This is a genomic window from Serratia sp. J2, from assembly GCF_046269175.1.
Taxonomy (GTDB): Bacteria; Pseudomonadota; Gammaproteobacteria; order Enterobacterales; family Enterobacteriaceae; genus Chania; species Chania fonticola_C.
The window spans coordinates 115344-165108 of record NZ_JBKABN010000011.1 but is presented as its reverse complement, the minus strand read 5'-3'; the positions used below and the strand labels follow the sequence as shown (position 1 = coordinate 165108).

At 53.5% G+C, this 49765-nt stretch carries 52 protein-coding genes and 3 pseudogenes; 23 read left to right on the top strand and 32 right to left on the bottom strand.

The features are described 5' to 3' along the window. A pseudogene (locus tag ACKWMY_RS13800) lies at positions 1-200 on the top strand (hypothetical protein); the annotation flags it as partial. 127 nt (positions 201-327) lie between these two features. On the opposite strand, the gene ACKWMY_RS13795 reads toward ACKWMY_RS13800, so the two are convergent. Then, complete coding sequence (locus tag ACKWMY_RS13795) at positions 328-561, bottom strand: hypothetical protein (protein ID WP_409486452.1); 234 nt, start codon at positions 559-561, stop codon at positions 328-330. Positions 562-771: 210 nt separating this feature from the next. On the opposite strand from ACKWMY_RS13795, the gene ACKWMY_RS13790 reads away from it, so the two are divergent. Beyond that, positions 772-1524 carry a hypothetical protein gene (locus ACKWMY_RS13790; protein ID WP_409486451.1) on the top strand — a complete coding sequence of 251 codons (753 nt, stop codon included), beginning with the start codon at positions 772-774 and terminating at the stop codon, positions 1522-1524. A 62-nt stretch (positions 1525-1586) separates the two neighbouring features. Further along, positions 1587-1769 (top strand): annotated as a pseudogene (locus tag ACKWMY_RS13785) (DUF4942 domain-containing protein); the annotation flags it as partial. A gap of 559 nt (positions 1770-2328) precedes the next feature. Here the strand turns inward: ACKWMY_RS13785 and ACKWMY_RS13780 are convergent. Together ACKWMY_RS13780 and ACKWMY_RS13775 are read right to left on the bottom strand one after the other, a co-directional pair. Further along, positions 2329-2454 carry a hypothetical protein gene (locus ACKWMY_RS13780; protein WP_409486450.1) on the bottom strand — a complete coding sequence of 42 codons (126 nt, stop codon included), beginning with the start codon at positions 2452-2454 and terminating at the stop codon, positions 2329-2331. A gap of 160 nt (positions 2455-2614) precedes the next feature. After that, positions 2615-2788: a hypothetical protein gene (locus tag ACKWMY_RS13775; RefSeq protein ID WP_409486449.1), complete on the bottom strand. Its 174-nt coding sequence runs from the start codon at positions 2786-2788 to the stop codon at positions 2615-2617. Positions 2789-2889: 101 nt separating this feature from the next. Between ACKWMY_RS13775 and ACKWMY_RS13770 the strand changes: the two genes are divergently transcribed. The 3 genes from ACKWMY_RS13770 (at position 2890) to ACKWMY_RS13760 (ending at position 5388) form a co-directional block, all read left to right on the top strand. After that, on the top strand, positions 2890-3798 hold the full coding sequence (locus ACKWMY_RS13770; RefSeq protein WP_262186603.1) for a WYL domain-containing protein: 909 nt from the start codon (positions 2890-2892) through the stop codon (positions 3796-3798). A 185-nt stretch (positions 3799-3983) separates the two neighbouring features. Further along, complete coding sequence (locus ACKWMY_RS13765) at positions 3984-4682, top strand: toll/interleukin-1 receptor domain-containing protein (protein ID WP_409486448.1); 699 nt, start codon at positions 3984-3986, stop codon at positions 4680-4682. 385 nt (positions 4683-5067) lie between these two features. Continuing rightward, positions 5068-5388, top strand: coding sequence for a hypothetical protein (locus ACKWMY_RS13760; protein ID WP_409486447.1), 321 nt, complete (start codon positions 5068-5070; stop codon positions 5386-5388). 263 nt (positions 5389-5651) lie between these two features. On the opposite strand, the gene ACKWMY_RS13755 is transcribed toward ACKWMY_RS13760, so the two are convergent. The 7 genes from ACKWMY_RS13755 to ACKWMY_RS13725 form a co-directional block, all read right to left on the bottom strand. Next, positions 5652-6278 (bottom strand): DNA-binding protein, encoded by a 627-nt coding sequence (locus ACKWMY_RS13755; RefSeq protein ID WP_409486446.1) that lies wholly within the window; start codon positions 6276-6278, stop codon positions 5652-5654. 750 nt (positions 6279-7028) lie between these two features. After that, positions 7029-7412, bottom strand: coding sequence for a hypothetical protein (locus tag ACKWMY_RS13750; protein WP_202673302.1), 384 nt, complete (start codon positions 7410-7412; stop codon positions 7029-7031). Then, positions 7409-8197, bottom strand: a complete 789-nt coding sequence (locus tag ACKWMY_RS13745) for an RHS repeat-associated core domain-containing protein (RefSeq protein ID WP_409486445.1) — start codon at positions 8195-8197, stop codon at positions 7409-7411. Before ACKWMY_RS13745 ends, ACKWMY_RS13750 begins: the two co-directional genes overlap by 4 nt. After that, positions 8155-9063: a hypothetical protein gene (locus ACKWMY_RS13740; protein ID WP_409486444.1), complete on the bottom strand. Its 909-nt coding sequence runs from the start codon at positions 9061-9063 to the stop codon at positions 8155-8157. The genes ACKWMY_RS13745 and ACKWMY_RS13740 overlap by 43 nt, the downstream gene beginning before the upstream one ends. Continuing rightward, positions 9060-9923, bottom strand: a complete 864-nt coding sequence (locus ACKWMY_RS13735) for a type VI secretion system baseplate subunit TssF (protein ID WP_409486443.1) — start codon at positions 9921-9923, stop codon at positions 9060-9062. The genes ACKWMY_RS13740 and ACKWMY_RS13735 overlap by 4 nt, the downstream gene beginning before the upstream one ends. Positions 9924-9947: 24 nt before the next feature. Then, entirely contained in the window at positions 9948-11408 is a 1461-nt protein-coding gene (tssC, locus tag ACKWMY_RS13730) for a type VI secretion system contractile sheath large subunit (RefSeq protein WP_409486442.1), read from the bottom strand. A gap of 90 nt (positions 11409-11498) precedes the next feature. After that, on the bottom strand, positions 11499-11762 hold the full coding sequence (locus ACKWMY_RS13725) for a PAAR domain-containing protein (RefSeq protein WP_071682755.1): 264 nt from the start codon (positions 11760-11762) through the stop codon (positions 11499-11501). Positions 11763-12060: 298 nt separating this feature from the next. Here ACKWMY_RS13725 and rhuM point away from each other — a divergent pair. Then, positions 12061-12729, top strand: a pseudogene (gene rhuM, locus ACKWMY_RS13720) (RhuM family protein); the annotation flags it as partial. Between the two features lie 84 nt (positions 12730-12813). Here the strand turns inward: rhuM and ACKWMY_RS13715 are convergent. The 7 genes from ACKWMY_RS13715 to ACKWMY_RS13685 form a co-directional block, all read right to left on the bottom strand. Continuing rightward, the gene (locus tag ACKWMY_RS13715) at positions 12814-13245 is read right to left on the bottom strand and encodes a hypothetical protein (RefSeq protein WP_409486441.1); all 432 of its coding nucleotides are present in this window, start codon (positions 13243-13245) and stop codon (positions 12814-12816) included. Between the two features lie 671 nt (positions 13246-13916). Beyond that, positions 13917-16502 (bottom strand): fimbria/pilus outer membrane usher protein, encoded by a 2586-nt coding sequence (locus ACKWMY_RS13710; protein WP_409486440.1) that lies wholly within the window; start codon positions 16500-16502, stop codon positions 13917-13919. 61 nt (positions 16503-16563) lie between these two features. After that, positions 16564-17292 carry a molecular chaperone gene (locus ACKWMY_RS13705; protein WP_409486439.1) on the bottom strand — a complete coding sequence of 243 codons (729 nt, stop codon included), beginning with the start codon at positions 17290-17292 and terminating at the stop codon, positions 16564-16566. Continuing rightward, positions 17289-18008, bottom strand: a complete 720-nt coding sequence (locus ACKWMY_RS13700; protein WP_409486438.1) for a molecular chaperone — start codon at positions 18006-18008, stop codon at positions 17289-17291. The genes ACKWMY_RS13705 and ACKWMY_RS13700 overlap by 4 nt, the downstream gene beginning before the upstream one ends. Before the next feature lie 7 nt (positions 18009-18015). Continuing rightward, positions 18016-18576 carry a fimbrial protein gene (locus ACKWMY_RS13695; protein ID WP_409486437.1) on the bottom strand — a complete coding sequence of 187 codons (561 nt, stop codon included), beginning with the start codon at positions 18574-18576 and terminating at the stop codon, positions 18016-18018. Continuing rightward, a complete protein-coding gene (locus tag ACKWMY_RS13690) occupies positions 18551-19276 on the bottom strand; it encodes a molecular chaperone (RefSeq protein WP_409486436.1) in 726 nt (241 codons plus the stop codon). The genes ACKWMY_RS13695 and ACKWMY_RS13690 overlap by 26 nt, the downstream gene beginning before the upstream one ends. Before the next feature lie 44 nt (positions 19277-19320). Next, positions 19321-19869 (bottom strand): fimbrial protein, encoded by a 549-nt coding sequence (locus tag ACKWMY_RS13685; RefSeq protein ID WP_074029986.1) that lies wholly within the window; start codon positions 19867-19869, stop codon positions 19321-19323. Between the two features lie 523 nt (positions 19870-20392). Between ACKWMY_RS13685 and ACKWMY_RS13680 the strand changes: the two genes are divergently transcribed. From ACKWMY_RS13680 to ACKWMY_RS13670, 3 genes are all read left to right on the top strand, one after another. Beyond that, positions 20393-20575 carry a hypothetical protein gene (locus ACKWMY_RS13680; RefSeq protein WP_409486435.1) on the top strand — a complete coding sequence of 61 codons (183 nt, stop codon included), beginning with the start codon at positions 20393-20395 and terminating at the stop codon, positions 20573-20575. 69 nt (positions 20576-20644) lie between these two features. Next, on the top strand, positions 20645-20923 hold the full coding sequence (locus ACKWMY_RS13675; RefSeq protein ID WP_024527692.1) for a FaeA/PapI family transcriptional regulator: 279 nt from the start codon (positions 20645-20647) through the stop codon (positions 20921-20923). Between the two features lie 56 nt (positions 20924-20979). Further along, positions 20980-21576: a response regulator transcription factor gene (locus tag ACKWMY_RS13670; protein WP_309047663.1), complete on the top strand. Its 597-nt coding sequence runs from the start codon at positions 20980-20982 to the stop codon at positions 21574-21576. A 100-nt stretch (positions 21577-21676) separates the two neighbouring features. On the opposite strand, the gene ACKWMY_RS13665 is transcribed toward ACKWMY_RS13670, so the two are convergent. The 12 genes from ACKWMY_RS13665 to ACKWMY_RS13610 form a co-directional block, all read right to left on the bottom strand. Next, positions 21677-23176, bottom strand: a complete 1500-nt coding sequence (locus tag ACKWMY_RS13665) for a helix-hairpin-helix domain-containing protein (RefSeq protein ID WP_409486434.1) — start codon at positions 23174-23176, stop codon at positions 21677-21679. Positions 23177-23206: 30 nt separating this feature from the next. Further along, positions 23207-24808 (bottom strand): PP2C family serine/threonine-protein phosphatase, encoded by a 1602-nt coding sequence (locus ACKWMY_RS13660; RefSeq protein ID WP_409486433.1) that lies wholly within the window; start codon positions 24806-24808, stop codon positions 23207-23209. Further along, on the bottom strand, positions 24808-25848 hold the full coding sequence (locus ACKWMY_RS13655; RefSeq protein WP_065683507.1) for a TerY-C metal binding domain-containing protein: 1041 nt from the start codon (positions 25846-25848) through the stop codon (positions 24808-24810). Before ACKWMY_RS13655 ends, ACKWMY_RS13660 begins: the two co-directional genes overlap by 1 nt. A gap of 95 nt (positions 25849-25943) precedes the next feature. Then, on the bottom strand, positions 25944-26582 hold the full coding sequence (locus ACKWMY_RS13650; RefSeq protein WP_409486432.1) for a vWA domain-containing protein: 639 nt from the start codon (positions 26580-26582) through the stop codon (positions 25944-25946). Next, entirely contained in the window at positions 26579-27223 is a 645-nt protein-coding gene (locus ACKWMY_RS13645) for a TerD family protein (RefSeq protein ID WP_024527698.1), read from the bottom strand. Before ACKWMY_RS13645 ends, ACKWMY_RS13650 begins: the two co-directional genes overlap by 4 nt. A gap of 20 nt (positions 27224-27243) precedes the next feature. After that, on the bottom strand, positions 27244-27882 hold the full coding sequence (locus tag ACKWMY_RS13640; protein ID WP_021807361.1) for a vWA domain-containing protein: 639 nt from the start codon (positions 27880-27882) through the stop codon (positions 27244-27246). Positions 27883-28266: 384 nt separating this feature from the next. Next, positions 28267-28740: a tellurium resistance protein TerW gene (locus tag ACKWMY_RS13635; protein ID WP_409486431.1), complete on the bottom strand. Its 474-nt coding sequence runs from the start codon at positions 28738-28740 to the stop codon at positions 28267-28269. A gap of 2 nt (positions 28741-28742) precedes the next feature. Continuing rightward, positions 28743-29699, bottom strand: a complete 957-nt coding sequence (locus ACKWMY_RS13630; RefSeq protein WP_211136707.1) for an HpcH/HpaI aldolase/citrate lyase family protein — start codon at positions 29697-29699, stop codon at positions 28743-28745. Next, complete coding sequence (locus ACKWMY_RS13625) at positions 29699-30778, bottom strand: cysteine protease StiP family protein (RefSeq protein WP_309047668.1); 1080 nt, start codon at positions 30776-30778, stop codon at positions 29699-29701. The genes ACKWMY_RS13630 and ACKWMY_RS13625 overlap by 1 nt, the downstream gene beginning before the upstream one ends. 1 nt (position 30779) lies before the next feature. Next, complete coding sequence (locus ACKWMY_RS13620) at positions 30780-31553, bottom strand: hypothetical protein (RefSeq protein WP_211136706.1); 774 nt, start codon at positions 31551-31553, stop codon at positions 30780-30782. Then, positions 31546-32676 carry a phosphoribosyltransferase domain-containing protein gene (locus ACKWMY_RS13615; protein WP_024527703.1) on the bottom strand — a complete coding sequence of 377 codons (1131 nt, stop codon included), beginning with the start codon at positions 32674-32676 and terminating at the stop codon, positions 31546-31548. Before ACKWMY_RS13615 ends, ACKWMY_RS13620 begins: the two co-directional genes overlap by 8 nt. Before the next feature lie 3 nt (positions 32677-32679). Beyond that, complete coding sequence (locus ACKWMY_RS13610; protein WP_024527704.1) at positions 32680-33744, bottom strand: ATP-grasp domain-containing protein; 1065 nt, start codon at positions 33742-33744, stop codon at positions 32680-32682. Positions 33745-34067: 323 nt separating this feature from the next. Here ACKWMY_RS13610 and ACKWMY_RS13605 point away from each other — a divergent pair, with 323 nt between their 5' ends. From ACKWMY_RS13605 to ACKWMY_RS13575, 7 genes are all read left to right on the top strand, one after another. Beyond that, the gene (locus tag ACKWMY_RS13605; RefSeq protein WP_024527705.1) at positions 34068-34655 is read left to right on the top strand and encodes a TerD family protein; all 588 of its coding nucleotides are present in this window, start codon (positions 34068-34070) and stop codon (positions 34653-34655) included. Then, positions 34655-35815 (top strand): TerD family protein, encoded by a 1161-nt coding sequence (locus ACKWMY_RS13600; protein ID WP_409486430.1) that lies wholly within the window; start codon positions 34655-34657, stop codon positions 35813-35815. Before ACKWMY_RS13605 ends, ACKWMY_RS13600 begins: the two co-directional genes overlap by 1 nt. A gap of 23 nt (positions 35816-35838) precedes the next feature. After that, positions 35839-36294: a tellurite resistance TerB family protein gene (locus ACKWMY_RS13595; RefSeq protein ID WP_024527707.1), complete on the top strand. Its 456-nt coding sequence runs from the start codon at positions 35839-35841 to the stop codon at positions 36292-36294. A gap of 23 nt (positions 36295-36317) precedes the next feature. Beyond that, positions 36318-37361, top strand: a complete 1044-nt coding sequence (locus ACKWMY_RS13590; protein WP_024527708.1) for a TerC/Alx family metal homeostasis membrane protein — start codon at positions 36318-36320, stop codon at positions 37359-37361. A 56-nt stretch (positions 37362-37417) separates the two neighbouring features. Beyond that, positions 37418-37996 (top strand): tellurium resistance membrane protein TerD, encoded by a 579-nt coding sequence (gene terD, locus ACKWMY_RS13585; RefSeq protein WP_024527709.1) that lies wholly within the window; start codon positions 37418-37420, stop codon positions 37994-37996. A 72-nt stretch (positions 37997-38068) separates the two neighbouring features. After that, positions 38069-38644 (top strand): TerD family protein, encoded by a 576-nt coding sequence (locus tag ACKWMY_RS13580; RefSeq protein WP_024527710.1) that lies wholly within the window; start codon positions 38069-38071, stop codon positions 38642-38644. 283 nt (positions 38645-38927) lie between these two features. Continuing rightward, positions 38928-40172: a vWA domain-containing protein gene (locus tag ACKWMY_RS13575; protein WP_074030010.1), complete on the top strand. Its 1245-nt coding sequence runs from the start codon at positions 38928-38930 to the stop codon at positions 40170-40172. A gap of 454 nt (positions 40173-40626) precedes the next feature. On the opposite strand, the gene ACKWMY_RS13570 is transcribed toward ACKWMY_RS13575, so the two are convergent. Then, entirely contained in the window at positions 40627-41319 is a 693-nt protein-coding gene (locus ACKWMY_RS13570) for an HAD family hydrolase (protein WP_074030011.1), read from the bottom strand. Between the two features lie 249 nt (positions 41320-41568). Here ACKWMY_RS13570 and ACKWMY_RS13565 point away from each other — a divergent pair, with 249 nt between their 5' ends. The 3 genes from ACKWMY_RS13565 (at position 41569) to ACKWMY_RS13555 (ending at position 43265) form a co-directional block, all read left to right on the top strand. Next, positions 41569-42603, top strand: coding sequence for a YeeE/YedE family protein (locus tag ACKWMY_RS13565; RefSeq protein ID WP_308872663.1), 1035 nt, complete (start codon positions 41569-41571; stop codon positions 42601-42603). Positions 42604-42608: 5 nt separating this feature from the next. Next, entirely contained in the window at positions 42609-42836 is a 228-nt protein-coding gene (locus tag ACKWMY_RS13560; protein WP_024485057.1) for a sulfurtransferase TusA family protein, read from the top strand. A 192-nt stretch (positions 42837-43028) separates the two neighbouring features. After that, a complete protein-coding gene (locus ACKWMY_RS13555) occupies positions 43029-43265 on the top strand; it encodes a DUF4282 domain-containing protein (protein WP_024485043.1) in 237 nt (78 codons plus the stop codon). A 53-nt stretch (positions 43266-43318) separates the two neighbouring features. On the opposite strand, the gene ACKWMY_RS13550 is transcribed toward ACKWMY_RS13555, so the two are convergent. Beyond that, positions 43319-44068: an NAD-dependent epimerase/dehydratase family protein gene (locus ACKWMY_RS13550; RefSeq protein WP_024527766.1), complete on the bottom strand. Its 750-nt coding sequence runs from the start codon at positions 44066-44068 to the stop codon at positions 43319-43321. Positions 44069-44699: 631 nt separating this feature from the next. On the opposite strand from ACKWMY_RS13550, the gene bglF reads away from it, so the two are divergent. Beyond that, positions 44700-46577: a PTS beta-glucoside transporter subunit IIABC gene (gene bglF / locus ACKWMY_RS13545; protein ID WP_409486429.1), complete on the top strand. Its 1878-nt coding sequence runs from the start codon at positions 44700-44702 to the stop codon at positions 46575-46577. 22 nt (positions 46578-46599) lie between these two features. Further along, positions 46600-48000 carry a glycoside hydrolase family 1 protein gene (locus ACKWMY_RS13540; protein WP_199061576.1) on the top strand — a complete coding sequence of 467 codons (1401 nt, stop codon included), beginning with the start codon at positions 46600-46602 and terminating at the stop codon, positions 47998-48000. 509 nt (positions 48001-48509) lie between these two features. On the opposite strand, the gene ACKWMY_RS13535 is transcribed toward ACKWMY_RS13540, so the two are convergent. Then, a complete protein-coding gene (locus tag ACKWMY_RS13535; protein ID WP_409486428.1) occupies positions 48510-49109 on the bottom strand; it encodes an HD domain-containing protein in 600 nt (199 codons plus the stop codon). 131 nt (positions 49110-49240) lie between these two features. Between ACKWMY_RS13535 and ACKWMY_RS13530 the strand changes: the two genes are divergently transcribed. Next, on the top strand, positions 49241-49666 hold the full coding sequence (locus ACKWMY_RS13530) for an organic hydroperoxide resistance protein (protein ID WP_024486966.1): 426 nt from the start codon (positions 49241-49243) through the stop codon (positions 49664-49666). The last annotated feature ends 99 nt before the right edge of the window (positions 49667-49765 follow it).

The following is a 49765-nucleotide window of genomic DNA, read 5'->3' as shown; positions in this document are numbered from 1 at the left end:
AGGCCCATCCCGATAAGCAGAGTCAAGATACGAACCGTTTATCAGATGAAGAAATTGCCAAGTGGTTGGGTTGTATCGTCGATGCACTGACGGTTGACGACAAGATTCGTATTGTTGCAGCGTTTAAGCAGGGCGGCCTTAGCGCCTTGTTTAAGCCAGAACTCATCGCAAGTAAACCTGACAATTCAAAAGGTTGGTAAATGTTTCTGTATGTCAGTTGAAAGAAGTGCTGTAGTGCCTAGCTATTACCAAGATATCTGTCATTGAAGCTAGAAAAAATGCAGTATATTCAGTGCAGGATAATCGATAAGGCGGCAGTCAATGGGCTCAGGACACAAAAGTGAACACACCAGAATGGTCAACAAGGTTCTCCGTGAGCTTACTAGGCAGCATGATGAACCAGTCGATACCATTCTTGGCCAACTTTTTCATAACACCGGGAATGTGAATGTAGGCATCCTGAATGAAGCTTTTCGTCAAATCTTTCAACATCTTTATCCCGGCGAGTCGTTTAACCACGTTATCTGGTGTCCCTTCTGCCAGTGCTTCGACCTTACCCACCGTGCAGATTCAGCGATGCAGGGTCAAGCTTCCTGGACATTCAGCTCTACTCAGTTTTGATAACTGATCTTCGGTGTTAAATTCCCATTTTAATAAGATAATTAATTAAAACAATAAATTAGAAGAATTTTTGTTATCGATAAAATACGCTATAAGCTTGGGCTTGACCGTATACATCTTAAGTTTTTTCATTTCGAGGTGGAGTAAAACATGGAAACGCTAATCAATACGTATAGACAAATACTACTGGAGCTTAACGCCCACTCATTCAACCTGGAAGAAGATAAATACTCTGGCGTATTTTTACCCATCCCCTTTGATGAATACTGGCACTCCCCTGTAAAAATCATGCTGGTTGGACGTGAAACAGCGGGTTGGAATACCCTGAATGGGAAGAATACGATGTCACGGGTTCTAGGCCTTATACCCGGCATCACCACTGAGCAGGTGGTTGAAGAGGCTATAGCTCGTTACAGACAGCATCTACCGGTTAAAAAAGATGGGACACTAAACCTCAAATCACGTAGTCGCTTTATACAATATCATTTCCGGTTGGCTCGTGAGCTGGAAATGCCTCCTCAAGCTATCGTGTATGCCAATCTACTGGCATGGGATTACGATCGCCATACACCGCTCACCCGCCCTGAGAATGAAGTTCAGGAAGTGATAACTGTCTCACTGAAGTTACTGGCTGCACAAATCAAGCATCTGGAACCGGATTTTATCATATTTGCATCCGGAGCCCGTAGAACTGACTACATCATCAAACAGTTACTTACTGGACATTTGGACGGTTACGAGACTTCATCCGTAATTCCGGGGAAACTATGGGAATTTAAAACAGGAAGTGTGATCTGCTTCAGAATAGCCCATCCGAGAGCGATGCGCGGGCATCAGAAGTGCAGAGATGAGGTGATTGAGCGCATTAAGCAACTTTGTAATCCGAGCCCTTATGTACATTAAAATTTTTGTAGAACGGATTCTGCGTCACACTTCCACGGAGAGTACCGGAAATCCGTCCAGGTAACCCTCGTCAGCAGAGTTACGAGGACGAGCACTTTAGTATCCGCTATTTTCAGAAAGGCACAGCACATGTGGTATTCAAGCGTCTGGACTTGGTGGAGAAGATGAACGATATCGTGGCGAAGCATTATCCAGGGATGTTAGCTCGGGAAGAATGTCCCCTTTATGTCATTTTGGCACGATAATGAAGCCTGTTTGCAGTGTCGGAAATGGAGTAAAATACAGAGGATAAAATTTGCTTGTTTTCATACGAAAAGCAGCAAGTAAGAGCATTTTTGGACTTATTGGAATAACTAAGTTATCCATATTAAATATTCATTCAGTATATGGCTGTAAGGCTCTGGTATAATCTCTGGGGCCGCTAGTTAGTGTTTCGTGAAGCCAGTTAAAATCAAAAAAATCGTATCTAGAAGTATTATCGTAAATATTTACTGCAGTTAGTAGATTCTGATGCCAGAATACGGGTTAGTTAAATAGAGCGCTTTGGTAACACAGGGAGGCATCATTCTAATTTGAAAAAAAAAGCCCATGTTCTACATGGACTTTTAGTGATGTCTATTGACTATTAACGAGAATCTCGTAATTGTTCAATACGACAAGCTCTACAGTGAGACTGTGGTTTCTGTTTGCCTCTTAAGTTTCTGAAACCAAAGGAGTACTCAATACCACGCTTTCCTTCGGCTTGCTTTTGGCAACGAGGACACCTAGTCATTTGATGCTTAAACATATAATTTCCCCACATGGCTATTCTGATTTCTTGTCTTTAACTGGAATCTTAAACATCCCACCGTTTGGGCGCGTAATACGCTTTCCCTTTACGGTAATGTATGGACGGAAGATGTATTCCTGTTCATCAGCGGTTGCTAACATGATTTTTTCCGTTTTTAGCCACGGGGTAGTTGCTTTTTTACTGTGAAATTGTACAGTAGAAGCGACAAATCCTGTGGCAGGCTGTAATCAGCACTTAACTCTCACCTTAAGTGCCACTCTTTCCTCGATTTGTTTGGGTGGTTTTGCAAGAACCACCCAACTACTTTTCTTTTTTCACCCCCTTGAATGGTGTGCCATCCTGCTTGACGTCCATGAAACGACCTGTGTTTAGGTCGCGTTTAATCCATTGTTCTGTTACGGGATTAAAGGTCTGTGAGCGTTCTTTTACCATACCGATACGACGGTTATCCCCATATGGTGCATTTTTAGCCATGTCATCTTCTCCAGTGTCATCATGACAAAATCAATACTAGCAACTTGCAAAAACAAGATCAAGACAATACACTAATCATATTCAGTTAAAGGGGTTAAGATATGCAATCTTCAGTGACTTTTGAAGAACTGGTTGAGCAGACCTCGCTTCAACAAGCCGAGAGATTGGCCTATATAGATTTTAAAATTAGATACTTAGGGTCTGTTTCGAGAGGCGAGATCATAGAAGAGTTTAAAATCGGCCAAGCTGCGGCTTCCGGTGATTTGAAGTTATATAAAGAATTTAGAGAAGGTAATGCTTACAGGGATAATGCAACGAAGAAGACAGTCATAAAGACGGATTCGTACTCCCCTCTAGTTAAGCTGGACGTGCATACTGCTTTAAATTTTATTCATCATGGGTTCTGTAGGAATGAACTGATGGAAATGAAGCCAATGCTACCTTTAGCGGTTATAGACCCTCGAATGTCACCAGATACCCTGAATGAGGACGATGTTGCTGCCGTTACAAGGGCGATAACTAGTAAGTCGGGACTTAGTTGCGGCTATTATTCCGCTTCTAGTGGGGACCAACATGACCGTTTACTGTTTCCAACAGCACTTTTTGTTGACCGGAAATACTGGTACTTTCGGGCATATGACAGAAGCTCAGATGCAGAAAAGGCCGGATTTAAGAATTTTAAATTGGCCCGTTTAAAAGATGCTCGATGGTGCCCAGAAGAAAAGCCTGTCCTCGATGAAGATTTTTATCATGACAGCGCATGGCATACGCTATTGCCTTTACAGCTGGTCGTGCATGAGGACCGCAAGGAAGCAGGTAAGTCATTAGAACGAGAGTTTGGGTTAACCGATGGCAAAGTAACGTTAACGTGCCAAGCTGCATTAGCTTACTTTATTAGGCGAAACTGGCGTATTGATGTGGGTAATGATGAGAAGGGCTATTTCAACTTTAAGTTAGAAAATAGTGATGGGCTGAGGCAGGTCAGTTCTGCAGCAGACCTTTTCAAGTGAGTTTTTCATCGAATGTCTTTTATATCTGTATGTAGAGCCAATAAGGTTGTGTGTTAAGTGAAAGATGCGGAGATTTTCTTGCTGTAGATTTTCTGCGAATTCAAGAAACTAAACTGGCTAATTGATAGGCAGTTACAAAGCGGTTTATTTGATGAAATATAAAATTACAAATAGAGGATTACGATATGGCTAGATGCACAGCACCAAGACAGGGTCATCGAACAGCAAGCGGGGAAGCGGCCTGCCCAGCGTGTAGTAGTCGCTATAGCGGCTACCGCTCAAGCTCATATTCGCCCTTTTCCTATACCTCTCCAGGGAGCGGCGGAGGTAGCTCAAGTACAAGCAGCGGAGCATCCGGCAGCAGCACAAGACCGCGCTGGTCGAGTACAGGCTCGTCTGTATCGTACACGCCAGCCCAAGTGCGATCACTCACGCCAATTCGCCAAACTGTTGAGACACGGGCAGCGGAGCAGCCTGATCTTCGTGATGTCTTCCTGTGCCATGCGTGGGATGACCGGCAAGGTGTAGCCAAGGATCTACACGATTTACTCGTGGCAGCTGGTGTTAAGGTCTGGTTCAGCGAGAAGGACCTTAGCCTTGGAGTTCCTATGATGCGTGCCATCGACAAGGGGTTAGCAAATTCGCGAATCGGACTTGTTCTGGTGACTCCTGCGCTGATTAACCGGCTCCCCAAAGAGGGGGTCGCTGACAAAGAGCTTTCGGCACTTTTGGCGGGTAATCAGCTCGTTCCAATCGTGCATAACACGACGTATGAAGCTCTCCGCAATGTCAGCCCTTTACTCGCTTCACGAAGCGGCTTGGACACTGGAGAGGATCCAATGACAGTTGTCGCGACAAAAATCGCCGAACTGGTTTCCCTTTAATTCAGTGGCTTGTACAAATTCTCGATTCAGATGTGGTTGTTTGTAAAATGTTATCTAACTTTGGTAACTAGGCAGCCGAAGGCAGCCTAGTTTAATATCCACCTATTGCCTGAGCTCCTTTTTGCGTGTGGTTAGGGCCAGAACGTAAATAGAGCTTCTTCGCAATAATGCAGCGAGGTCGTCGTTGTATCATCTCAATCATTCATTTGCATACATTAGCCATGTAGCTGCGTAGAGCTGGTCAGATACATTTTTTCGAGCACCAGGCCTGGAAAAGCCTTTAGTTACGCTCAGGATATGTGGGTAGTGGTGGCTATGGTAAATCTAAGATACATAGCGTATTTTAAAGTGGTCGTACCTCTGTAAAAACATCAAGGAAATGAATATGCACAATCAGCATGATGTATTTATTGACGCTATACACACCAAAAAGAAACTGAGAATCCGGTTCTATTCAGAAGAGGATGGGGGTTACATCGAAAGAGTTTGCGCACCGATGGACTACGCTGCCGGAGCTCGAATCAAAGATGGTATCCCACGGTACTGGGTTTGGGATTTTGAGAGCGATAAAGCTAATCATACACTGCCATTAAGAGTAGAACGTATCGAATATATGATTGATACGGGTGAGCGTTTTGAGCCTTTATCCTTTGTTTCATGGCGTCCAGCATGGGTAATCGGTAGGGATTGGGGCCAATACAGCTAAGTTTTGACGTCGTCTTGAGGCCGCTTTTTAGCGGCCTCATTATTTGATTCGTGAGATGGAGGTTATAGTTAAAATTGAGCTATGATACTTATTGTCTTTTGCGCCGCTTGTTTTTTGCACAGTAAATTTTAAGCAAAAGCATTTGGGGGTGCTTGTGGGGGGCACTCAATTATCCATATTAAATAATTCCTTTTATATCATGCTGGTAAATCGCTAATGCGACTCCTGTGATCGAAAAGATAACAACAGTGACAATGAGCATATCAGACACATCGGTATAGCGGTACGGGGCGGAGGATAGCGGTGAGGCTGTCCCATGCCTGAACCTCTGAGGTTGCAATACGCACCCCCTTTTTTCTGAGTACTGCCACGTCGGCTGCCATTCGCTGCATACCGAACCAAAACAGACCATCCAGCGCCGTTACCGCGAGTCCGTTCTCAAGCGCCTTTTTAAGTCGCTCGCGCGGCATTTTTATTTCCCTGGCAATTTCCCGGTAAGGCTCTGCGGTTTCGCCTGACGATACTTCCCGGCGAATGCGGGTTGACAGACGGTATTGAAATTCATCCGGTACCTTACTCAAATCAGCCTTCACGCTGTAAACACAGCCAAAACGCTTGCCGTTGAACACTGCGCTTTTCTGACTGAGTTGCAGTTCATCACGCAGCTCGGCAATCAGTTGTGGGGCACGCACCAACAGCAAACGAAAAGGCAGTTCAAAGCTGGTGACATAATCCACATTCAGCAATGCGATGCGCAGACGCTCGATACTTCCAGCATGTACCTGACGGTATTCTTTGAGGACTTCAGCCCATTGTTGCGCAATGCGCGGCGTTTCATTAACTTCCGCGAAGCTATATTTTTCAATCTGATAATCAATACGTTCGACCATGCTGGTTTCCCTTCGCCTACCCGTCGGTCACTTTATCAACGGTCTACGATAATCGGAAGCCAATTTGTTGTTGGTATTGAGGTGGCGCACAGCGCCTGACACATTTCCGGGTTCCAGCCGAAACTAGCAGGAAGCAAAATCGGCATGTTCGGATACAGTATCAGGCCCTGCCGCAAACCGTTGCGGTGGATCGCCCCGTCCAGGTCGACCTTTTTCATCCGGCGGCGGAATCGGATGTTATGTTGGTAGGTCTCCCGTGAACCGTCCTGATGGATCACGGTGACAGCCCGGGTCGCTTATCCCACAGAAAATGCTGGGCAGGTTGGTTCCTCCAGTGGCACACCGTGCGGGCCTGCTTGCCTTCCCTCTGTCATTCACCGTAAAACTTAGCCCCAAGCCCCCCATGTTAGAATTAATAAGAACAGGGGGAGGTAATTTAAAAATCAATGAACGGGAAAGTACCCCTGAAATGCTGCTCAATCTCAGGGTGTTTTTATAATGCTTGCAATGCAGCTTTAGGGGGACATTCCTCTCCCAGATCTTTACCACGTTTTAGTGCTATACCGTACAAAGCTTTTTTTGAGAAGCTGAATTTTTCCAATAACAAACCTAATGAAACCATGGTCGTCTTTGGTTAGTCCATGTAACATAGTTAACTACCTCCCCTTACTCATTTTATCATCACCAATATTTCCAGTCGCCAACAAATCATCCATTGATGATGATGGTATTTTAGGTATAGCACAAAATCTACTTTCTTCTTAAATTATGCATTTCCCGTTCAATCTCTTCTGGAGTTCTTTTGCGTTTTTCAAATCCAACCACACCAATAACATTATGATTTAGATCCATAAAAATTTTCAATACATGACTTTCATTGTGGCAATTTATAATTAATATTTTCTCATCTGAAATTTTCATAAGCATATCTATTAGCTCATTAATTCCAAAGTATTTAACACCAGCCTTGTCAAGATATTTTCGATGTATTTTAAACTCATTGATAGCTATGCTTTTATCATATTCGACCTCGATCAATTTTATCGAGGTCGAAAGTAAATCAATTGTCTCTTTAGACAATATTTTATTATCAAAACAACTGAGCCTGCTTATCAAATAATCAATAGTTATCATGGTTTAAATACCTCGATGCCGCTATCACGAATCCCTTGCATAAGAACTTCTTGTTCAAAATACTTATCATCAGAAAACTCCCATGACCATTTTTCATTACCCTTTGGTGCTTCAGATTTAACTCTCAAAATTATACCATCAGTCTGAGCATAGAAACGAGCTATAGCAGCGTCTCGCGTCCAAGAAGTATATGGGCTAATACCAGAAACATTTCCTTCGTTATGAAGTTCCGGAGTAATGCCGGAATTTATATCACCAGGCTCAATCCGCCCATTAATGTTATTATCAGCATCAGGGTGTCCTCGATGTACACCACGATAGTTATAAGTACCAACCTCCGCTTCTGGTAGCACAGGGATATCATCATATTTATCCCAACTAAACTGTCCATTTGCTGAACCAACAGGTTCTGGCTTTGTTGATGTTTTGGTGTTAATAACATCAAGCCCTAATGGGTCAATGTACGATATCGGGTTACTATCAACATAGTGATAATTATTTAGCCCAGCTCTAAGTCTTATCGGATCCGCCGTCAAATACCGGCCCAGTTCTGGGTCATAATACCGGTTCAGGTTGTAATACAGCCCGCTTTCCGCATCTTCGTACTGCCCCTGAAAACGCAGTGGGTTGTTCACCTTCGGTTGTGGATGTTCATCCCGTTCATCTGGCGGTGTCCATTCCTCCGTCAGTTGCCCATAGGCGCTGTACTGCCCTCGCCATACGGTATTGCCCTGGCTGTCTGTCAGGCTGTGCGGTGTGCCAAGGTGGTCATTCTGGTATCCCAACGATACGTTTGTGTCACCCCGTCAGGATGGGTAACGGCACGCATCTGCCCGTTCGGGAAATAGTCGTACTCGGTCACCTGCTCCCCAGGTGAGCGCGCCGCGTAGATATCCCCATGCTCATTAATGCTATTGAGCCACACTTGCTCCAGGCGACCACTGCCCTTGGCCACCCGCTTGAGCTGACCGTCCAGATAGGTGTAGCGTGTCATGCTCCCATCCGGGCTCAGTTCGAGCACCAGGTTACCCGCGTCGTCATAAAAATAACGGGTCTGCTGGCCCAACGCATCGGTGGTACTGACGCGTAACCCCTCTTCGTTGTGCGTATGGCGGGTTTCTGCCCCGTTCGCTGCCCGCCGGAAAATCAGCCGGGCCTGGCCGTCGTATTGATAGATCTCCTGGCTGCCGTCGCAGCGCCGTAGCGTCACCTGCCGCTGGTTATCGTCCCACAGGTAACGGGTATCTAACTGGGCGAAATTGCCATACTGACGGATACAGCGTGATGCTGGCCCCACGCCTTCCCAGGCCCAGTTAAAACAGGCGCCGCCCGCTAACTGGCGCTGTGTGATGACATGGGCCTCGTTGTACTGGTAGTGCTCTTGCTCCCCACAGGCGTTCAAGGCGCTGGCCAGTTGCCCGGCCGCGTTGTAGGTGTAATGTGCCAGCACCTGCTGCGTCACCCAGACCGCATCACGATAGGCCTCTTCACGGATCAGTGCCTGCAAATGGACCTGCGCGATGTGCGCCGAGTCATCATCCGTGTACTGGAACAACAGCCGGCCCTGCGCATGCTGTAGGTGGATCAGGCGCTGCTGGCGATCGTATTCCAGTTGCAGACGGTTGTGATATTTGTCGCTGAGGGCGGTCAACCGCCCCCATTCTCCCTCACGCACAAAGGTATAAAGCCGTGAGAGGCAGGCAGTGAAGGCAGGCTGGGGAACCCCGTCACGTCCATAAATAAAAAGGCGTTGGGGAAACAGGCGTGTTCCTGCAACAGGCGATAGCCGGGATCGGCATTCTGTGGCCAGGGCAGCAGGGCCTCTTCGTCGTTGAAACCGACCGGCGTGAGCGCCAGCTCAGGCAGCGGCCACGTCTTTCCCCCCACTTCCAGCGTGGCGTGGCTCAGGTATTCACTCAGCCACAAATGCAGCTGTTGCCCGGTGTGCAGGTCTTCCCCCAGATACAGCCGCAGGCCGTTCAGGCTAGTGAGGTCTAGCGGCCGATCCGCCGTGGTGACCAGTTGCAGGCACAGGCTGTCATGGCCGTGCCGCTGCTCGCGGCTTACCGCCTGCACCTGTAACGGCCACAGCCGGGTATCACGGCAGGTGCGGAAATGGCACCGCAGCGTTTCCTTACCGGTCGTTACCGGCAGCGGGATACTGACCACCGTGGCCCCCTTGGCAATCTGGGGGCAAGCCAGCGCGGGATCCGACAGGTAATCCTGCTGCCATTCCAGCACGGTCATGCTCGGGGTGGGCCGCAGAAAATAGGGCCACAACAGGGCCAGCATATGGTGGGTGAGGTTCGGTAGCTGGTCTGCCAACTGCCCCTCTAACTGCCCGGTCATCCAGGCCATGCCCTCCAATTGCCGCTCCACATCGGGGTCGTGGTTGGGTGCGGTCAGGAAGGAAACCAGCGGGGCATGTGTTTGTTGCAGCACCTCGGCAGCCTGGTGTAGCGCTTTGCGCCGACGGGCTGGAGGGAATGGCCGATGTTTATCCCGGTTCATGCTGAAGACATCCTGTCTTGGAGGTTATTTATCCAGACGCCCGGTCAAGGCGAGGACGAAGTTGGAGCCCATGTGTTTGAAATGCGGCTGCACATGCAGCTGTGTCAGATACCAGCCGGGATCATTCGCGACTTCCTGCACCTCAATGCGTGCAGCACGTAACGGGCGGCGGCTGCGTACGCTGGCGGGGGGGTTCTCCTGATCGGAGACAAAACGTTTTAACCAGTTGTTGAGCTGATGCTGCAGGTCGCCCCGATTGCGCCAACTCCCCAGCCGCTCACGCTGCAATACCTTGATGGTGTGCGCCAGCCGGGTGATGATAAACAGGTAAGGCAGTTGCGCCCCCAACTGGTCATTGACCCGGGCATTCATCCCTTCAGGCGTGAGGTCGGTATATTGTGGCGACTGGATTGAGTTGGCCGAATAAAACACCACGTCCTGCCCTTGCTTGCGCACCCCAAGCGGAATAAACCCGGCCATCGACAAGCGGTACTGCCACTGGTCCGACAGCAGCGTCTCGGTTGGGATCTTTTCTTGCCAACGCCCCAGCGCCGCAGTGTAGCGAGCGGGCAGGTTACGGAACGCTCCGCCGCTCTCTGCCCCAATAATATTTGGGCACCAGCGATAACGGGCAAAGCTGCCCGCCAGGCAGATCGCCAGTAAAAAGGCGCTGTTGCCCCACAGCAGGTGCTGATGGGTTCCGATCTGTTCCTGATAGACAAATTGCCGGACCTGCTGTGACGCCGGGGTATAAGGCTCGCGCTGCAAGAATCGGCACACGGTCAGCCCCAGATAGCGGGCATCTGGGGTAGCCCGGAGAGCCTGCCAGCGGATATGTGTCGGTGCAGCCATGACCGCGTCCAAATCAAGAATGGCGGGCAGATCGGCGAGTGAATCAACGCCGAAGAAGGTGGCGTTTGCCGCCGAAAGAAACGGCGCATGCGCCATGGCGCTGACCACGCTGAGATAGTGCAGCAGTTTGATATCTGCGGCACCAGGGGTGAAGTCATAGCAGCCAATCACCGCCGCCACGGGTACCCCACCAAACTGGCCGTAGCCTGCCGAATAGACATGCTGGTAATAGCCCGAGGAGGTAATGTCTGGGGAGAATTCGAAATCCGCCAGCAGCTCTTCCTGGGTGGCATGGAGCAGCGTCAGCTGAATATTCTCGTGAAACGGAATGTTATCGACCAGCAGGGCCAGCCCGCGCCAGGTCGATTCCAGGCGCTGAAACGCCGGAGCATGCAGGATCGCATCCATCTGGGCACTCAGGCGCCGATCCAGTTCCCGCAGCAGGCGGTCAATCAGCAGAATGTTGAGGGTGACGCCACGGCCTTGTTCCGGCAGGGCGCGCAGCAACAGCGCTATGTCCGCGTGGCTCACCGCATATTCACTGCCGTTCAGCGTGGCAAGCAGCCCGGCGGCCAGTGAGGTGCGCGGTGGGAAAATGTCTGAATCGGTCTGTAGCGTATCTAACGTAGCCACGGCATCCTTGCTCCCTGGTGAAGAGTCTTGTCCATTATTTTGCGACTCTGCCGCTTCTGGCGGAGTGATTAGCGCTGAACGACGTTGCCGTCAGGCATTACATTCATGTTGTGAAGCAATCAGAGCGGCCCCGCAGGCGGTTTTCATGCCTTCCAGCGCCACTGGCACCCCACCGACCAGTGCAGTTTCTGCACCACTGACAATGGGAAAAACACCTTTGCATTGCGGGCAGGAAACCAAATGTCCCACCAGCGCTACGTTTGTTCCGCAGAACTGCATCACTGACGATCCCTGTAACACGACTCCACCATGAGAGGTTTTGTCGCCTTGTAAAATCACGGCCTTCCCTGCCATACGCCCACCATAGTTAGTATTTTCTTAATAGATTACAGGATGTATACATTTGAAAGAAGTCGAAAGATAACAGCGAGTAATGAATCTGTGAGCGGCATAGGGATAAAGGGGATCTTTTAGCATCAATCTGGGGGCATTGATAAAGTGTTCATTGCATTGCCTTAACCAGGACGAGGTCGGCGGTTGTTTCTGCGTAACTGCACGCAAAATAAACGCCATTCGTGTAATGAGCTCCAACAGGTATCTCTGGCATACTAAGCAGATACAGCATGGTAAGTCGGATTAAAGCGGAGGCGGCATGGCAGATAAACACTTAACTCAATCCCCGGCGGGCGAATTTGTGATGTTTGCCAGTGATGACGGCGAGGTGCGCGTTGAATGCCGCTTTGAGCACGAAACACTGTGGTTGCCTCAAGCGACCATTGCGAACCTTTACCTGGTCACTCCGCAAGCCATTACGCAACACATCAAAGCGATCTACGAAGAAGGTGAACTTGTACAAAACGCAACCTGTAAGTCTTACTTACAAGTTCAACAGGAAGGGAGCCGTAGGGTAAGCCGCAATATGCTTCACTATAGCCTGCCCGTGATCCTTGCGGTCGGTTATCGTGTTCGTTCTTCTCGAGGCACCCAATTCCGTCAGTGGGCGACCCAAACCCTCCAGGAATACCTGATCAAAGGCTTCGTGATGGATGACGAACGGCTGAAAAATCCGCCCGTTGGAACATCGTCTGTACCTGACTATTTCGACGAGATGCTGGAACGCATCCGCGATATCCGCGCCAGCGAGCGCCGGGTTTATTTGCGGGTACGAGAGATCTTTGCGTTAGCCGCCGACTATCAGCCCTCACTCAAAGAGACCACGCTGTTTTTTCAAACCATCCAGAACAAACTGCATTTTGCCTGTACCGGCCATACCGCTGCCGAACTCATCCATCAGCGTGCCAATGCTAGCCAGCCTCATATGCTGAATTTGAAAGGTAGACCCTGTTAAATCCGAACCGCTGGACGGCTGGAAATCAGCCCAACCGTCTGCAGCGCCAAATGCGGCTCAGTTAAACGTTACCAGCATTTCCGTAGAGGCCGTGACCGCACCGATTGGCACGCTGCTGCCTCCCGAACACAGTCGCCAGGTGAGCTGATTGGTCAAGGTTTTGCTGCTTTCCGCACTGGTGATACTGCCCAGTTTTATGCGGGTGCCATCAAAGGGCAAGCCGGTTGTTGCCTTACAGTCGCCACTGCCGGTCACCCCGTTATCAATTTCTCCGGTGATATAGCCTCCCCCCTGATTTAATGCCAGCCGTGAAGCGGTAGTGTTGTACAGACCGCTGATGGCGCGGAACTGCAGATTGATATTGGCATTTATCTGGTCAGTAGGCTGCCCGCAGGTGGCAACCAGTTGCACGGGCTTTACCGCCAGTTCTGCATTAACCTGGGTATTGCGAATGACCGATCCAAAGTTAATGGCTGTCGGGGTATTCACGCTACATTCCAGCGTGGAGATGCGCAGGGAAATATTGGTGGGCAGTATAGAGGTAGTTCTATCCCCCGAGCCAGTGGCGGAAAAACTGCCAAAATACATGGGTGGAACCGACCCCTCTCCAGCTTTTTGGCTGCCGTCTGCCACCAGAACCCAAGTGCCTGAGAGCGTTGCCGTACGAGGACCCGAACCCGAGTAAAATGTACCATTCGAGGACATGGCAGGGGGCAGGCACCATGTATAGTTTGGTGGCGAGATAATATTATCTTGTGATGTCGAGGAGCCTCTGGTTTCCGGCTGGCCAATGGTGCCAGTCAACCTCCCCTGTGAATTGTTATTTAGGGTATAAGTGGCGCTACCCGAGGCCCGAGGCATCAATCCGACTCCAGATACCCCGGTCAGTGGGAAGGCCAAATAGCCACCAATGTTTTTCAATTCATTTGAGGCCATACACCGGGTCGATGATCTAGAGACTGACAAGAGTCCGTATATGGGATTCAGTTGTGGATGATCGAGAGGGCCAGTTAATGTCGCGTTAAACGGCATGCCCTCCCATAAGATCCCCGTACCCTTGCCGATGGTGATGGTTTCCGCCAGAACGGGGGCAGCAAGGGGCATCATTAAGGCGATGCTGGCGATACCGCATGATGCTGTCTTTATTAAACGCTGTTTCATCACTGTCCTTCCTCACATTGCGCATTCAGCATGCGCACCGGATTGTTTGCTGATACTGCCGCCTTGCTCAGGTTGAAGTGGGCCAGGCACTGCTGTGCAGCCCCACGGCCCCACACCGCGCGCAATTTCCCCTGTTCCGGCAACCCGCTCAGGTACACCTGGCCTGCATCACCCACGATGCCGCTGTTGATCTCCGCCCCTTCCCCGGCCAGTGTCACGAGCGTGCCGAAGGGTACCGGCACGCCAGCCTGGGTCAGGGTTATCAGCGCCTGATAGCCGGTGCGTGGAGTAAACGTAGCCGCTACCACCGCCCCTTTGGTGGGATAGACATTGGCGCTGCTCTGCGGCAGGTCGACATCTTCCGGCAGCGTCGACGGGTTCAGGCTCACCGTGTTGTTCTGGTAAGGCGAGAGGTACGGCACCACCGCATACCCGCGGCTGTCGGTGCGGATCCCGCCGTTCATCACGCTCACCCCGGCAGCGCCCGGTGCGCGAACCACTGCCACCGAGGTGCCCAGTTGCTGGCTCAGCGTCACCCCGTTGGGGTGAACCACCAGACCCCCGTTACCACTCACATTCAGTGAGTTATAGCGGCTGCTGTGGCTGTACCCGGCGCTGACCATGCCCTGGCTCCCCTGCCAACCCAGATTCAGGTTGCTGGTGCTACCACCGTCACCACTCTGGTTGTTGTTACTCCACCCCTGCATCAGGCTGTAAGAAAGGCGGTCTTCTGCCGCCGAACCGCTCACCCCCACCTGTTGCCGCACACGGCCTTCACTGTCGTGCGTCATCTGGTAGCTGGCGTAGCTGCGGTTGAGGGCGGGCTGTGCGCTGAACAGACTGAACGGTACCTGCATATTGAACGCCAACTGGCGATTCTGCGGCCAATCCCCGTCGGATTTTATCCGGTCAACGCTGTAGGCCAGGCCATAGCTCACGCCGTGCCAGCTGCCGGTGTAACCCGCCGACAGGGTGTTGTTCACCTGCTCATCGCCCCAGTAATCACTGCGCGCACCCGACAGGTACAGCGATCCAAAATCCCCCAGTTGCTGGGTTACCCGCACCTGGAAATCCGAACGCTGTCGGGCCAGTGCCCAGGGCACCTGGCCTTCACTGAGCTGATAACCGCTGTTGTTGAAGTCGGCAAAGTTGTAATAGTGCCGGGTGGAGTAACGATAAGCCGTCAGATCCACCGAGGTGCCCGTGCTGAGCAGGCTTTTGGCATAACGTACCCGGTATGACTGGCCGCTCTGTCTTTCGTCATACATGCGGGCCGATGAGAGGGTCACGTCCGCCGACATGGCGCCGAAATCCCCCAGCGAAATCCCGCTGCCCGCCACCGCCGAGGCGTATTTCTCCGCTATCAGCCCGCCGCCGTACAGCGTGATGTCATGAGGCAGCCCGTAAATCAGGGTGCCCAACGCAAAATGGGCCTCTCTGGAGCCGGTGGTGATGCCGCCGTTGTAGCGCCCGGCGGTCAGTTCGTACTTCAGCCCACCCGGACGTTGCATCACCGGCAGCGCCGAGAAGGCCTGGGTCCAGGTACGTACGCTGCCATCCGCTTCGGTCACCGTGACCGTCAGATCTCCCCCTTGGCCAGTCTGGTACAGGTCATTGATCCGAAACGGCCCCGGGGCGACATACGCCTGGTACACCACGTTCCCGTTCTGGCTGACGGTAACCCGTGCGTTGCTCTGCGCAATGCCGCTGATCACCGGGGCAAATCCCCGCAGGCTGAACGGCAGCATGTCTTCGCTGGAGCTCAATTTCACCCCGCGAAATGGAATGCTGTCGAAAACGTCATTGCCGGTATTGTTCTCCCCAACCAGCACATCTGAACGCCAGGCCTGGATATCGCGTTGCAGATAGGTATTTGAGAAACGGGTTTGCTGGTTGCGTTGTGTGTCTCCATAGCCGCTGCGGCTGTTATTGTGGGTGTAGGTCATGTCACTGCGCAGGCGCCAGGCCTGCCAGTTCAATCCGCTGTGCAGCCCAAGGAACAGGTTGGTCTGTTCGCTGGTGGATTGGCCCGATTGTCCGTCCTGGCGGCTGCGCCCGCCGTTGAGGGTATAGTTGAGTAAAAACGCGGTCATGCCCTGGTCCCATAGCGCAGGGTTAACCACGCTGCTGGCGTCCGGCTTCATCGCCACCTGGGGAATGCTGAGTTCCAGGCGCTGCTGCTGAAAATCAAAGTGCACTCGGGCATCAGGGATCAGGGTGGCCAGATCACTGACGGGCTTGTCGACCGGCAACCCGCCAAAAGCCGGCAATGCGGGGATATTGATCCCCATCTCCGCCAGGAAGGCTGGGGTCAATTCCGGGCTGACCTGGCCCTTATCACCCGGGGTGAATACGACGCGGTATTGGCCACGTTCGCTGCGGTTGACCAGCACCGTCACCAGATACGTCCCTGGTGGGGTCTGTCCGGCGCTTTCAAACGCACTCAGGTCGGTGACGGCTTCCAGGCCACCACCCAGCGACAACAGCGCCGGGTCAAAGTAGTCGCGGCTCCAGGCTGGAGACGTGCCTGCAATCAATGCGCTGCCCACCAGGAATGGGGAAAGAGCAAGAGGGTGAATTTTCATGGTTATCCTATCCGTCTGAAAGAACGTGGCTCTCGGTAACGAGCCAGGAAGGGCGAAATCGTCAATCCTGTTGGGCAACCGGGGTATCCCAGCCATCTTCATCAATCAGTTGCCAGCTGACTTTCCCGCTCGCGGTGGCGGGCAGGGTGTAAGACTGCTTGCCGAAAGGCGGTACCATCAGGCGCAGAGCCGGTTTGTCCAACGCCACATTCCCCACCGCCAGGCGGGAGAAGGTGAGCCAATAGGGGGTCGGGTTGGTTGCTGTCAGTTGGTCGCCTGCCCGGCTGAAGGTCAGCTTCGGGGCCATGTCTGCCACGGCGCGTTTCACCAATCCCGCTGGGCGATAAAACAGTTTGATATTGCTCACGACCGTCATCACCATCTGCTCACCGTCTGGCTGCTGGGTGGGCAGCGCCTTCATGGAGATAAAAAACACCGATTCGCGATCGTTAGGCAGCGGTATATCGTTGCGGCGGATACGCAGCGCCAGTTCACCGTTCGCTTCCAGGCGAGCCAGCGGCGGTGTGACAATAAACGGCATCACCGGGGTGCCATGCCAGCTCAGATCCACATCCCCGGTGGCCGGATCGACCGGGCGGATCCATGACTGCATCAGGTACGGGGCGGGGCTTTTGTTGTAGGCGGTCAGCGTTACGCCCTGCTTTTCGCCCTCCGGGTAAATCACCCGCAGCACGTAAAAGGATATCCCCGGCGAGACGTTGTCCTGTGCCAGGCCCATTTTGTTGACCAACAGGCATAGACCCATCAGAAGATAAATCGGGTATTTCATGGTGTGGTCTCCGTGGAGGCTGAGCCTGTCTGCTGGCAGGTCTGGGAGAGCCCGCCATAGTCGGTGAGCGTCTGCCAGGCCACCTTATTCACCGGCCCGTCAACGGCCAGGGTGATACTGCGGTGCGGAGGCACCATCGCCGGTTGTTGGTCTAGCGCCACGGTATGCCCGTCAACAGCCAACATCCCCAGGGTCTGAAAATAGCCGGTGGGATTGATGGCCCGCACGCCGTGTGCTTCACGCTTGAACGTCAGCAGGCAAGGGATGTTGTCTGCTGGCAACGCCAACCCTTGCGGGCGATAAAACAGCTTGATCACAAAACGTACCCCTACCGACAGCCGATTGGCCGCCGTTACGGGTTCAGCCTGTGCAGGAATGGCCGAGATAGAGAGATAAAACAGCGACTCCTGGTCGGTGGGCAGCGTGGCACCCTGTGGCAATAGTCGTAGCAGTTGGCGGCTATCGCCTTGCAGCGAGAACAGCGGTGGCGTAACGATAAACGGCGCAGGGGTCGTATCGTCCAGGCCGTTTTGTACTCGGGCCTGGACCAGATAAGCCTGTTGCCCGCTATTGCTGACGGTGAGGGTTTGCGCTTTATCTGCTGAAGAAAAAATAACGCGTGTCTGCCCCAGGCTGATGCCGCCGCTCCCGGCCTGTGCGGACAGGCTAAAAGTGAACAGCAGGCTTGATAGCACCTGATGAAATCGCTGTGTCATCGGGCCCTCACTGATAGACAAACTCAAACATCAGAGTGGCCGTCACGTCACCGGTCGCGACTGCGGCACACCCGGTGCCGCCGCCACAACTGGCACCGGCATAAAAGGTGAACGTCTGGTTGACCGGTATCTGTCCGGGGTTCGCCAGTGAGATCACGCTGTTGTTTTTGACTTCGGGCTGGCTGTAATCCGGCACGGAGGCACTCTGGATCACCAATATCCCGGTATTCGCCGCCGATCCGGCATTGCGAAACAGCCATTTACTGTCTTGGGTGGTACCGGTGCCCGTGATAGTCACGACAGGCTTGAGGCTGCCGCCCGCAGAACCGGTGCAGTCCTGCACGGACAGGGTAAAGGGCTGTGGAGCAACCAGCTGGTTTGGGCGCAGCTGAGATTTAGCGATGACACCCAAAGGCAGAGTGCTTTTATCCAGGCTGAGCGTGCAGGTGCCATTGGTCAGCACGGCGGAGAAATCCAGCGTCACGGCCTGCACCGGGGCGGATACTGCTCCAGCGCCTGCCAGGACGACAGCCAGCGTGGCCTTAAGGTAACGTTGCGCTGAACGCATCGGTGCCTCCGGTATCATTAATGGTCTGCCACTGCACCCGCTTGCCGGTTGCCAACGGCGTTTTAACCGGCCAGATATGGTTGCCGAAAGGGGGGAGCATGAGTGCAGCCGGCGTGTCCAAGGCCAGCTGTTGACCACCCACCTTCAAGTCGGCCAGGCTGACAAAATAGGGAGAGGAATTGGTCACCTTCAGCCCCCCAGCCACGCGGGAGAACTGCAACTCTTTTTGGGCGGCGGCAGAGGATCCGCGCAGGCTCGCAGGCCGGTAGAACAGCTTGATAATGTTGCCTACGCCGAAACGCAGTTGGGCCTGCACGTCATTGCGCTGCTGAGCCGGATCCGTTTGCGTACTGGCCGGGATCGCGGTGGCATGCAAATAAAACACCGACTCCCGATCGCCGGGTAGCGGCTGGCCGGTAAAGGCGATACGTAACTGATTGGTGCTTTGAGGTTCCAGACGGAACAGCGGCGGCGTCACGGTGAACGGGGCGGCGGTCTGTGCATCCTGTTTACTGCTGATCGCGGCTTGCACCAGATAAGGCTTATCGCTGAGGGTATTACGGACGGTTACGTTGATACTGCTGGCCCCTTCCGGGTAAATCAGGCGGGTGGCATTAATGCCAAACCCGGCGGACCAGCCAGCCAACGGCGCACCCAGCAGGGCCACTAGCAGCGAAAACAGGGAGATAAAGCGTGTCATATTGTGGCTCACGAAAAGGCGGGCCATTGGCCCGCTGGAACACATCAGTTGTAGGCAAAGCTGAACAGGATTGGGGCGCTAACCATACCGATATCCGGCGTGAGAGACGTAGAGGCCAAACCAGCCTGCAGGCTCAAGGATTTCGCGTTGAAATCGCCTGCTTCCGGGGTCTCACCTGCTTTGGCTACCGATAATTTTTGGCCAGCGGTAATGTAGGCTGCTGGTGTGGTTACTTCACTTAACATGACGCCGGTATTGGTGCCGGTGCTGTTAAAGATGTTCGGGTTACCCCCCAGCGTCTGGCCGCTTACAATCAGGCTTGCCTGATCGCCTGCTGCTGCCGGGGTTTCACAGTTGTTCAGACCCACGGTGAAGGTTTTCACACTGTTGGCAACCGGGGTTGCCACAGCGGTGAAGGCAGATTTGGAATGGTTACCGAGGTCCAGGCTAGCGTTGGAGAGGGAAACGTCACAGGTCGCTGCCACAACGTTGGCGGTAATGGTCATCTGGGCGTTAGACGCGGCCTGAGCCACGCCAGATCCTGCCAACAGAGCTGCAACAACCGGAGCCAGAGTAAAAATAGACTTACGCATAATGAATTCCTTATTTACGTATTAAAAAAGTGAATGCAATCATTTCGTAGCTGATTATTAGCCACGAGCCATCATTTATCTGAACAATCCGAACAGACAAAGTATCTTCAATAAAATCATCACTACTGATGCCGTCAGTTTTTTTAAGAAGTGAGCAAAGCATCCTGATGCTATTCCTATGCGCTTTTAAGCCAAGACTTTGTGCCTAATGGATTGAGAGAGGTTGGCTATCCATCAAGCGTGAAAGACTTGTTAAATTTCAGTGTGCTGCTGCCTTTCCATCACGGGATACACAGTTTGGCTGAGCTGGACGTGGACGGTTTTCCGGACCCAATAATTATCTAAATCGAAAGCCTGATCTTTCATTTTTATTAGGATTAATCTCTACGCTTATTTCATATATTCTTAAGATGTTTCTTGTTCATCAATTTAGGCCGGGATTATCACGGCCAACCTTATTTTTGAAAAGTGTTTTTTGATAAGCAAAGCAATTTCGCAATAAATGCCTTGGCAGGTGGTTTTTATGGCTAAATTGCGAGTTATTATCGTGTTCATCATTATTGATCTGGATTTTTATATCGCAAATTTAATTTTGTCAGATTTAAAACTCGTTATTGTAACGTTTATAAATACTTTACTCCAATGTGGTATTAAATACGCTCAGAAAGCCAAGCAGACGGGACCTGCATGCCGTTTGCCGCTTTGACCGGTGGGCTTTGGCCTGTAACGCGGGCTGACTCATCACGAAAGCTCGTAAGAGAAAAGGTTTAACCTAATGAAATATAAAAAACATAATGCAGCCTTCGACAAGGTTCTGACGGCGTTGCAGGTGTTGAGCCGTGTTGATTGCCCGCTCGGCACATTGCCTCCGCAAGATAAATGGCCCAAGACCCGGGATATTGCCGATTACTGTGATACCAACATTTATGTTTCTCGCTACTACCTGATGAAACTGGTAAAGAAAAAGAAGGCGTATGTCTCATCGGTGCCAGACCAAAAGAGCTTACGCTGGTGTATTGCAACACCTACCTGGGCTAGGGATTTATCCCAATGATGTATCGCATAATCAACGGCACTATTTAAAAAGAATTAGGCTGCGAAGGGGTCAATATGAACTCACACATGGTTATTGCTCTGTGGGGCAACAATTTTTATTTCTTACAAGGCATTCGCCACCTTTTTGAAAGGTATTTTTATCTCCGGGGAGTATCCCCTCTATTTATCCATGCAGACGGTAAGAGTATTATTGATCTGAACGTTGCGGATCTGATTGTCAAGAACAACGCCGACTGGAGGGGGGATGGGTATCAACACTACCAAATCCTCATACGGAAAAAAAATACAGAAGGGGTCACCTATCAACAGGGAGACATCGGCCTGAATGATAAACCCGAGGCGGTGATGCAACTGCTGGATAGTCTGTTAGACGTGCAGCTCAATAATAATGCCCCCTACGTACCTGACTACGAAAAGATCACTCGGCGAGAGCGAGAAGTCTTGCAGGCGATAGCAGCAGGCTTATCGCCTACACAGATAGCCAGAAAGTTGCAGATCAGCACCAAAACCGTCAGCGCCCATAAACAGGCATCCATGCGAAAATTGGGATTCCAGCGCAGTCACGATCTGTACCACTGGTTGTGGCAATGCAGCCCAGATAGATTGAGGAGCACTGTGGGAGAGGATGCTACGCCAAGGGTGAAAGGTTAATGAAAGCACTAATGGTTGTTTTTTTAAGGGGTACAGATGTGGGCCTTCCTTTCCCCCATAACCTAGTGCGAGGTGGGCCACACCCCGCACTCACCAAAGCTTAGTTCTCCACCAACTGCACCACCACCAGCCTGCCGCCTTCTTCGGTGGAAAGCACGAACTGGACACCGTCGTTCAACGCCAGCTTGTCACCGATCGCCACCGGGTTTTTATCCGGCAAGGAGATCAACCCGCTGATGCCTTCATTCACCAGCCACCACTGATCGTTATGGAATACGAAATAGCCCACGCGTTTTTTCTGCGCGTCCGGCGTGCGTTCGTTGGGGGCGATCAGGCGGTTAACGTGCCAGGCGTAAATCGACTGGCCGCTCCATACCATCAGGCGATGATCGTCGGGGCGGAAGCTTCCGGCTTTACGCGAGGAGTAAAGGTTCAGGATCGGCAGCTTACCCTTGAACGGCGTACCACAATATGGGCAGGCTGGGCGGTTTTTACCGGAGAACACGTACCATTTCTGTTCGCAGGCAGCGTTTTGGCACGGCTGGATCAGATCCACCGTTTTCACCAGCGCCGTTTCCCACTCATCCGCCGTTGGCCGCCTGGTGGGTTCATGCAGACCCTCGATAAACGCCCTTTCAAACAGCGGCGTCAGGTAGGGGCCCATAATGGTGTAGGGCACTTTCTGCGGATCGGCCCAAGGTAGCGAAGAAGGGCTGACCTGGTTGAGTTTGACCGCATTGCTGTGGTCCGTCGGGTGTTCAATAAACAGCGCCTTTTCACCCATGGCCAGCGATTCATCGCGCATCTCATCGTCCATGTCATGGATCTTGCCGCCGCGCAGCGGGTGACGGAAGAACAGGTACATGTAGATAAGGACGGATAATGCATGCCTGTCGGTGGCAATGCTTGGCAGAATGCGCTGCGGATCTTCCTTCGGCAGGTGGCTGGTTTTCACCACTTCCGGGGCAATAAAGTCCGGTGTGCCCACCACGTCTGGGGGATATTTACCTGGCACCACTAACCCATCGACGTCAATGATGCAGGCGTGGCCCTGTTCGGGGTCGATCAGCACGTTTTTATAGCTCAGATCGCTATGGCACAGGCCAGCGGCGTGCATACGCCGGACGGCTCGGGTCAGCAGCAGGCATACCTTCAGGTAATTCAGGGTGTTGCCACGTTCGCGCGGATCCAGGAACTTGTTCTGGTTATTGGCGCTGGCGAACCATTTACCTTCCTTCTCGCGGCCTTTAATCCCCAGGAAGTCGTTATTCTTGGAGCCGTACTTAAAGAAGAAGTGGCTCTGGTAGGTGGGCACCACGATGCCAATTTTGCCGTCGTGTTCCACTATACTGGTGGGCCAACAAAACAGCCCTTGCCAGTAATCCCCACCGGCTTGCTCAAAGATGTTCTGCCGGTAGCGGCCAGTGATCATCTCAATGCGTTCTTTAGCCTGCTCGTTCTGCGGCTTTTTATAGAACGCGACTACGTATGACTTATCCGGCGAAAAGTAGACGTCCTTCATCGAGCCGGAGCCGATGATCTCATCGACATACTGGATGGTTTCACCATCCCTGGTGGTACAGGTAACAATATTTGCCATTTCACTCACCCGCTATGTAGTCCAATCCATTCACCACGCCACGATTAGGGTTCGATCGTCGTGATTGCCCGGGGAGAAGAAGTTCAGCCATTCGGCCAGCCGCTCTGCGGGCTGCGCAGGGTCGCTCAGGCAGGGCGTCAGCTCCGCGATCAGATCATCCCACTTCTGGCTATTTTGCAGGCCATTATCCGTTTCAAACCGGGGATCGGAGACTCCGTCCGTCATCAGTACCAGATGAGAGACCTCGGTCCATTTACCGATGCTGATGCGCTTACTGAAGTTCGTATCGTTCACGGCATCAGCATCCAGGAAGCGCGTTTGGCCCGCATACTCACCGCTGTCTGGCGTGCCCAGTACGCGCACTTTGCCCACCGGCCCGTAGGCCGCAATGGCACCGTCACCCAACCAGAAAGAGGCGGCGAACAGCTCGGCCCCGGTACGCAAGGAAACGGTGACCAGCAGCGTGGTGGAATAGGATTTGGCGCTCTCTTCGGCCCGGATGGATTCATTGCTGATATTGTTGACGGCCATGATCGCGGCCTGGCGGAACAGGCGATTAAACGCCTCCCAGACTATACGCTGATCGTCAGTTCCCCAGTTTTCAACGCAGGCTTTGAGTTCCTGGCCTTTGTCGCTATTCAACAGGTTAGTCAGGTAGTCGCCCACGGTTTGAGTCGCGATACGCGAGCCCTCGCGCGAGTTTTTAGCGCTACCGGCTCCGTCGGCCGCCAACATGACGTTCCAGCCGTTATCGCTATTGCTGGCGATGTAGAAGTCATCGTCCCGGAAGGTGCCCGCATGTTCATGTGAACGCCCTCTGCGGCTGGCCGCCACGATGTTCACACCAGGCTCCAGGATCTGCTGATGGGCGACGTGCGGTTTGAAATAGCGCGAATCGGCAGGCGGCTCGAGGATTTTCCACAGGCTGCGCGGGTCGGGGTTAACGATAAAGGGAACTTGGGTGGTGCATTGCGGCGCAGCAGGGCAAGACCAGGTAACCGTGATGTCAAAGTCGCCGCTTTCGGTGGCGGTGCCTGCCAGTGAAGAGGTCGCCGGATCAAAGGTGATGCCGATATCTTTAGAGAACGCGACGGCCAGCACTTCGGCGGTCGTTCCATCATCCAGCACGATATCGATTTCAGAGTGGAAGGGGACGCCGGTACGGGCATTAGCCACGTTGATTTTTGCCTGCGGCTGATTGTTCTGCGGTGTGCTAATCGGGGTAGCGGTGCCGGACGGGATCTGGCCTGGCTTCAGGTTTTCTTTGGCGCTTTCTTCAGGCAATGTGGCATCTCCTTGCACTTCCAGTGGCTCAAACGGTGCTTTCTGCCAGTCGTCTGGTGTTGGCAGACCTGCGATATCTGGGGCGACAACAGGGATGTCATCGCCCTTGGTGAGGACCACTTTAGGTTCGTCGGCCAAGGTATCGTCATTGGCAACCAACGGCGAAGCTTCTGTTGTCTCAACCGCTACGGGGGTCTTGGCTGTCACTTTCGTGATGAGGTTGGTCAGCAAGGTGCCGATCTCATCATCGGCTTGCAGGCTGGCAAGCTGGGCGTCATCCGTTGTTGCGCCCGTTTCTGCCAGGATCAGCATGAGTACGTTCTGGCGCAGTTTCTCCACGTCTTGCATCAGCCTTTCCCTCGCGTCACGTCGAAATCAGAGTCGCCGCCGTTTTCCCTGAACGTCAGCCCCTTATCGCACCATGGGCAGATAACGTCATCGGGTCCGTTGACACACAGTAGTTTGCCGCAGGTACACATTGCAAAGGCGCTGGCATTGCCGCAGTACGGGCAACCCGGCACGCCGTGCAGTTCGCTGGTATTGACCTGAATGGCGGATGCCGATTCGTCGCTCCAGGCAAAATAATCCTCATCGATCGGGAAGCAGCCGTTGAGGTTGAAGCCGTTGATATTGAGCTTGAAATCCAGCGAGGAGAGGTTGATGGCCGGGCGTTCGTATTTCATCAGATAAGGGCGACGTGACTTGCTGCAACGGCCCGTCAGGGTGACGCAGTTTTCGTCGTAGGCTCTGGCAATATCGTCTTTGGCCAGCCGCACTATATGATCGGTGTGGGTGAGCAACGGAGGCGCATCTTCCCCCACACTGCGGCTGTGGGCTGAGACAGAAGCGGTGATCCACTTGATGAACTGGGCGAAATCCCCTTCCTGGCTGTCGGTGAACAGCAAGACGTTGTCGGTCAGCTGCCGCAGGATGTTCATATCCGCCGAAGGGCCAAGGCCAATGGCGATCAGGTTGACCTTATTGGCGTAGTTTTCTTTCCAGCGCTTGATTTCGGGGGCGGTATCATCCGTTGGGCGGCCATCGGTGAGCAGGTACACCACTGGTTTCCAGTCGCCTTTGCGTTCCTGGGTGGTTTTTCTGACCTGTTGATCCAACTGACGGGTCAGTTCACGCAATGCCGCGCCCAGGTTGGTGCCACCGCCGATCGGCAGGCGAGGGGGATAAAACGACACCACCTCCACCAGCGGTACGATGGTTTTTGCCACCCCAGCGAAGGCAATCACCGATATCCAGGCGGTCTCAAGCGCGTGGGGGTCCTTCTTCAGGTCGCTGACGATCCTTTGCAGGCCATCATTCATTTTCTTCAGGCTTTCCCCGATCATGGACTCTGAGCAGTCCAAGACCAGGAAGATGGGCAGTCTTCTCATGGTTAAAAACCTCGTCAGGCGGATGCTTCTTGCAATGCGCGTCATGGGGCAATGAAAAAACAGGCAAAGCTCCGGGTAGAGGCTTTGCCTGTTGGCTACAGAACCAGCTGTATTTCCGGTGGTGGTGGCGGGAGGTTATCCTGCCCGGCGTTAACACCCGCACTGGAACTGCCTGACGCGACACTGGCCGACACCCATTTGAAGAAGCCGGAAAAGGCCGTTGAATCCAGCGTTTCGAGGGCCACAACCTGAGAGGTCAGTTGCTTGAGGTGTTCATGCTTGGCCTTCGGCCCGACCGCACAGGCGATAATGGAACCGAAGGAACGTTTTTTGACTTCTTTGATCGCCTCGCCATAGGCATAGCTGTCTGACGGGGTGCCATCGGTCATCAGGAATACCAGTGGCCGCCAGTCGCCTTTCTGATCGCCATCGGAGCGGTGGATATCCCGATCTACGCACTGGATCAGGCACTCAAGCGCGGCCCCGGTGAAGGTGCCACCTGCGCTGGGGACGACAATGTCGCTGAACTGGAACTCTTCCAATGAGGTTAGCGGGATAAACTCCCGGGCTTCGTTATCAAAGGTGATGATGGAGATATGCACGCTTTCCAGCGCATACGGATCCTGGAGCAGCGCGCTCATCATTGATTGAATGCCCACGTTAACGGCATGGATAGATTCCCCGCGCATCGACCCGGAGGTATCAATCAGCAGGTAAACGGGTAATCTTCTCATTGCAGGTAGTTCTTCAAGTGGGACACGAAGGAGTCGGACTCGGAAGGTTCGCCAATGGCGTTCAGCTTCCAGCCTGTGCTTTCACGCACCAGCTCGGCAAACAGCATGGAACGCTGGCCATCAAAGGCGGCCCCGCCTGAAAGATCGAAACGCGCCATTTCCACGTTTTTGGCATCCACCGCACGGATAAAGGCGTTTTGTACCTTGCCGAAGTGTTGTTTCAGCTCCAAGCCGTTATAAATCTGCACGATGAAAACGATTTTTTCGTACTTGGGATCGAGGGAGTTCAACTGGGCGATAATCTGCTCGTCATCACCGTCGCCAGCGCCGGTGCGGTTATCGCCGGTCAGCCAGATGTGGCCAGACTTATGGCGCAGGCTGTTGAAGAAAATGATATCCCCGTTAACCAGTGAAGGCCGACCGTTTTCCACATCGCCCAGATCGGCGACTTTGCCTTGGGCATTGCACAGGAAGGCGATGACGTCGAGATCATACTCCGGCTCTTTCTTGCCAAACAGACCACCCAGCAGGCCTTTCTTCTCTTCATTGATATCCCAGCCGAGCCCAATGGTGACTGAGGAAAGGTCGTGTTCGTTTTTACGCAGGCTGACGCTTTGTCCTTTACGCAAACTGACTGACATAAAATCTCCTTGAATATGTTTTATAGAACAACGTTAACTTCGGGTGGTGGTGGCGGTAAATCGTCCAGGCCAATGACTTCCTTTTTACCTGACTCGACTTTCTGGCTGCCGACGGAAATGCTGGCCGACACCCATTTAAAGAAGGCTTTGATCGAGGTGGAGTCCGCCGTATCCAGCTGGAGCACGATCTCGGTGATTTCCTGGAGTACTTTGGTTTCGGCGCTGTGGCCAGCGGCACAGGCAACGACCACGCCGGTTCTGGCGGCTTTAAAGTCGCTGACGCCCTTGCGCCAGTCATCCGTTGGTGAGCCATCGGTCATGATGAACACCAGCGGGCGCCAATCGCCTTTGGTTTCGGCGGTGGTTTTCTGTACTTCGTTGCTGATGCTGGTGGCGACCAGGGAGAGGGCCTCACCCAGTGCGGTGGTGCCGCTGGCCACCAGTTCTGGCAGCTTGAAGCTCAGCAGGTCGGTGAGGGGCACCGCCTGGCGTGCGGAAGAATCAAAGGTAATGACGGAAACATAGGCGGTTTCAAGGGCGTAGGGATCTTGTCGTAGGGTGGAGAGCAGCGTTTGCACCCCATTTTTGACCGCTTCAATGGGTTCGCCCGTCATGGAGCCCGAAGTATCAAGTAACAGATAGACCGGAAGTCTTCTCATCGTATTCCCTTATTGAGTGCCGAGTTTTTACATAATAAGTGTTCTGGTCGTTATCTCAACAGAAATACCCACGTTTGCAGGAGTAGATTTGTTTATTTTGCGATCGCTTTCTCCCCTCACCCCGACCCTCTCCCAAAGGGAGAGGGAGCCCGCGTGGAGTTGTGGTCGGGTACTGGAGTTGATCTGTAACAGAGCTGATGTAGAGGATGTCGTTGAGTTGTAGCACAGACTGCCCCCTTCATTTCGTATAGGAAGAGGGAGCTGCTAGCCCCGGCTCTTTTGGAAGTAAAGAGGAAACTCGATCGTCCCCTTATCCAAGGTGCGTTTCCGAGTTTTCAGACTTGCTCGATCGGTTTCCTCTCCCTGTGGGAGAGGGTGAGGGTATTACGGCTTCTGCTTGCTGGCCTGAATGCTGCGCACCAGGTCGTCAATACAGCGTTCGACAACCATATCCACCGCTTCGCTGCGGGTCGTTTCCGTCACTCTGGATAAGCGATCGATTTTGCGTAGCACCGACATTTTCAATGACAGCGACACGGCTTTTTTCTTCTCTTTATCCAGATACACCCGGCTGACGGTTTCGCTGCTTTTCAGCTCTGAGTTAGCCGCCAGCGCATCGTGCATACGGCGAAACGTCTTCTTGTCTAAATGCCCAGGTGCAGTCAACTGATAGGAGTGAGTGGCCTTGCGGTATTTGATCTCCGCCTCATAGGATTCCCTCAGTTCCTTAAGCACGCGTGTCAGGGTTGGCCCCGAGCAGTCTAACTCTGTGATGATCTTGTCTGCGGATACGGGTTTACCCGCACTGAGCAAAATAGCCAGCTTATAGATCCGTGCCTGTCGCGTATTGAGTTGCATGATTAATGACTGCCTGCGTTAATGCTAAACCGGTGGCTTTCCTGAGATGACTCGCTGGCAATTCCGTATACCTGAGCACGCGCCAGGATCTCTGACGCCCAACGGCGATGGGTTGCCGGTTCGCACATGGTTCCCTGTGATTTAAACACCGCCTGCGAGGAGTTAAGGATCCGCAACGCATCGGTATGATCGTTTGCCTGCACCATCAACGCCTTTTCGATCTTGCCGATCTGATTCGGATGGATCGCCGTCTTGCCGACCAGGCCATGGGCGATATCGAGCGCCAATTCCCTATCCATAATCTGATGATCGTCAATATGCTCACAAACCGGTGCCGTCAGGGCGAAATCACGTGGGGAAAACACGGCGACCAGCATTTTTATCACATAGCCCATCGGGCCGTCATACAGCGTCAGGTTACGTGGCCTTCTGAGTGCCACCACGTTCATCAGATCGTTGCCACCGATACGCAGGGCGATGATGCGCCGATAGCACGGATGGTGATGCAGGGTATTGGCTAGCTCACGCATTTGCAGCACGTCAAACACTTCTTCTGTCTCGAGCGTGGGCATCATGCACAGGTGCGAGTCCTGCATCATGTTCCACCAGTAAGGCAGAGAAGCCAGCGTGAATTTGGGCAACACCAAGCCGTCCACTGCGCTGAAATCCATGCTCGCCAGCAGCTGTTTCCCCATTTCTTTATGACGAGGCCGTACGAACACCAGCGGCCAGTGATCATTGCCCTCTGCGGCCTTGGCTTTGGCCAAGGTTTGGGTCAGTTCGCGCAGGTTTTCCAGCGCCTGGGGAATATCTTCATCGCTGACCGCATCTTCCAGGCAGACGATCAGCGAGCGTAAACCGGCGATCTTGCTATTGAGGATCGTATCGGCGATATCCGTTCTGGTGGCGGGCATATAGAGTGAAGCACCCAGCCGCCAAGGGGAAAGTCGTTGGTTCATTAGAGCACCTTCTTGATAATGGTTACCGCACGGTACTGCCCGATCTCATCACCGACTTCGGTAATGGTCAGCCCCTTTTCGCGTGCCAGATAAACCAGCAGCGCGACGTCGGGATCGTCTACCGCACGGACCAAGACGTGATCCGGTACTCTGCGTAGCACAGCGCGCGTAGCCTCTGCGATCCCTGGTTTAATTCGGTTAATACTGGAAACCTGATATTTTTTGGCGAGGTGGTTAACCACCTTCTCACTTTGTTGCTTCAGGTAAGCTTTTCTCTCCGCATCCTGCGTGCAGGGCTCAAGCGCCGCTGTGTCTAGCGTTGCGCGATACTGTGCCACGGTATCCACCAGCAGACGGCTGCATTCAAACTGGGCGAGATGATCGCATTGTACGCAGCCGTGCAGGCCTTCGTTTGACCAGATGGAGCGTGAGATCATGCCGGAAACCGGCGCGCCCATAATGCCAAACGGGATCAGCCAGTCGTCGTCGCTGGCGGCCAGCCACGAACACCCACACGGGTCAGCAAGCACCACCAGGCGGGGCTGAGCAGGATAACCAGGCCGGTTGTTGAGGGAGCGGATCAGTTCGCCGGTTATGGCTCCCTTGCCCGTCCAGCCATCAACAAACACTATCCCTTCGGTGCCGTGGCGCGCTTCAATCCAGTCGAGTGCCACCGAATCAATGCCTCGGTCGCGGATGATGCTGATGCCGTAGTGATACGATTCTTTGCCCATGGCCCGCAGCGTTTGCTGGAGCATCACCCCCAGCGGAACACCGGCACGCACCAGGCTGGCCAGAACTATCGGCGTATCGCCGAACCGTTCAATCAGCGCAAGGGCCAGCATCGAGACTTCTTTTGCCAGGCGTCCTGCTCCCTGGTCGAGTGCGCGGGCAAACAGGTCGAGGTGTGAAGGGGTCGGCTCCGGTTCCTGGCTCAACATCTCCGAGTAGTGACGGGCACCGGACTGGATCAGCTGTTCTTTCTGATCGACCGGCGTCATTTCCATTTCTACCGGTTGCAGCAGAAAGTGAACGTCCTCGGGCAGGTATGAGCCGGAAAAGGGCACAAAATCAGACATATTACTGCTCTCCGAAAATATGGCGGGAGATCGCTTCGGCAAACTGGCTCTGGCGCGGCAGGCCAAACCAGGTGCAAAGCTTCATAAAACGATGATCGCTGAGGCTGTCGCCCAACCCGATAACCGGGAACACGCCGCGTTCAAGCCGCAGTTTTTCCAGCAGGAAAGTCACTGCCAGCCCTTTCTCTACCACGGTCGGCAGCCAGGCAACGTTGTTGCTGTTACGGTGGACGTAATAGCCGCTGGTAGGGAACAACTGCTCAATCTCATCGGCGATGGCGTAAAGCTCGTCCAGGCGGGTGCTATCGCGGTGCTTCATCACCAGATAGACCGGCGTGTCACCGTATTCATAGTTGATACGCGCCCAACCATTGATGTTGCGTTCGGCCATCAGCTCGGTGATCTTGCGTTGCATCCCCAGCAGGTTGGCAGCATAAGGTTGCAGTTTTTCCAGCATCAGCGCCTGCCATGCCTGATCTGGCTGCCCCTGTGGGGTGAGGATCACTGCACCGTGCGTGGTAACCGCCCATGACTTGAACGGGATACTCACCCGGGCAATCTCTTCGGTGCCACGTGCGGTCACAGGGATAAGCTCCGCATGCTCCAGCATCCAGTCCACCAGCATCGACTGTTCTTCGGTCATAAAGCTGCGTGGCTCCAGGCTACGATCCAGGGCGCCGGTGCGATACGGGGCCAGGTCGAGCTCATCGACCATCTTGCGGCGCGTCTGGAACAGGGTGTCGTCCAGATCGGAGAAAATGACCGGCTTATTCATAGCTTACGACCTCAACGGTTGGGGCGACCTGTTTTAACGCCTCAATTAACGCGGGATCAACGCTTGCCGCAGGGGTTTCGATACACAACAGGATCCGGTCAAACTGCTGGTGGGCCACGTTGTAGACAAAGTTGGGGATGCCCAGCCCATAGTTATCGCCAAAGGCGATGGCGGACTGGATGGCGAACCCGGTGGCAATCGGCGAACGGGTGGTGGAGCTGAACTTAACCTCGGCCCCCTGTTTTTCCAGGCGTTCTGCCAGCAGGAAGGGCTCCCAGACAAATTCGCTGCTGCCCAGTACCAGTAATTTCTCCCCTGGATGCGTCTGAATATCGCGCCCCAGATCCGCACTTGGCGATGAGATACCCAAACGGCCCCAGCTTTGTTTACCGGTGATCGGTACGCTGCCGGTGGCGGTTACGTTGACTGCGGGCATCACCGGCACCGGAGCATCGGGATTTTTTTCCCAGTGCCAGTCACCTTGAACCAATGACACATACTGAATAGGGATTGGGCTGCGTTGGGCGAGGGCGTCGCCGCTCCAGTCGGTCAGCGTAACGGTGATGGCGCGGGCAATGTTGTGTAACCCGGCATCCTGCTGTAAAGCCTGGAGCAGGTTGATGAAGGTGTTGCCGGTGGTGGCTTCATCATCGATCAGCACTACTGTTTTAGCTTCCAGCACGCGGCGGCGGAGTTCGGCATCCTGTGGCAGATAAAGCAGGTGGTCGGTGGCGTGGCTGTGATTTTCTTTGAATTCGCACAGCAGCTCACCCCCTTCTACCGGATGACGTGTTGAGGTCAGATACACCGGGTCGCTAACGTTGCCCCGGACTTCGTCAAACACACCTGCACCGAATCCGACGGCGGTTTCCGCCATGCCGATAAACAGCACCGGGCCTTGCTCACAGGCCGGGAACAGCACGGCCAATTGCTGATAGACGGCACGCATGACGCTCGGCTTCACCGGAATATGGCGGCCCAGCACCTTGCTGACGAAAAGAAACGCGCGTTTCGGGTTGCGCCTTTCGGCTACGTCAAACAGCTCATCCAGCGCGATCGTGCCGCCCGTTGGGGTTACTTTCAGCGTGCCGCAAGACAGCGTGCGGGAATAGGTATTTAGCATGGGTTAGTCCTTCACCAGCAGATTGTCGAGCACGGGGTGATATCTGACGACATCGGTAATAGAGCGGACGATCGCTGGCGAGAATGCGGCTTTGGCCTCATCAATCACTTCCTGCTGGCTCATTACGCCAAGCTTATACAGGGCAAACAGGCCCGGCAGATTGACGCCGCTGAAACGGGTATAGCCGATACCGCCAGACGGGCGCAGGTTGATTTCCAGCAGCACCGGACGCCCGCTGGTGTCGTTGCGGGTTTGCACGTTGACCAGACCGTCTGCCTGCATCGCGGTGGCACAGGCTTTAGCGAGTTCAAACGCCTCGCCGTGGTTTTCCAGATATTGCAGCGCCCCTTCTTTTCTACGCGCCACGGCAGCCAGGACCGTGCCCCGATCAACTAACATGTCGACGGAGTATTCAGGACCAGGCAGGTAAGGCATCAGCACCAACGGCTCAAACTCGCCAGCGTCCGCCAGCGCGCTGAGGTAGCGTTGCGGGTTCACTTTGCGGTTTTCCGGATGGGTAAAGGCGGCCATTGGGCCCACGCTTTCATCAAAACGCCAAAATCCCATGCCATAAATACCCTTTACCGGTTTGACGCACAGCTGCGCGCCAGAGAAAGGGGAACGGCTAATCAGATCGCGCAGCTCGGCCACCGACTCAATGCGCAGAGAGGGGACGACAGGCAGCCCTTGTTGCTCCATGGCCTGGGCAAATGCCACTTTGTCATCGGCCAGCTCAAACATCGCCTGGCTGGTGGCACCGGTGGTCAGTGTGACACCGGCAGCCTCGATCTGTTGCCGATGGGCCTCGAACCACTGCGTGTTGCGGCCCGTGTGGATGGCTTGGATGCCGCACTGTTTCACCGTAGACAGAATGAAGGGTAGCCGCTGTTCGTCCTCTTTCGGTTCGAACAAGGCGACGTCTGCTTGGGAGAGGATCTCGTTACGTTCATTACGGTGTGAGGCAACCACCGTCACGGCAGTTTGCTTGGCTTTCACCAATGAAACGATGCCTTGAATAATATCCCGCTGGGAAGATAAACCTTCCATAAGCCACATTTTGAGTGTCATTTTTTGATTTTTACCGTTCAAGGCTTGATGGTTAAAAGGATCGCTGTGGGTTGAGGCCACCCGATGGCGATGTCAATCATAACATGATGTCAGTCTGGAAGTGAAAAGATACCTTGAAAAGTGGCATAAAATGAATGTTTCGGTCAAAGGTTTACCAAGTGTGAAAAAAATAAATCAATATAAAATATGTAGTTAACTAAATTAAGGCTGTTTGAAAGCAAAAATGGGTTGTGCAAGAACAACATCATGATATGATTTTTTACTCATGGAATTTGGTGTAAAAAAATCACTGTTTTCAATACCAACTTGAAGGAACTTAGACCATGGTTTCATTAACCAAGAACCAGACCGTTTCGCTCAGCAAGCAGTCATCTGCCATCAACCAGCTGCACTTCGGCCTGGGGTGGGATCCGATCAAGAAGAAAGGTGGCCTGTTGAGCAAGATGTTCGGCGGCGGCAGTGATGCCATCGATCTCGATGCTGGCTGCGTATTGCTGGACAAAGATGGTAAGACCATCGATACCATCTGGTTCCGCCAGCTCAAGTCTCGCTGTGGCGCAGTGGTGCACAGCGGCGACAATCTGACCGGCGAAGGCGATGGTGATGACGAAGTCATCCTGGTCGAGCTGGCAAAACTGCCTGCTCAGGTGGAATACCTGGCCTTTACCGTCAACAGCTTCCGTGGTCAGTCGTTCAACGATGTGGAAAACGCGTTTTGCCGCGTAGTCGATCAGGCCAACAAGGAGCTGGCACGTTATGAGCTGAAAGAGCAGGGCGCTCATACCGGTATCGTGATTGCTTCACTTCGTCGTAACAATGGCCAGTGGGATTTTACCGCGCATGGCAAAGCCTGCAGCGGCAGAACCATTGATGACATGCATGCTGACATCGTCGCTACCGTGGTGCGCTAATGAATATGACTCCGGGGGCCAATGCCCCAGTTCCAGCTAAATTATTAACCGTGCGCGTGGTGTCCGGCGCACCGGTTGATGCCTCCGCTTTCCGCCTGTATGCCGATGGCAAAGTGAAGGGCGACGCGGACATGATCTTTTATGGTCAGCCCAAGAGCGATGACGCCACGGTTGCCCTGACCCAAGAAGGTCATAACTCCAACTTCGCGGTAGACGTCAGCCGTTTGCACCCAGACGTGCAGAAAGTCGCCTTTACGGTGACCTGTGAAGGGGTTCAAACCGTCGCGGGCCTGCAACGTTTGCTGATCCAGATTGAAGCGGATAACGAAGTGCTGCTGGTGGGCACCGTTGAGCTGAATGGCCGCCAGGAAGCCGCATTGATCCTGGGTGAGCTTTACCGTCGTAACAGCGAATGGAAGTTCCGCTTTATCGCTCAGGGCTTCAACGGCGGGCTGAAACCGCTGGCTGAACATTTTGGTGTGGATGTGGCGGATGCTCCGGCACCGGCTCCAGCGCCAACGCCTGCACCGGCCCCAACGCCGGAGCCAGCCAAAATCAGCCTGAGCAAAGTGTCGTTGACCAAAGAAAAACCGGCTATCAGCCTGACCAAGCGGGATAACTTTGGGCAAATCCGTATCAACCTGAACTGGCATCGCGGCAGCGGCCCGACGGGTTTACGGGCGATGTTCAGTTCGAACAAGGGCGTCGATCTCGATCTCGGGGCGTTTGTTGAAATGGCCAACGGGGAAAAAACGGTGATCCAGGCGCTTGGTAAGCGTTTTGGTGACTACAACCGCGAGCCGTTTGTCCAACTGCAAGGTGATGACCGTACCGGTGATGTTTCGGACGGCGAATGGCTGCATATCAACGGGGGTGAATGGAAACATATCCGCGAAGTGCTGGTGTTTGCCTTCATCTACGAAGGGGTCGCGAGCTGGGATAAAACGGACGGCGTTGTGACGCTGCACGTGCCAGAGCAGCCACCGATTGAAACGCGGATGTCGGAAGGCCAGAACAACCGCAACATGTGTGCCATTGCACGCCTGGTTAACGAGAACGGCAGTATCAAGGTTGAGCGTATCAACCGCTTCTTTAACGGTCATAGTGACATGGATCAGGCTTTCGGCTGGGGTTTCAGCTGGAGAGCAGGGTCAAAGTAATCAATTTCACAGAGGATTTCACCATGAGTTTTTTCAACAAGGTTAAAGGGGCATTCAATGCCAGCCGCGACGAGCTGACCAAGCAGGTTGGCCGTTTCAAGAACAAAAAGTTCATGCAGGGTACCGTGGCCGTGTGCGCACGTATCGCCGTGGCCAGCGATGGCGTCAGCTCTGAAGAAAAACAGAAGATGATCGGTTTCCTCCACGCATCCGATGAGCTGAAGGTTTTCGAGACTACGGAAGTCATCGAATTCTTTAACAAACTGATCGCCAGCTTTGAGTTCGATGTCGAAATCGGTAAAGGCGAAACCATGAAGTACATCCTGGCGCTGAAAGATCAGCCGGAAGCGGCCCAGTTGGCCATCCGTGTTGGTATCGCCGTAGCCAAAAGCGACGGTGACTTCGATCAGGATGAGCAAAAAGCGGTACGCGAAATTGTGGCTGCTCTGGGCTTTGATGCGGCCGAATTCGGTCTTTAATGTAATATCTTCAGAAGGTTAATATGGTATCCACGCACATCGGCTTCCCGACCGAGACCGTTATTGTTTTCATAGTATTGGCTGTCGGGGCCATTTTTATTGACTTGTTTATGCACCGCGATGACAAGCCTATTTCGCTCAAGAGCGCAGCCTTATGGTCGGTGTTCTGGGTCGCGGTGGCGATGGCGTTTGCCGGCTTCCTGTATATCCACCACGGCGCCGAAGTGGCCAGTCTGTTTGTCACCGGTTATGCGTTAGAGAAAGTGCTGTCGGTTGATAACCTGTTTGTCATGATGGCGATCTTCTCGTGGTTCGCCGTGCCGGATCGTTTCCGTCACCGCGTGCTCTACTGGGGCATTATCGGGGCCATCGTGTTCCGTGGCATCTTTGTTGCCATCGGTACCGGCTTGCTCAGCCTCGGGCCATACGTTGAAATTGTCTTTGCGCTGATCGTGGCCTGGACGGCGGTTATGATGTTACGCAGTGGCGATGACGGCGATGAGATCGAAGACTACTCGCAGCACCTGGCGTATCGCATGGTGAAACGGTTCTTCCCGATTTGGCCGAAGCTCAGAGGTCACGACTTCCTGTTAAGCCAGAAAGAAGTTGATGAAGAGTTGGCTAAACCGGAAAACAAGGATGTCACCATTGGCCGTGGTGCCAAAGCCTGGCGGTATGCTACACCGCTGATGCTGTGTGTGGCCGTGGTTGAACTGTCCGACGTGATGTTTGCGTTTGACTCGGTACCGGCCATCATTGCGGTAAGCCGTGAACCGCTGATTGTTTACAGCGCCATGATGTTTGCCATCCTTGGTCTGCGTACGCTCTATTTTGTGTTGGAAGCCCTGAAGCAGTACCTGACGCATCTGGAAAAAGCCGTTATTGTGTTGCTGTTCTTCATTGCGGTGAAACTGGGTCTTAATGCCACCGACCACATCTGGCATCATGGGTACAGCATTTCAGCAACGGCTAGTCTCTTTGTCGTGCTGGGCGTTCTTGCGGTGGGTATTCTCGCGAGCGTCATGTTCCCAGGCAAGCCCGACGCCGAGGAGAAAAAGGAGAGCTGATCTCCTATCCAGCTGAAATCCATTTGAATGAGTTTACTTTTTGAGAGGTTAGAACAATGAGTGTTTCTTTATCTAAAGGCGGTAATGTTTCCCTGAGTAAAGCAGCCCCAACCATGAAGAATGTGTTGATTGGTCTGGGTTGGGATGCACGCTCCACCGATGGTCAAGACTTTGACCTGGATGCCTCTGCATTCTTGCTGGCCGCAAACGGGAAAGTGCGCGGTGATGCTGATTTCATTTTTTATAACAACCTGACCTCTGCGGACGGTTCCGTGACTCATACCGGTGACAACCGTACCGGTGAAGGCGACGGCGATGACGAGTCTCTGAAAATCAAACTGGATATGATCCCAGCTGATGTCGACAAAATCGTGTTTGTGGTCACTATCCACGATGCACAGGCTCGTCGTCAGAGCTTCGGCCAGGTATCCGGTGCCTTTATCCGTTTGGTGAACGATGACAACCAGACCGAAGTGGCCCGTTATGACCTGACAGAAGATGCCTCTACCGAAACCGCCATGCTGTTTGGTGAGTTGTATCGCCACGGTGCCGAGTGGAAATTCCGCGCGGTGGGTCAGGGTTATGCCGGTGGCTTGGCTTCCGTGTGTGCTCAGTACGGCATCAACGCGTCCTGATCGATAAGCTGGTTAATATGACGGGCAGTACACCACTGCCCGTATCATCCCCTACAAAGCAGGAGCTTTAAAATGGCAGTTTCTCTCGTAAAAGGCGGTAACGTATCCCTGACCAAAGAAGCACCCACCATGAACATTGCCATGGCTGGCTTGGGTTGGGATGCGCGCGTCACCGATGGCCAAGGGTTTGACCTGGACGCCTCCGTATTTATGGTTGGTGATGATGGTAAAGTGCTGGGCGACAGCAGCTTTATCTTCTTCAACAACAAGAAGAGCACCTGTGGTTCCGTTGAGCACCAGGGCGACAACCGCACCGGTGAAGGCGATGGCGATGATGAGCAGGTCAAAATTGAGCTGAGCAAAGTGCCTGCTGAAGTCAAGAAACTGGTTTTCGCCGTCACCATCTATGATGCCGAAGCGCGTAAACAGAATTTCGGCATGGTCAGCAACAGCTACATGCGCATTTACAACAACGATAACGGCACCGAAATCGCCCGCTTCGACCTGTCTGAAGATGCTTCTACCGAAACTGCGATGATATTCGGCGAGCTGTATCGCCACGGTGCCGAGTGGAAGTTCAAGGCCGTGGGCCAAGGTTTTGCCGGTGGCCTGTCCGCGCTGGCCTCGCAGCATGGCGTGAATATCTAAGACACTGAATTAGCCCCCTCTCTTCGCGCTCACTTTGGATGAGGGGGCGCTCAAGTTTTGCTGAGATGATCTTCTTTTTTCCCGCAGAGCAGGGGCTTTCAGCTCCCTCTCCTTGTACGCGACTTTAGATGAGGGGGCGCTCAAGTTTTGCTGAGATGATCTTCTTTCTTCCAGCAGAGCAGGGGCTTTCAGCTCCCTCTCCCTGTGGGAGAGGGTTGGGGTGAGGGGCCTACCCGCCAATATCCCCGTTATGGAAAAGCTATTTTAACAGGAGGTTATCCTGATGATTTTACAGTCCGGCCAGAACCTGGTGGTCAATGGCACCCCGCTCAACCTGACACTGCAGTACCCCGCCAACCCTGGTTTTAAGAGTGAGCCTGATACCGCGGTATTCCTGCTGAATGCCGAGGGCAAAGTTCGTGGCGATGCCGATTTTATCTTCTTCAATCAAACCGCTACCCCTAACCGCAGCGTCGTTTTACAAACCACCCACCAAAGCAGCACCCTATCGTTAGATCTAAGCAAAATTGACGCCGATGTCAGCAAGATTGCCATCACTTTGGTGATTGATGGTTTGGACGCTATCTCTGGGCTACAACACCTGAAAATGGATGCGCAGAACGTTGCCCAATACAGCGTAGAAACCCCAGGCCGTCAGGAGAAAGCGCTGATTGTGGCCGAAATTTATCGCCATGCCGGTAACTGGAAGCTGCGTGCTCTGGGGCAAGGGTTTAACGGTGGCTTGGAGCCCTTGGCGTTAAACTATGGTGTTGATGTAGCTCAGCCAGCTGCGCCTGCTACTCCGCCGCCGACCGTCAGCCTGGAGAAAAAACTGCAGGATAAAGCCCCGCATTTGGTGAGCCTGGCGAAGAACGTCACCGTCAGCCTGGCTAAATTCAATCTGCAGTCGATAAAGGCCAAGGTTGCGTTTGTGCTGGATGCTTCAGGATCGATGACCGGGCAGTTCAAAAAGGGCAATGTGCAGGCGGTACTGGATCGCATCGCCGTGCTGGCCGTGCAGTTTGATGATGACGGCTCGATGGACGTTTGGGGCTTTGCCGAAAAACATGCCAAATATCCCGATGTGACGTTGGATAATCTTGATGGCTATATCAAGGCGATCCAGGGCAGCGGCAAGCGCTCAATGTGGGAAATCCTGCCAAAGCTGGGCGGCACCAATAATGAGCCGCCGGTGATGGAAGAGCTGATCGATACGTTTAAACACAGCGATATGCCGGTATACGTGGTGTTTATTACCGACGGCGGCATCAGCAAGACGCGCCAGATCAAAGAGGCGATCAAGCGCTCGGCCAACTATCCGATTTTCTGGAAGTTTGTCGGCCTGGGGGGCTCGAACTACGGCGTGCTGGAAAAGCTGGATACCTTCACCGATCGCCGGGTGGATAACACCAACTTCTTCGCGATTGATGACTTTGCCACGATGAAAGAAGACCGTTTGTACGATCTGCTGCTGGAGGAGTTTAAAGAGTGGTATGACGCCGCCAAGGCGGACCGGATTATTTTTTAACTTTTTAATATCAGACAGTTAAATAAATACATAACGTACCGAGATGGCCCCTCACCCTAACCCTCTCCCACAGGGAGAGGGGACCGATCGAGTGTGCGATTGGTTGCAGCAATCTACCTGACCACCCCATTGAACCAGCACTCTTTTATCGAGCACGCGACCGTACCAGCTGTTTTTCGCGGAGGGAGCAGGTCGCTCACGGCACCTGACTGCTGCTCAGAACCAGCTCCGCTCCCACAGGGAGAGGGTACCGATCGAGTGCGCGATTGGTTGCAGCAATCTACCTGACCACCCCATTAAACCAGCACTCTTTTATCGAGCACGTGACCGTACCAGCTGTTTTTCGCGGAGGGAGCAGGTCGATCACGGTACCTGATTACGGCACCATACCAGCTCCCTCTCCCTGTGGGAGAGGGTTGGGGTGAGGGGCGAAACGGATTGCTGAAGGGATGGATTACTGATCGGTCTTGCTGATCACATTTGGCTCTGCAACGCGCAGCCTTTTGACCGCAGAGCGGCGCTTTGACCAGGCCGGATGGAAATGCCGCCAGTGTGCATCCTGGGCCGCAGCCAACAGTTCATAGTCCCCACGGGTATCGCCCCAGGCTCTGAGATGATAGTTCCCCAGTGGGCCATAGATACTTTCCAGGCGTTCAACCTTCTGCCCACAGCGGCAATTATGGCCAGTAATCAGCCCGGTGAGCTTCCCATCGACCACTTCCAACTGAGTACCAATCAGCTTGATGCCCAAACGATCGGCAAACGGCTGTAGTACCAGGGCCGGTGAAGCGGAACAAATCGTGACTTCAGCGCCAGAACTGACCTCCATGGCAACCGCAATCAGCCCGGAAGGGCGCATCAGCTTGGTCCAATAGGCCGAACAAAAGGCTTCCGCCTGCTGACGGAACCAGTGCTCGTCCACCCCCGTCAGGAAAACCTTAATCAGGGTTTCTTTTAGTTCGTCACGGGTGAGTTTTTTGCGCATATGCTTAAACGCAGGCTGCGCCAGCTGCAATAAGCGCCGGGCAAATACGCGACGCCCAAAAGCGAAACGCAGAAATGGGATAAAACTGTCGTGGTGCGTCAGCGTGCCGTCAAAATCAAAAACCGACAAAACTGGCGTTGTACGGCTTGCCTGTGTATCCATCTTTAAATCATACCTCAACTGTGCAACACCGGGCTTTCCCCACATTATTGTGGATGATAGCAGAACTCCCCCGCAGGTTGAATTTTTGCCAACCTGGCCTGCACCAACATCGGAAACACGATCACCTCCTCAATAACCCTCCTATTTATGTGATTTCTCTGTCTCTAGCGAGTAAAATGCCTGCGCCCTACCCAGGGTACGCCTTTTACAATCTGGTTATGGCATCGCCATAAAAAGGAGTCTTCCCTTATGACAGGTCTGTTTCTGGGGTTCCTTCTTGGATTTATCATGCAACGCGGGCGCTTTTGTATGGCCGGCGGTCTGAGAGACCTCTATCTGTTCCGCGACGGGCGCATGACCCTCGCTATCCTCATTATCATCACCTTGCAAAGCATCGGCTTGTTCGCCTTCGTGGCCCTCGGTTGGGCTAAACTGCCCGGCGGGGATTTCCGCTGGCTGGCGACGTTGGTCGGTGGGGTAACCTTCGGTATCGGCATGGGGCTGGCAGGCTCCTGTTCCACAGGAGCTTACTATCGCGCTGCCGAAGGGCTGGCCGGAAGTATGATTGCCGTGATCGGTTTTGTGGTCGCCAGTTGGTATATCCGCCAGCCGGGTGGCAAACAGCTGTTCGCGCCCATCAACGCCCCTGCCTTACCGGACGCTTCGCTGATGCAGACGTTCGGCATGTCTCCCTGGCCTGCTGTAGCGGTGCTAACCGTGCTGACCGGTGTGCTGGTCTGGCGCCACCTGAAACGTAAATCCTTCCCCGTTCCGCAACCTAAACCGCGCAAGCAGGGCATTGCCCACTGGCTGTTCGAAGCACGCTGGCATCCCTTCGTCAGTGCCGTATTGATCGGCGTTATTGCGTTGCTGGCATGGCCTTCCAGCCTAGAGGCGGGCCGGGTTGGCGGACTGGGGATTAGTGGCCCCAGCGCACAGCTGTTTTCGTTAATCACCGAGGGTAAAACCGGCTTCTTTGGCTGGGCAGGCTATCTGCTGATCGGGATTTTTGCCGGTGCGCTGGTGGCTGCCTGGGGAAGCCAGGAGTTGCGGCTGCGCTCGCCCGGCCTCCCGACAATGGTCAAAAGCCTGTTTGGGGGCGGATTGATGGGGATCGGCAGCGGATTGGCTGGGGGCTGTATGCTGGGTAATACCATCGTCAATACCGCTTGGTTCTCCTGGCAGGGCTGGCTGTTTATTCCGTGCATCCTGTTGGGCAGTTGGGTGGTCAGTTATTTCACTATTATTCTTCCGAATCAATCGATTAAAACAAAAGAGGCTTGAGGACTATGAAAACGATCACTCTGGATACCACCGGTAAACTTTGCCCGTTCCCGCTGATGGAAGCCAAAAAGCACATTGAGCAATTGGGTTCAGGTGACCTGCTGGTGATTGAATATGACTGCGCTCAGGCCACGGAAAATCTGCCGCGCTGGGCGGTTGAGGCAGGACACAGCGTGACGGATTTCCAGCAGACCGGTGATGCCCGCTGGCAGATTAGTATTCAGAAGGGGTAGAGTTATCTGTTCTAACTTGGGAGTTTTTTCCGGGTTAGAGCCGGCTTGAGCATCGCTACGTCTTTAAACGTAGGGAAAACAATCCATCATGTATTCTTACCTTTTGTCATCTTTGACCAGTATACTTCATTCCAGCTTGAGGGCGCTTTGCCGCTCAGGAACGGTCAACCTTAACGAATGAAGGGATACACGATGAAAAATATTTTCTTTTTTGATGCGATGCTGACGCCGAAAATCATTACCGGCGTTTATTGGCTTTGCCTGCTGGGCATTCTGGTCGGCGGGATTGGCTCGATGTTCTATGGTGAGTTTTTCCGTGGTCTGCTGGGCATCATCATTGGTGGCGTGTTTACCCGTGTCGGTTTTGAAATGGTGATCATCGCCTTCAAAAATAACGAGTATCTGCGCAAGATTGCTGAAAAGCCGTAATGTGGTGAACGGCAGACATTCCTTCACCGGGTTCGCTGCCGTGCTGCGCCCGCTTAACTAAACCCGAGCAGGGTAAACGCATCGTCCTCGGGGTAGTAATCCAGCAGTCGCGTGGTCTCCTCTAACGACAGTCGCTTATAGCGGTTGTTAGAGATGCCATGCACCACCGCATGCTGCACGTGGGTAACGCGGATGCAGCGATCGAGCAGATCGGCGGCATCCCGGTGGCTCAGGAAGGCGCTCATATCCCGCGCGCTGATCTGCTGGCCCGCTTCCAACGTCGTAAAGTTGGCAATCCGCACCGACAGCGCAGAAAGCCCCTCCTGATGGGCAAAATAGGCGGCGATCCCTTCGCCAAACGCCTTGCTGGCCCCGTACATATTTTTCGGCTTCGGCGCATCGTCCGGGCGCACCTGGTAATCCAGTGGGTAGCCTTCCACCGCTTGTGCACTGCTGGCAAACACCACGCGTTGGCAGCCTGCGTCTTTCGCTGCGCGGAAGATGTTGAATGTACCAAGGATGTTGTTCTTCATCAGTGAAGAACAAAAATCGGCATCCGCAGAAGGATCGGCGGCCAAATGCAGCACGGTATCGATGTTGACGCAGGCTGCCCGGCAAGCCTCGATATCGGTGATATCGAACGTCAGTAACTCGTCATTGGGCCGCAAATGAGAGATCAGGCCTGCTTCTTTTTCCGCCAGGCGAAAGTCGTAACGGTGGCCAGCGAACTGCCTGAACGCTGTCGCCACTCGGCCACCGGCACCAGTAATTAACACCCGTCCAAGTTCTGTACGTAATGCCATGGCGACTGCTTTCCCTAAAACAAATTTTCTGGAGACTAGTAATAATACTCTGAACTATTTTTGTCCATCTTTTAGTTAGCTTTCCTGATGTATTTTTTGCGTAAATTAAGATAATACTTGGAGTTTTAGGGGGGCTTAAGGCGGGTTTTTCACTACTCAAAAAGGAGTATAATCATAAACTCAATGAAACAAATAGGTTGAAATAAAATCGTAATTCAATGTTATTTAATGACTTTAGTCATTATTGGTTATGTTTTTTTGCCTATCTAGACATACCTTTACTGTAAATTACACTTCGGAAATAGGTAAGTGTTAATAATATTTTTTATGGCTTGTTACCGACACTAAAACGCGGGAGTACGGTAGGGGGATTTTGTCTACCAGATCACACTTCGGCAACTTTACGGCGGAAAGCCTTGCCGCACTGAAAAACAGAATGTTACCGTCATAGCTCAACCGATTTAGGGTTGTCACTGCTTTAGCAGGCAAAACCTAAACCTCGAGTTTCTGTTTCCCCACGTTGGGATCAGAGGCCGCGAGGTTTAGGTTTTTTTTTGCGCTGAATTCCTCCACGACGATTGGCCATCGCCGTAGCTGGGGAGCAGCAAGGTTAAGCGTTAAGGATGCAACCATGAAATATCAGGAATTAGCCAGTGAGATCTTGGCCGGCGTCGGTGGCCGCGACAATGTGAAAAGCCTGGTGCATTGCGCCACCCGTCTGCGTTTTAAACTGCAAGAACACGGCAAGGCAGATGCGGAGGCGTTGAAGAAAAACCCAGGCGTCATCATGGTCGTGGAAAGCGGCGGCCAGTTTCAGGTGGTGGTAGGTAACCACGTAGGAGAGGTTTATAACGCCTTGAATGCCCAGCTTGGCGCAGGTGAGGAAACGCCAGCCAATGCACGAGAAGATAAACAGGAAAACCTGCTCAGCCGCTTTATTGACGTGGTTTCCGGCATTTTCACCCCGCTGCTCGGTGTGATGGCGGCCTCGGGGATCCTCAAGGGCTTCCTGGCGTTGAGCCTGGCCTGTGGTTGGCTGTTGGAGAGTAGCGGCACCTACAAGCTGCTGTTTGCCTCCAGCGACGCGCTGTTCTATTTCTTACCGATCATGCTGGGTTACACCGCCGGTAAGAAATTTGGCGGTAACGTCTTTGTCACCATGGCCATCGGTGGGGCGTTGACGCATCCGTTGATGATGGGGGCTTTTGACGCGGCACAGGTCCCGGGGGCTCAGCCGGAGTATTTCCTCGGCATTCCTATTACTTTTATCAACTACAGCTCGTCGGTCATTCCGATCATTTTTGCCGCCTGGGTATCCTGCCGCCTGGAGCCGCTATTTAACCGCGTGTTGCACAGCGCACTGCGTAATTTTGTGACGCCATTGATGTGTCTGGTGATCACGGTGCCGCTCACCTTCTTACTGATTGGCCCGGCGGCCACCTGGCTGAGCCACATGCTGGCCAACGGTTATCAGGCCATTTATGCCTTCAATCCGATCGTTGCCGGTGCCTTTATGGGCGCGGCCTGGCAGGTCTGTGTGATCTTCGGCCTGCATTGGGGGCTGATACCGCTGATGCTCAACAATATGAGCGTGTTTGGCCGTGACACCCTGTCTCCACTGCTGTTACCTGCGGTGATGGGGCAAGTGGGGGCCACGTTGGGCGTGATGTTGCGTACCCGCGATGCCAAGCTGCGGGTGATGGCGGGCTCTGCCGTTACCGCCGGTATCTTCGGTATTACCGAGCCTGCGGTATACGGAGTCACGCTGCCAAACAAACGGCCATTTATTTTCGGCTGTATCGGCGGGGCGTTGGGTGGGGCGGTGATCGGTTACTTCCACACGGCAACCTACTCGTTTGGTTTGGTCAGTATTTTCACCTTTGCCCAGATCATTCCGGCGGGCGGCTTTGATGCGACGGTCTTGGGGGCGATCGCCGGTACCTTGGTGTCGTTTGTGTTTGCAGCCATTGCCAGCTATTTGTTCGGCATCGTACCGCCAGCGGAACAACCGGTTGAAGCGGCAGCAGCCCCAACTCCACAGGCACCGCTCAACCGCAAGCAGCAGGTTACCAGCCCGATTGCTGGCGACATCATCCCGTTGGAGCAGGTTCAGGACGCCACCTTTGCCAGCGGCCTGCTGGGTAAAGGCGTGGCCATTATGCCGCACCAGGGCCGTGTGGTGGCCCCAGTCAATGGCTGTGTGGTATCGCTGTTCAAAACCAAGCACGCCATCGGCATCGAATCGGATGAGGGCGCCGAGGTGCTCATCCACGTGGGTATCGATACCGTCAAGCTTAACGGTCTGCATTTTACCGCCCATATCAAAGAGGGCGATCGCGTTAAACAGGGCGATCTGCTGATCGAGTTTGATCAAGAGGCGATCCGTGCCGCAGGTTTCGATACCACCACCCCGATCATCATCAGCAACAGCGACGACTATGTCGATGTGCTTACCAGCGGCCAAAGCCCGGTGCAGGAACAGGCACCGTTGCTGACACTATTACGTTAATCAGGTTTTTGAGGAGAAAGCGATGAGTTGCAAATTTCCACAGCATTTTCTATGGGGCGGCGCGGTCGCGGCAAATCAGGTTGAAGGGGCGTATCTGGAGGATGGCAAAGGCCTTTCAACGTCAGATCTGCAACCCCAAGGGATCTTTGGGGGGCTGACGCCGCGCGTTGCCGGAGACAGCGGTATCAAGGATGTGGCGATCGATTTCTACCACCGTTACCCTGAAGATATCGCGTTGTTTGCCGAAATGGGCTTCAAGTGCCTGCGTACCTCGATCGCCTGGACGCGCATCTTCCCCCTAGGGGATGAAGATGTGCCGAATGAAGCCGGGCTGGCGTTTTACGATCGGCTGTTCGATGAGATGGCCAAATACGGCATTCAGCCATTGATCACCCTGTCGCATTACGAAATGCCCTATGCACTGACGCAAAAGTACGGCGGTTGGGGTAATCGTAAGCTTATTGCGTTTTTTGAGCGTTATGCTCGCACGGTGTTCGAGCGTTACAAGCATAAGGTCAAACACTGGCTGACCTTCAATGAGATCAACATGTCGCTACATGCGCCGTTCACCGGTGTGGGCCTGCCTGAAGACAGCAGCAAAAGCGAGATTTACCAGGCGATCCACCATCAGTTGGTGGCCAGCGCCAAGGCGGTAAAAGCCTGCCATGAGATCGTGCCGGACGGTAAGATCGGTAATATGTTGCTGGGCGGCATTCTTTATCCGCTGAGCTGCAAGCCGCAAGATCTGTTGGAAACCCAACGCCAGAACCGCGACTGGATGTTCTTTGGTGACGTGCAGGTGCGCGGTGCATACCCGGCCTATATGAAACGTTTCTTCCGTGAGAACGGCATTCAGGTGACGATCACCGAGGAAGATAAGCAGGCGCTGCGCGAAACCGTCGACTTTATCTCGTTCAGTTACTATATGAGTGGCTGTGTGACCACCGACGAAGAACAGAACAAGACCGCCCGTGCCAATATCCTCAACATGGTACCTAACCCGCATCTGGCAAGCTCGGAATGGGGCTGGCAGATAGACCCGGTGGGGCTACGCTATCTGCTCAACGTGCTGTATGACCGCTATCAGAAACCGTTGTTTATCGTCGAGAACGGGCTGGGGGCGAAAGACCGCATTGAGGCCGACGGCAGCATCAACGACGATTACCGCATTGACTATATCAACGACCATCTGGTGCAGGTTGCAGAAGCGATCGACGATGGGGTTGAGGTGATGGGTTACACCAGTTGGGGGCCGATCGATCTGGTCAGCGCTTCCAAAGCGGAAATGGCGAAGCGCTACGGCTTTATCTATGTCGATCGCGATGATGAGGGCAACGGTAGCCTGGAACGCCGCCGCAAGAAGAGTTTCTACTGGTATCGCGATGTGATCCACAGCAACGGCAGCAGCTTGAAAATCAAGTAATTACTGGGGGAAACATGCCCCTCACCCCAACCCTCTCCCACAGGGAGAGGGAGCTGCCACGGTGTTGCGGTCGGGTGCAGCGATCGCTTAGCCCTGCCTAAAAGGGAATTGCCACGGTGTTGCGGTCGGGTGCAGCGATCGCTTAGCCCTGCCTAAAAGGGAATTGCCACGGTGTTGCGGTCGGGTGCAGCGATCGCTTAGTCCTGCCTAAAAGGGAATTGCCACGGTGTTGCGGTCGGGTGCTGCGATCGCTTTATCCTGCCCAAAAGGGAGTTACCACGGTGTTGCGGTCGGGTGCAGCGATCGCTTTGTCCTGCCCAAAAGGGAGTTGCCACGGTGTTGCGGTCGGGTGCTGTGATCGTTTTGTCCTGCCTAAAAGGGAGCTGATTGGCGGCAATGGCCAGGTAATTTCTGTAACTGATAGTCAACTCGAACGGTCCCCTCTCCCTGTGGGAGAGGGCTAGGGTGAGGGGCCATCACAGTGCTTATGTCTCCCTCCTATCTCAAGCTTACGTCACCTCGTTTTCCTGGTATCGCTGCCGGGCGTGGTCAAACCAACGGGCCGGGACGTTATGCGGTGGTAGCAGCAGCGCCTGCAAACCCTGTTCGATGATATGGCTAGCCTGCCGCCACAGCTGTGGATCGCCCTCGGTCAGCACTTCCAGCAGGCGCTGTTTCTCCACCAGATAGGTTTTGGCAAAGTGACTATCGTATTGCAGCAGGGAGCGGGTGTTGTCGATCAAATCGGCCAGCTTGATGGTTTTGGCCTGTGGGGAGGCACTGGCGCTGTGGCGTCGATCGCGGTTCTTGCGTTGATAGCGATTTTCCGTGCTGCCGACGCTGACGTTGGTCAGCATTGCGACCAGGCTGGCAACCTGCGGGCCAAAATGGCTTTCGATATCGGCCAGCGTAGAGGGGGTATCTTCCACGGTGTCATGCAACCAGGCCGCAGCCAGCATCTCTTCGCTGTGCGGCACGCTGCTGACAATCTCCATCACTGCCTGTGGATGCACAATATACGGGGCGTTAGTGTATTTACGGCGCTGATCGATCGCTCCATGCGCTTTGGTGGCATAGCGGCGGGCGCGTTCGGCCAATGTGTCAGTCATGCTTTTGATTTCCCTGCGGCATCCGATAGATAGAACTTAGCATACCGTGCTTAACGTCAGTTGTGCGAGCCTGGGCTCCGTGCAGAATGGTCTACACTGGATCGGGTCACCAACCCGAAAAGGAACGATCTATGTCTATTGAGAAAGTGGTTTATCGCGCCCATGCCAAGGCAACCGGTGGCCGAGACGGCCGTGCAACCTCATCTGACGGCGTGTTGGACGTGAAATTAGGCGTGCCGAAAGAAATGGGCGGGGCAGGCGGAGAGGTTACCAACCCTGAGCAACTGTTTGCCGCCGGCTATTCGGCCTGTTTCCTGGGGGCACTGAAGTTTGTTGCTTCAAAGGAAAAAGTGAAAATCCCTGCCGAAGCCTCCATCGAGGGCACCGTCGGTATCGGTGAGATCCCCAACGGTTTTGGCATTGAGGTTCAGCTGGATATCAGCCTGCCGGGCGTTGAGCGTAGCGTCGCGGAAGACTTGGTGAAGAAAGCCCATGTGGTCTGCCCCTACTCCAATGCCACGCGCGGCAATATCGATGTAACCCTTAATATTAAATAATGTTTCCTGCCAAAAACCGGTGAAAGAGGGGGGCAATGCTCCCCCATTCCCAGGCCTTGTCTCCCGCTATTCTCCCTACAAGAAGTGGCAAAAAATGCT

What these genes read in the sequence shown, in the direction of transcription:
- ACKWMY_RS13790 (WP_409486451.1), top strand. Translation starts at nt 772, where the DNA reads ATGGAAACGCTAATCAATACGTATAGACAAATACTACTGGAGCTTAAC.
- ACKWMY_RS13780 (WP_409486450.1), bottom strand. Translation starts at nt 2,454, where the DNA reads ATGTTAGCAACCGCTGATGAACAGGAATACATCTTCCGTCCATACATT.
- ACKWMY_RS13775 (WP_409486449.1), bottom strand. Translation starts at nt 2,788, where the DNA reads ATGGCTAAAAATGCACCATATGGGGATAACCGTCGTATCGGTATGGTA.
- ACKWMY_RS13770 (WP_262186603.1), top strand. Translation starts at nt 2,890, where the DNA reads ATGCAATCTTCAGTGACTTTTGAAGAACTGGTTGAGCAGACCTCGCTT.
- ACKWMY_RS13765 (WP_409486448.1), top strand. Translation starts at nt 3,984, where the DNA reads ATGGCTAGATGCACAGCACCAAGACAGGGTCATCGAACAGCAAGCGGG.
- ACKWMY_RS13760 (WP_409486447.1), top strand. Translation starts at nt 5,068, where the DNA reads ATGCACAATCAGCATGATGTATTTATTGACGCTATACACACCAAAAAG.
- ACKWMY_RS13755 (WP_409486446.1), bottom strand. Translation starts at nt 6,278, where the DNA reads ATGGTCGAACGTATTGATTATCAGATTGAAAAATATAGCTTCGCGGAA.
- ACKWMY_RS13750 (WP_202673302.1), bottom strand. Translation starts at nt 7,412, where the DNA reads ATGATAACTATTGATTATTTGATAAGCAGGCTCAGTTGTTTTGATAAT.
- ACKWMY_RS13735 (WP_409486443.1), bottom strand. Translation starts at nt 9,923, where the DNA reads ATGAACCGGGATAAACATCGGCCATTCCCTCCAGCCCGTCGGCGCAAA.
- ACKWMY_RS13725 (WP_071682755.1), bottom strand. Translation starts at nt 11,762, where the DNA reads ATGGCAGGGAAGGCCGTGATTTTACAAGGCGACAAAACCTCTCATGGT.
- ACKWMY_RS13710 (WP_409486440.1), bottom strand. Translation starts at nt 16,502, where the DNA reads ATGAAAATTCACCCTCTTGCTCTTTCCCCATTCCTGGTGGGCAGCGCA.
- ACKWMY_RS13705 (WP_409486439.1), bottom strand. Translation starts at nt 17,292, where the DNA reads ATGAAATACCCGATTTATCTTCTGATGGGTCTATGCCTGTTGGTCAAC.
- ACKWMY_RS13700 (WP_409486438.1), bottom strand. Translation starts at nt 18,008, where the DNA reads ATGACACAGCGATTTCATCAGGTGCTATCAAGCCTGCTGTTCACTTTT.
- ACKWMY_RS13695 (WP_409486437.1), bottom strand. Translation starts at nt 18,576, where the DNA reads ATGCGTTCAGCGCAACGTTACCTTAAGGCCACGCTGGCTGTCGTCCTG.
- ACKWMY_RS13690 (WP_409486436.1), bottom strand. Translation starts at nt 19,276, where the DNA reads ATGACACGCTTTATCTCCCTGTTTTCGCTGCTAGTGGCCCTGCTGGGT.
- ACKWMY_RS13685 (WP_074029986.1), bottom strand. Translation starts at nt 19,869, where the DNA reads ATGCGTAAGTCTATTTTTACTCTGGCTCCGGTTGTTGCAGCTCTGTTG.
- ACKWMY_RS13680 (WP_409486435.1), top strand. Translation starts at nt 20,393, where the DNA reads ATGGCTAAATTGCGAGTTATTATCGTGTTCATCATTATTGATCTGGAT.
- ACKWMY_RS13675 (WP_024527692.1), top strand. Translation starts at nt 20,645, where the DNA reads ATGAAATATAAAAAACATAATGCAGCCTTCGACAAGGTTCTGACGGCG.
- ACKWMY_RS13670 (WP_309047663.1), top strand. Translation starts at nt 20,980, where the DNA reads ATGAACTCACACATGGTTATTGCTCTGTGGGGCAACAATTTTTATTTC.
- ACKWMY_RS13665 (WP_409486434.1), bottom strand. Translation starts at nt 23,176, where the DNA reads ATGGCAAATATTGTTACCTGTACCACCAGGGATGGTGAAACCATCCAG.
- ACKWMY_RS13660 (WP_409486433.1), bottom strand. Translation starts at nt 24,808, where the DNA reads ATGCAAGACGTGGAGAAACTGCGCCAGAACGTACTCATGCTGATCCTG.
- ACKWMY_RS13655 (WP_065683507.1), bottom strand. Translation starts at nt 25,848, where the DNA reads ATGAGAAGACTGCCCATCTTCCTGGTCTTGGACTGCTCAGAGTCCATG.
- ACKWMY_RS13650 (WP_409486432.1), bottom strand. Translation starts at nt 26,582, where the DNA reads ATGAGAAGATTACCCGTTTACCTGCTGATTGATACCTCCGGGTCGATG.
- ACKWMY_RS13645 (WP_024527698.1), bottom strand. Translation starts at nt 27,223, where the DNA reads ATGTCAGTCAGTTTGCGTAAAGGACAAAGCGTCAGCCTGCGTAAAAAC.
- ACKWMY_RS13640 (WP_021807361.1), bottom strand. Translation starts at nt 27,882, where the DNA reads ATGAGAAGACTTCCGGTCTATCTGTTACTTGATACTTCGGGCTCCATG.
- ACKWMY_RS13635 (WP_409486431.1), bottom strand. Translation starts at nt 28,740, where the DNA reads ATGCAACTCAATACGCGACAGGCACGGATCTATAAGCTGGCTATTTTG.
- ACKWMY_RS13630 (WP_211136707.1), bottom strand. Translation starts at nt 29,699, where the DNA reads ATGAACCAACGACTTTCCCCTTGGCGGCTGGGTGCTTCACTCTATATG.
- ACKWMY_RS13625 (WP_309047668.1), bottom strand. Translation starts at nt 30,778, where the DNA reads ATGTCTGATTTTGTGCCCTTTTCCGGCTCATACCTGCCCGAGGACGTT.
- ACKWMY_RS13620 (WP_211136706.1), bottom strand. Translation starts at nt 31,553, where the DNA reads ATGAATAAGCCGGTCATTTTCTCCGATCTGGACGACACCCTGTTCCAG.
- ACKWMY_RS13615 (WP_024527703.1), bottom strand. Translation starts at nt 32,676, where the DNA reads ATGCTAAATACCTATTCCCGCACGCTGTCTTGCGGCACGCTGAAAGTA.
- ACKWMY_RS13610 (WP_024527704.1), bottom strand. Translation starts at nt 33,744, where the DNA reads ATGACACTCAAAATGTGGCTTATGGAAGGTTTATCTTCCCAGCGGGAT.
- ACKWMY_RS13605 (WP_024527705.1), top strand. Translation starts at nt 34,068, where the DNA reads ATGGTTTCATTAACCAAGAACCAGACCGTTTCGCTCAGCAAGCAGTCA.
- ACKWMY_RS13600 (WP_409486430.1), top strand. Translation starts at nt 34,655, where the DNA reads ATGAATATGACTCCGGGGGCCAATGCCCCAGTTCCAGCTAAATTATTA.
- ACKWMY_RS13595 (WP_024527707.1), top strand. Translation starts at nt 35,839, where the DNA reads ATGAGTTTTTTCAACAAGGTTAAAGGGGCATTCAATGCCAGCCGCGAC.
- ACKWMY_RS13590 (WP_024527708.1), top strand. Translation starts at nt 36,318, where the DNA reads ATGGTATCCACGCACATCGGCTTCCCGACCGAGACCGTTATTGTTTTC.
- terD (WP_024527709.1), top strand. Translation starts at nt 37,418, where the DNA reads ATGAGTGTTTCTTTATCTAAAGGCGGTAATGTTTCCCTGAGTAAAGCA.
- ACKWMY_RS13580 (WP_024527710.1), top strand. Translation starts at nt 38,069, where the DNA reads ATGGCAGTTTCTCTCGTAAAAGGCGGTAACGTATCCCTGACCAAAGAA.
- ACKWMY_RS13575 (WP_074030010.1), top strand. Translation starts at nt 38,928, where the DNA reads ATGATTTTACAGTCCGGCCAGAACCTGGTGGTCAATGGCACCCCGCTC.
- ACKWMY_RS13570 (WP_074030011.1), bottom strand. Translation starts at nt 41,319, where the DNA reads ATGGATACACAGGCAAGCCGTACAACGCCAGTTTTGTCGGTTTTTGAT.
- ACKWMY_RS13565 (WP_308872663.1), top strand. Translation starts at nt 41,569, where the DNA reads ATGACAGGTCTGTTTCTGGGGTTCCTTCTTGGATTTATCATGCAACGC.
- ACKWMY_RS13560 (WP_024485057.1), top strand. Translation starts at nt 42,609, where the DNA reads ATGAAAACGATCACTCTGGATACCACCGGTAAACTTTGCCCGTTCCCG.
- ACKWMY_RS13555 (WP_024485043.1), top strand. Translation starts at nt 43,029, where the DNA reads ATGAAAAATATTTTCTTTTTTGATGCGATGCTGACGCCGAAAATCATT.
- ACKWMY_RS13550 (WP_024527766.1), bottom strand. Translation starts at nt 44,068, where the DNA reads ATGGCATTACGTACAGAACTTGGACGGGTGTTAATTACTGGTGCCGGT.
- bglF (WP_409486429.1), top strand. Translation starts at nt 44,700, where the DNA reads ATGAAATATCAGGAATTAGCCAGTGAGATCTTGGCCGGCGTCGGTGGC.
- ACKWMY_RS13540 (WP_199061576.1), top strand. Translation starts at nt 46,600, where the DNA reads ATGAGTTGCAAATTTCCACAGCATTTTCTATGGGGCGGCGCGGTCGCG.
- ACKWMY_RS13535 (WP_409486428.1), bottom strand. Translation starts at nt 49,109, where the DNA reads ATGACTGACACATTGGCCGAACGCGCCCGCCGCTATGCCACCAAAGCG.
- ACKWMY_RS13530 (WP_024486966.1), top strand. Translation starts at nt 49,241, where the DNA reads ATGTCTATTGAGAAAGTGGTTTATCGCGCCCATGCCAAGGCAACCGGT.